At 66.6% G+C, this 42,757-nt stretch carries 40 protein-coding genes, 2 pseudogenes and 1 riboswitch; of the genes and pseudogenes, 21 read left to right on the forward strand and 21 right to left on the reverse strand.

Annotation, left to right across the window (positions count from 1 at the left end; translation table 11 throughout):
• From F6Q13_RS01165 to F6Q13_RS20230, 3 genes and pseudogenes are all read left to right on the forward strand, one after another.
• The coding region (locus tag F6Q13_RS01165; protein WP_293051023.1) for a hypothetical protein at positions 1 to 426 on the forward strand (426 nt) is incomplete at its 5' end.
• Positions 427 to 700: 274 nt separating this feature from the next.
• A riboswitch (cyclic di-AMP (ydaO/yuaA leader) is annotated at positions 701 to 929 on the forward strand.
• A gap of 9 nt (positions 930 to 938) precedes the next feature.
• A pseudogene (locus tag F6Q13_RS20225) lies at positions 939 to 1,220 on the forward strand (transglycosylase family protein); the annotation flags it as partial.
• A 446-nt stretch (positions 1,221 to 1,666) separates the two neighbouring features.
• Positions 1,667 to 1,876, forward strand: coding sequence for a hypothetical protein (locus tag F6Q13_RS20230; RefSeq protein ID WP_367140808.1), 210 nt, complete (start codon positions 1,667 to 1,669; stop codon positions 1,874 to 1,876).
• Positions 1,877 to 1,940: 64 nt separating this feature from the next.
• Here the strand turns inward: F6Q13_RS20230 and F6Q13_RS01175 are convergent, their stop codons facing one another.
• Positions 1,941 to 2,153, reverse strand: a complete 213-nt coding sequence (locus F6Q13_RS01175) for a hypothetical protein (RefSeq protein WP_293051025.1) — start codon at positions 2,151 to 2,153, stop codon at positions 1,941 to 1,943.
• Between the two features lie 65 nt (positions 2,154 to 2,218).
• On the opposite strand from F6Q13_RS01175, the gene F6Q13_RS01180 reads away from it, so the two are divergent.
• Both F6Q13_RS01180 and F6Q13_RS01185 read left to right on the forward strand, forming a co-directional pair.
• Positions 2,219 to 4,510 carry a helicase-associated domain-containing protein gene (locus F6Q13_RS01180; protein WP_293051027.1) on the forward strand — a complete coding sequence of 764 codons (2,292 nt, stop codon included), beginning with the start codon at positions 2,219 to 2,221 and terminating at the stop codon, positions 4,508 to 4,510.
• Between the two features lie 133 nt (positions 4,511 to 4,643).
• On the forward strand, positions 4,644 to 6,293 hold the full coding sequence (locus F6Q13_RS01185; protein ID WP_293051029.1) for a DNA repair helicase XPB: 1,650 nt from the start codon (positions 4,644 to 4,646) through the stop codon (positions 6,291 to 6,293).
• Here the strand turns inward: F6Q13_RS01185 and F6Q13_RS01190 are convergent.
• The 3 genes from F6Q13_RS01190 to F6Q13_RS01200 form a co-directional block, all read right to left on the reverse strand.
• Positions 6,290 to 7,435, reverse strand: coding sequence for a thiolase family protein (locus tag F6Q13_RS01190; protein WP_293051031.1), 1,146 nt, complete (start codon positions 7,433 to 7,435; stop codon positions 6,290 to 6,292). The two genes, F6Q13_RS01185 and F6Q13_RS01190, sit on opposite strands and share 4 nt — an antisense overlap.
• Before the next feature lie 19 nt (positions 7,436 to 7,454).
• Positions 7,455 to 7,871, reverse strand: a complete 417-nt coding sequence (locus tag F6Q13_RS01195; protein ID WP_293051036.1) for a Zn-ribbon domain-containing OB-fold protein — start codon at positions 7,869 to 7,871, stop codon at positions 7,455 to 7,457.
• A gap of 89 nt (positions 7,872 to 7,960) precedes the next feature.
• Positions 7,961 to 8,950 carry an LLM class F420-dependent oxidoreductase gene (locus F6Q13_RS01200; protein WP_293051218.1) on the reverse strand — a complete coding sequence of 330 codons (990 nt, stop codon included), beginning with the start codon at positions 8,948 to 8,950 and terminating at the stop codon, positions 7,961 to 7,963.
• 123 nt (positions 8,951 to 9,073) lie between these two features.
• On the opposite strand from F6Q13_RS01200, the gene F6Q13_RS01205 reads away from it, so the two are divergent.
• Together F6Q13_RS01205 and F6Q13_RS01210 are read left to right on the forward strand one after the other, a co-directional pair.
• Complete coding sequence (locus F6Q13_RS01205; RefSeq protein WP_293051221.1) at positions 9,074 to 9,943, forward strand: LLM class F420-dependent oxidoreductase; 870 nt, start codon at positions 9,074 to 9,076, stop codon at positions 9,941 to 9,943.
• A 101-nt stretch (positions 9,944 to 10,044) separates the two neighbouring features.
• On the forward strand, positions 10,045 to 10,656 hold the full coding sequence (locus F6Q13_RS01210) for a class I SAM-dependent methyltransferase (protein ID WP_293051041.1): 612 nt from the start codon (positions 10,045 to 10,047) through the stop codon (positions 10,654 to 10,656).
• Between the two features lie 11 nt (positions 10,657 to 10,667).
• Here F6Q13_RS01210 and F6Q13_RS01215 read toward each other — a convergent pair whose 3' ends face one another.
• Positions 10,668 to 12,800, reverse strand: coding sequence for a 3-hydroxyacyl-CoA dehydrogenase NAD-binding domain-containing protein (locus tag F6Q13_RS01215; protein ID WP_293051045.1), 2,133 nt, complete (start codon positions 12,798 to 12,800; stop codon positions 10,668 to 10,670).
• 3 nt (positions 12,801 to 12,803) lie between these two features.
• On the reverse strand, positions 12,804 to 14,015 hold the full coding sequence (locus F6Q13_RS01220) for an acetyl-CoA C-acetyltransferase (protein WP_293051048.1): 1,212 nt from the start codon (positions 14,013 to 14,015) through the stop codon (positions 12,804 to 12,806).
• Positions 14,016 to 14,246: 231 nt separating this feature from the next.
• On the opposite strand from F6Q13_RS01220, the gene F6Q13_RS01225 reads away from it, so the two are divergent.
• The gene (locus F6Q13_RS01225; protein WP_293051051.1) at positions 14,247 to 15,431 is read left to right on the forward strand and encodes a pyridoxal phosphate-dependent aminotransferase; all 1,185 of its coding nucleotides are present in this window, start codon (positions 14,247 to 14,249) and stop codon (positions 15,429 to 15,431) included.
• A gap of 36 nt (positions 15,432 to 15,467) precedes the next feature.
• On the opposite strand, the gene F6Q13_RS01230 is transcribed toward F6Q13_RS01225, so the two are convergent.
• Positions 15,468 to 16,727: a PPE family protein gene (locus tag F6Q13_RS01230; protein ID WP_293051054.1), complete on the reverse strand. Its 1,260-nt coding sequence runs from the start codon at positions 16,725 to 16,727 to the stop codon at positions 15,468 to 15,470.
• 143 nt (positions 16,728 to 16,870) lie between these two features.
• Here F6Q13_RS01230 and F6Q13_RS01235 point away from each other — a divergent pair, with 143 nt between their 5' ends.
• Complete coding sequence (locus F6Q13_RS01235; protein WP_293051057.1) at positions 16,871 to 17,548, forward strand: response regulator transcription factor; 678 nt, start codon at positions 16,871 to 16,873, stop codon at positions 17,546 to 17,548.
• Positions 17,545 to 18,978, forward strand: coding sequence for a HAMP domain-containing sensor histidine kinase (locus F6Q13_RS01240; protein ID WP_293051060.1), 1,434 nt, complete (start codon positions 17,545 to 17,547; stop codon positions 18,976 to 18,978). Before F6Q13_RS01235 ends, F6Q13_RS01240 begins: the two co-directional genes overlap by 4 nt.
• Here the strand turns inward: F6Q13_RS01240 and F6Q13_RS01245 are convergent.
• Positions 18,975 to 19,430 carry an SRPBCC family protein gene (locus F6Q13_RS01245; protein WP_293051063.1) on the reverse strand — a complete coding sequence of 152 codons (456 nt, stop codon included), beginning with the start codon at positions 19,428 to 19,430 and terminating at the stop codon, positions 18,975 to 18,977. The two genes, F6Q13_RS01240 and F6Q13_RS01245, sit on opposite strands and share 4 nt — an antisense overlap.
• Before the next feature lie 107 nt (positions 19,431 to 19,537).
• Between F6Q13_RS01245 and F6Q13_RS01250 the strand changes: the two genes are divergently transcribed.
• The 3 genes from F6Q13_RS01250 (at position 19,538) to F6Q13_RS01260 (ending at position 22,348) form a co-directional block, all read left to right on the forward strand.
• On the forward strand, positions 19,538 to 21,205 hold the full coding sequence (locus F6Q13_RS01250; RefSeq protein ID WP_293051066.1) for an alpha-keto acid decarboxylase family protein: 1,668 nt from the start codon (positions 19,538 to 19,540) through the stop codon (positions 21,203 to 21,205).
• Positions 21,206 to 21,304: 99 nt separating this feature from the next.
• Positions 21,305 to 21,727: a hypothetical protein gene (locus F6Q13_RS01255; protein ID WP_293051069.1), complete on the forward strand. Its 423-nt coding sequence runs from the start codon at positions 21,305 to 21,307 to the stop codon at positions 21,725 to 21,727.
• Between the two features lie 111 nt (positions 21,728 to 21,838).
• Positions 21,839 to 22,348, forward strand: coding sequence for a hypothetical protein (locus F6Q13_RS01260; protein ID WP_293051072.1), 510 nt, complete (start codon positions 21,839 to 21,841; stop codon positions 22,346 to 22,348).
• A 7-nt stretch (positions 22,349 to 22,355) separates the two neighbouring features.
• Here the strand turns inward: F6Q13_RS01260 and F6Q13_RS01265 are convergent, their stop codons facing one another.
• The 10 genes from F6Q13_RS01265 to F6Q13_RS01310 form a co-directional block, all read right to left on the reverse strand.
• The gene (locus F6Q13_RS01265; protein ID WP_293051074.1) at positions 22,356 to 24,071 is read right to left on the reverse strand and encodes an MlaD family protein; all 1,716 of its coding nucleotides are present in this window, start codon (positions 24,069 to 24,071) and stop codon (positions 22,356 to 22,358) included.
• Complete coding sequence (locus F6Q13_RS01270; RefSeq protein WP_293051078.1) at positions 24,072 to 25,292, reverse strand: MCE family protein; 1,221 nt, start codon at positions 25,290 to 25,292, stop codon at positions 24,072 to 24,074.
• Positions 25,289 to 26,704, reverse strand: a complete 1,416-nt coding sequence (locus F6Q13_RS01275) for an MCE family protein (RefSeq protein WP_293051082.1) — start codon at positions 26,702 to 26,704, stop codon at positions 25,289 to 25,291. Before F6Q13_RS01275 ends, F6Q13_RS01270 begins: the two co-directional genes overlap by 4 nt.
• On the reverse strand, positions 26,701 to 27,819 hold the full coding sequence (locus F6Q13_RS01280; RefSeq protein WP_293051085.1) for an MCE family protein: 1,119 nt from the start codon (positions 27,817 to 27,819) through the stop codon (positions 26,701 to 26,703). The genes F6Q13_RS01275 and F6Q13_RS01280 overlap by 4 nt, the downstream gene beginning before the upstream one ends.
• On the reverse strand, positions 27,812 to 28,843 hold the full coding sequence (locus tag F6Q13_RS01285; RefSeq protein ID WP_293051089.1) for an MCE family protein: 1,032 nt from the start codon (positions 28,841 to 28,843) through the stop codon (positions 27,812 to 27,814). Before F6Q13_RS01285 ends, F6Q13_RS01280 begins: the two co-directional genes overlap by 8 nt.
• Positions 28,840 to 30,081 carry an MCE family protein gene (locus F6Q13_RS01290; protein WP_293051224.1) on the reverse strand — a complete coding sequence of 414 codons (1,242 nt, stop codon included), beginning with the start codon at positions 30,079 to 30,081 and terminating at the stop codon, positions 28,840 to 28,842. Before F6Q13_RS01290 ends, F6Q13_RS01285 begins: the two co-directional genes overlap by 4 nt.
• 44 nt (positions 30,082 to 30,125) lie before the next feature.
• The gene (locus F6Q13_RS01295) at positions 30,126 to 30,971 is read right to left on the reverse strand and encodes an ABC transporter permease (RefSeq protein WP_293051092.1); all 846 of its coding nucleotides are present in this window, start codon (positions 30,969 to 30,971) and stop codon (positions 30,126 to 30,128) included.
• Between the two features lie 13 nt (positions 30,972 to 30,984).
• Positions 30,985 to 31,794 (reverse strand): ABC transporter permease, encoded by an 810-nt coding sequence (locus F6Q13_RS01300; RefSeq protein ID WP_293051095.1) that lies wholly within the window; start codon positions 31,792 to 31,794, stop codon positions 30,985 to 30,987.
• A 334-nt stretch (positions 31,795 to 32,128) separates the two neighbouring features.
• On the reverse strand, positions 32,129 to 32,530 hold the full coding sequence (locus tag F6Q13_RS01305; RefSeq protein ID WP_293051227.1) for a hypothetical protein: 402 nt from the start codon (positions 32,528 to 32,530) through the stop codon (positions 32,129 to 32,131).
• A gap of 192 nt (positions 32,531 to 32,722) precedes the next feature.
• Positions 32,723 to 33,928 (reverse strand): CoA transferase, encoded by a 1,206-nt coding sequence (locus F6Q13_RS01310; protein WP_293051099.1) that lies wholly within the window; start codon positions 33,926 to 33,928, stop codon positions 32,723 to 32,725.
• A gap of 307 nt (positions 33,929 to 34,235) precedes the next feature.
• On the opposite strand from F6Q13_RS01310, the gene F6Q13_RS01315 reads away from it, so the two are divergent.
• Genes F6Q13_RS01315 through F6Q13_RS01330 form a run of 4 tightly spaced genes read left to right on the forward strand, consistent with a single transcriptional unit; the run spans position 34,236 to position 37,764 of the window.
• Positions 34,236 to 35,330, forward strand: a complete 1,095-nt coding sequence (locus tag F6Q13_RS01315; RefSeq protein WP_293051103.1) for an amidohydrolase family protein — start codon at positions 34,236 to 34,238, stop codon at positions 35,328 to 35,330.
• 11 nt (positions 35,331 to 35,341) lie between these two features.
• Positions 35,342 to 36,487 (forward strand): amidohydrolase family protein, encoded by a 1,146-nt coding sequence (locus tag F6Q13_RS01320; protein ID WP_293051106.1) that lies wholly within the window; start codon positions 35,342 to 35,344, stop codon positions 36,485 to 36,487.
• Positions 36,488 to 36,880 (forward strand): Rieske 2Fe-2S domain-containing protein, encoded by a 393-nt coding sequence (locus F6Q13_RS01325; protein WP_293051109.1) that lies wholly within the window; start codon positions 36,488 to 36,490, stop codon positions 36,878 to 36,880. It abuts the gene before it with no gap.
• A 17-nt stretch (positions 36,881 to 36,897) separates the two neighbouring features.
• Entirely contained in the window at positions 36,898 to 37,764 is an 867-nt protein-coding gene (locus F6Q13_RS01330) for an alpha/beta hydrolase (RefSeq protein ID WP_293051114.1), read from the forward strand.
• 5 nt (positions 37,765 to 37,769) lie between these two features.
• On the opposite strand, the gene F6Q13_RS01335 is transcribed toward F6Q13_RS01330, so the two are convergent.
• Positions 37,770 to 38,231, reverse strand: a complete 462-nt coding sequence (locus F6Q13_RS01335) for a hypothetical protein (RefSeq protein ID WP_293051230.1) — start codon at positions 38,229 to 38,231, stop codon at positions 37,770 to 37,772.
• Between the two features lie 25 nt (positions 38,232 to 38,256).
• Here F6Q13_RS01335 and F6Q13_RS01340 point away from each other — a divergent pair, with 25 nt between their 5' ends.
• The 4 genes from F6Q13_RS01340 (at position 38,257) to F6Q13_RS01355 (ending at position 41,352) form a co-directional block, all read left to right on the forward strand.
• Positions 38,257 to 39,519 (forward strand): NADH-ubiquinone oxidoreductase-F iron-sulfur binding region domain-containing protein, encoded by a 1,263-nt coding sequence (locus F6Q13_RS01340; RefSeq protein ID WP_293051233.1) that lies wholly within the window; start codon positions 38,257 to 38,259, stop codon positions 39,517 to 39,519.
• Between the two features lie 8 nt (positions 39,520 to 39,527).
• A complete protein-coding gene (locus F6Q13_RS01345) occupies positions 39,528 to 39,824 on the forward strand; it encodes a ferredoxin (protein ID WP_293051236.1) in 297 nt (98 codons plus the stop codon).
• Between the two features lie 134 nt (positions 39,825 to 39,958).
• Complete coding sequence (locus tag F6Q13_RS01350) at positions 39,959 to 41,164, forward strand: cytochrome P450 (RefSeq protein ID WP_293051117.1); 1,206 nt, start codon at positions 39,959 to 39,961, stop codon at positions 41,162 to 41,164.
• On the forward strand, positions 41,161 to 41,352 hold the full coding sequence (locus F6Q13_RS01355) for a ferredoxin (RefSeq protein WP_293051120.1): 192 nt from the start codon (positions 41,161 to 41,163) through the stop codon (positions 41,350 to 41,352). Before F6Q13_RS01350 ends, F6Q13_RS01355 begins: the two co-directional genes overlap by 4 nt.
• Here the strand turns inward: F6Q13_RS01355 and F6Q13_RS20235 are convergent.
• Entirely contained in the window at positions 41,349 to 42,155 is an 807-nt protein-coding gene (locus tag F6Q13_RS20235) for a hypothetical protein (RefSeq protein ID WP_367140804.1), read from the reverse strand. The genes F6Q13_RS01355 and F6Q13_RS20235 overlap by 4 nt on opposite strands.
• Positions 42,150 to 42,725: pseudogene (locus tag F6Q13_RS20240) on the reverse strand (cellulose binding domain-containing protein); the annotation flags it as partial. The pseudogene F6Q13_RS20240 and the gene F6Q13_RS20235, both read right to left, overlap by 6 nt.
• Positions 42,726 to 42,757: the final 32 nt, after the last annotated feature.

A 42,757-nucleotide genomic window follows, 5' to 3' on the forward strand; every position in this document is an offset into this window, starting at 1 on the left:
CGCAAGACGGTATCGGGCATCCCCACCGCGGTGTTCCGCAACCGGCTGGCCGGCATGGCCGCAACCGCCGGCATCGACCTGTTCGCCGTCAACCCCGCCTACAGCAGCATTTGGGGCGACCAGCACTGGCGCCGCCCCTACCACAACGTCACCCGACACCAGGCGGCCGCCACGGTGATCGGGCGTCGCGCCCAAGGCTATTCGGCTCGGCGTCGGAAAGGTGTGACACGCACGCGACCAGAGGATCGCGTCGTGAGAGCTACCAACCAGACCGGACCGCAACAGCCCCGGGCGACCGGCAACCGCCACCGACCAGGGATACGAGGAACCACATCTCGCCCACCCAGTCGGCTCGAACGCGGTGACCCGGGCCGGGCAATCGTTACCCCGGCACAGTTGGCCAACAATGACCAACTCCAGTTGTAACGGTCAACGTGTCGTTAGGTGCCGGCCGGCCTGCGCGCCGTCGGCATAACCGGCCGCTAAGACAACGTGATTTCCGTCACATAACGGACAGGTCACGGACCGACAACGGGGCGGTTTCGGAAGTCTTTGACCTGCGCAAAAAGAATCGTCTCCTGGCGATTTGGGTCAGCTTGACGACCTGAATCGCCGATTTAAGACGTGCGTGACTCGTCTGCGACAACCCGCTATCCTCTCACGCGGGCATGCCGCGCCTTGCCGAGCGGCAAGCCTTGGCCTTCCTGTAGCGCCGAGCTCCATCCAGCAGGCCGGGCCATCGACGACCGATGGATGGAGGCGGGGGACCCAGCCGGTCCGCCGTGTCGGACCGGAGCCGCTCGCGGCTCCTTGGGGTGAAGCCGGTGCCGTGTCCCCGCGGACCACGGCACCGGCCGGGCGACCCTCTCTCGTGCTGTATCCAGCCCGAACCCGACAGCTAACCTCGTGGGCGCTGGCAGAGAGGATTTCACCGGCCTATGAGCGGACGGCATCGTAAGCCCAGCGCACCTACGATCAGCGTCGCCAAGGTTGCCTTCACCGGAGCGGTCATCGGTGGCGGCAGCGTGGTGCTGGCAAGTCAGGCGGCTGCGGCCAGCGACAGCGAATGGGACCAGGTAGCCCGCTGCGAATCCGGCGGAAACTGGACTATCAACACGGGCAACGGCTACCAGGGCGGTCTGCAGTTCTCCGCGGGAACCTGGGCAGCCCACGGGGGCGGCCAATTCGCTCCGGCGGCCCATCTGGCCACCCGGGAGCAGCAGATCGCCGTCGCCGAGCGCGTGCTGGCGACACAGGGTCGCGGCGCGTGGCCGGTATGCGGTCACGGGCTGTCAGCTGCGACCCCGCGCAATGTCCCCTCCGCCACCGAGCAGACCCCGACGGACGGGCCCGGGGACGGCGCCGACGTCGAGCCCGCAAGTGTCGAAGCCCCGCCTCCACCTGCCGAAGACGGCTCGCCGGCGACGGAGGCGCCGCCCGCCGTCGAGCTGGCTGCTGCAGAGGAGCCCGCACCTCCGGCCGAACACCCGCCGTCGAGCTGGCTGCTGCAGAGGAGCCCGCACCTCCGGCCGAACCCGCCGCCGACCAAACCCCCGCAGAGGAGCCCGCACCACCGGCCGAACCCGCCGCCGACCAAACCCCCGCAGAGGAGCCCGCACCACCGGCCGAACCCGCCGCCGAGCAGGCCCGCTCCGACGAGCCCGAGGTGCACCACGCTCGGACCGTCGCGATCCGGAGCTTCACCGGCGGCGACCCGGCTCGGACACTACCGAGCGATCCGGTGGCCGCGGCACCGCACAACGGGCCCGGCTTCCTCGCGGAGCTCTGGCAGGCCATCGCGGCGCAAGGCATCGCCGGCAACGGTGCACTGAGTGCCTTGGCGCAGCAGCCCTCCGCCGCGCCTGCCACCCTCTAGCAATGGCCTAACCGGCAGTCAGGCCGAGCTCACCTGGGGGGCGAATAATTGCGGCCGTCACTGCTTACCGGTTGACCACGGTCACCGGGTGCAGGTAGGGCAAGTTTTCGGCGGGCAGCGGGAAAACCAGATCGCCGAATGGGGACAGCGCGCCCGTGCGATCGGTGGCCAATTCGCTCACCGCATGGTCGTCGGGGTCCGTCGTCGGCCAGCCATTGTCGACGTAGCGGCCCCTGGGCGCCTTCTTGTCAGACTTCTTGTCAGCATTGTCAGCCACGGCACCATTCTGACAGGTCCCAGCGCGGCTGGACCTGCAGGGCGGCTGCTTTACGCTGGGCAGCAATGACCCAACACACCCCGGATATCCCGCTGGGGTCCTGGCTGGCCGCGTTACCCGACGAGCGGCTGATCCGGCTGCTGGAACTGCGGCCCGACCTCGCCCAACCGGCGCCCGGCAGCATAACGGCCCTGGCCATGCGCGCTCAAGCGCGTCAGTCGGTGCGGGCTGCCACCGACGAACTGGACTTTCTTCGGCTGGCGGTGATCGACGCGCTGCTGGTGCTGCATGCCGATGCCACCCCGGTGCCGGTCGCCAAGGTGCTCGCGCTGATCGGCGACCGGGTGCCCGAGGCCGATCTCGTCGACGCGCTGAACGATCTCAAAGAACGCGCCCTGGTCTGGGGCGACGCCGAGGTCCGGGTGGCCGCCGACGCCGGCGCGGCGATGCCGTGGTATCCGGGCCAGGCGGTCTTGGAGGACGAAGCCCGGTCCGCAGACCAGATCGCCGGGCTCCTCGACGAACTCGGCGACGACGAACGCGTCGTATTGGGCAAGCTGCTGCAGGGCTCGCCGATGGGCCGCACCCGCGACGCCGCGCCGGGCGCCCCGGGAGATCGCCCGGTGCCGCGGCTGTTGGCGAAGGGCCTGTTGCGCCGCATCGATGCCGAGACGGTGATCCTGCCCCGTCAGATCGGGCATGCGCTGCGCGGCGAATGCCCCGGCCCGGTTCAGCTGAGCGCACCCGATCCGGTCGTCTCCACCGCCACGCCCGCCGACGTCGACGCCGCTGCCGCCGGGGCCGTTATCGACCTGCTGCGCGACCTCGACGTCACGCTCGAAACCCTTGGCAGCACACCGGTTCCCGAGCTGCGCAGCGGTGGACTCGGAGTGCGGGAGGTCAAGCGGCTGGCCAAGGTGACCGGCATCGACGAGACCAGACTGGGTCTGATCTTGGAACTTGCCGCGGCGGCCGGCCTGATCGCCAGCGGCATACCCGAGCCGCAGCCGAACAACGGTGACGGGCCGTACTGGGCGCCGACGGTCGCCGCCGACCGGTTCACCGAGGCGTCCACCGCGGACCGTTGGTACCTGCTGGCCTGCACCTGGCTCGACTTGCCTCGCCGCCCGGCACTGATCGGCTCCCGCGGACCCGACGCTAAGCCCTATGGTGCCCTGTCGAATTCCTTGTATTCGACGGCCGCCCCGCTGGATCGCCGATTGGCGTTGGGCATGCTGGCCGAGCTGCCGGCGGGCAGCGGTGTCGACGCGAGCAGCGCGTCGGCCGCCCTGGTCTGGCGCCGACCCCGGTGGGCCAAACGGCTCCAGCCGGGGCTGGTCGCCGACCTGCTGAACGAGGCGCACCTGCTGGGCCTGGTAGGCCGCGGAGCAATCAGCACACCCGGCCGCGCGCTGCTGGGACAAGGCCTGGAGCACGGGTCCACCGCCGTCGTCGAGGCGATGCGCCGGGCGCTCCCGGCGCCGGTCGACCACTTCCTGGTGCAGGCGGATCTGACCATCGTGGTACCCGGCCCGCTGGAACGGCAGCTGGCTGAGGAACTGGCCGCAGCCGCCACCGTCGAGTCTGCCGGCGCGGCGATGGTGTACCGGGTCAGCGAAAGGTCGATCCGGCACGCTCTCGACATCGGCAAGACCGCCGACGCTTTGCACTCTTTGTTCGAGAAGCACTCGAAAACACCGGTGCCCCAAACACTGAGCTACCTGATAGATGATGTGGCCCGTCGGCATGGCCAGCTGCGGGTCGGCATGGCGGCCTCGTTCGTACGCTGCCAGGATCCCACGCTGCTCGCCCAGGCGGTGGCCGCGGCTGAGCCGTTGGGGCTGCGGGTGCTGGCGCCGACCGTAGCGATCTGCCAGGCGCCGATCGCCGAGGTGCTCGCGGTGCTGCGCGATGCGGGTTTCGCTCCGGCCGCCGAGGACGCCACCGGGACCGTCGTCGACATCCGGGCTCGTGGGGCACGACTGCCCGCGCCACCGCAACGCCGGGCGCACCGGCCCTTGCCGCGTCCCACCAGCGAGCAGCTCGGTGCGGTGGTCGCAGTGCTGCGCCAGGCGGACGCCACGCCGTTTGCCGACATCCGGGTCGTCCCGGCGGTCGCGATGTCGCTGTTGCAGCGCGCCGCGCGGGATGGTGCCACGGTAGTGATCGGGTATCTCGACGCCGCAGGAGTCCCCACCCGGCGGGTCGTAACGCCGATCGCAGTGGTCGGCGGCCGGCTGACAGCCTTCGATGCGGCCTCCGGGCGGGCACGCGACTTCGCCGTCCATCGCATCACCTCGGTGATGCGCGCCGACGACGAGGCAGAGCGAAGCGATGCCGAGGAGCGGCGCCCATAACACCCGCCGACGACGAGGCAGAGCGCAGCGATGCCGAGGAGCGGCGCCCATAACACCCGCCGACGACGAGGCAGAGCGCAGCGATGCCGAGGAGCGGCGCCGCAATGTCGGCGCAGTCCGGATAATCGACCCCATGGGTGACGGGCCGTTGATCGTGCAGTCCGACAAGACGGTGCTGCTGGAGGTCGACCACGAGCTGGCCGCTGCCGCGCGCGCGGCGATCGCGCCGTTCGCCGAGCTGGAACGCGCCCCCGAACATGTGCACACGTACCGCATCACCCCGCTGGCGTTATGGAACGCCCGCGCCGCGGGCCACGACGCCGAACAGGTGGTCGACGCGCTGGTCAGCTACTCGCGCTACGCGGTTCCCCAGCCGCTGCTGGTCGACATCGTCGACACGATGGCGCGCTACGGGCGGCTGCAGCTCGTCAAACACCCAGCACACGGCCTGACGCTGGTCAGCCTGGACCGCGCGGTGCTCGAGGAGGTGCTCCGGCACAAGAAGGTCACCCCGATGCTGGGCGCCCGCATCGACGACGACACCGTGCTGGTGCACCCCAGCGAGCGCGGCCGGGTCAAGCAGCTGCTGCTCAAGATCGGTTGGCCGGCCGAGGATCTCGCCGGCTACGTCGACGGCGAGTCACACCCCATCAGCCTGCGGCAGAACGGCTGGCAGTTACGCGACTACCAAGAGATGGCAGCCGAAGCGTTCTGGGCGGGCGGTTCCGGCGTGGTGGTACTACCGTGCGGGGCGGGCAAGACGCTGGTCGGCGCGGCTGCGATGGCCAAAGCCAGCGCAACGACGCTGATTCTGGTCACCAGCACCGTCGCGGGCCGGCAGTGGAAACGCGAACTGGTTGCGCGTACGTCGTTGACCGAGAACGAGATCGGCGAATATTCCGGCGAGCATAAGGAGATCCGGCCGGTGACGATCGCCACGTATCAGGTGATCACCCGGCGCACCAAGGGCGAGTACCGCCACTTGGAGCTGTTCGACAGTCGCGACTGGGGACTGATCATCTACGACGAAGTGCATCTGCTGCCGGCGCCGGTGTTTCGGATGACCGCCGATCTGCAGTCGCGCCGGCGGTTGGGCCTGACCGCGACGTTGATCCGCGAGGACGGTCGCGAGGGCGACGTGTTCAGCCTGATCGGCCCGAAACGTTATGACGCGCCGTGGCGGGACATCGAGGCCCAGGGCTGGATCGCACCGGCGGAGTGCGTCGAAGTGCGGGTCACGCTGACCGACAGCGAGCGGATGCACTACGCCACCGCCGATGCCGACGAACGCTACCGGGTGTGCTCGACGGCGCACTCGAAAATCGCGGTCGTCCGCGCGATCCTGAGCCGCCATCCCGGCGTGCAGACACTGGTGATCGGTGCCTACCTCGATCAGCTCGACGAGCTCGGCGCCGTCCTCGGCGCCCCGGTGATCCAGGGCTCGACCAAGACCGCCGAGCGCGAGGCGCTGTTCGACGCGTTCCGCCGCGGTGAGGTGACCACGCTGGTGGTGTCGAAGGTGGGCAACTTCTCCATTGACTTACCGCAAGCCGCTGTCGCGGTGCAGGTTTCGGGAACCTTCGGCTCGCGTCAGGAGGAAGCGCAGCGGCTGGGCCGGTTGCTGCGGCCCAAGGCCGACGGCAGCGGCGCGATCTTCTATTCGGTGGTGTCGCGTGACACTCAGGATGCCGAATACGCCGCGCACCGGCAACGCTTCCTCGCCGAGCAAGGCTACGGCTACGTCATCCGCGACGCGGACGATTTGCTGGGACCGTCCATCTAGGTGGTCAGGATCGTCGCAGCGGCGGTACCCGGTGCGCCGTAGACATGCGCGAAGCCGACCCGCGGGGTCCCGGCAACCTGGCGCTCACCGGCTTCGCCGCGCAACTGACGCACCAGCTCGTGCACTTGGCGCAGCCCGGAGGCGCCGATCGGCTCGCCGTTGGCGATCAGCCCGCCGTCGGTGTTGACCGGCATCGGGCCGCTGATCTCGGTGGCACCCTCGGCAATCAGCTTCTCCTGGTCGCCGTCGGCGCAGAACCCGTTCTCGGCCATGTGGATCACCTCCGAGCCGGCATCGGTGTCCTGCAGTTGAATGACGTCGACGTCTCCGGGTGTCACCCCCGCCGCCTCGAACGCCGCTTTCGAGGCGTACACCGTCGGCGAGACGTCCTCGTCGATGGGCGCGAAGGTGGCATGCACCTCGTAGCTGCCGTAACGACGTGTGCGAATCTCGGCCGCGCGCACATAGACGGGTCTTGACGTGTAACGGCGCGCGATGTCGGCGCGGCACATGATCACCGCTGCTGCACCTTCATCGGGCGCGCAGAACATGTATTGCGTCAGAGGGTAATTCAGTACCGGCGATGCCAAGATGTCTGCTTCGGAGATCGGCTTGCGCCGAAAAGCGTACGGGTTCAGTGCGCCATTGCGGAAGTTCTTGGCCGCCACCTTGGCCAGCGTCTCGGTCGAGATGCCGTGATCGTGAAGGTAGCGGTTGGCCTTCATCCCGAAGAACTTGGTGGTGAGGAACTGGCCGTTCTGCGCGTACCAGGCCGGCAGCGCCAGCGTAGCGGGATCGTCGGTGAACGCGCCGCGCGGATGCTTGTCCATCCCGACGGCAATCCCGATGTCGTATTTGCCCAATCGGATCGTGTCCGCGCACAGCTGGACGGCGCTGGCTGCCGTCGCACACGCGTTGAAGACGTCGGTGAACGGAATGCCGGTCAGCCCCACCAGTCTGGTGACCGCGTCGGGATTGGACACCTCATGGCTGCCTCCGACGCCGAACTGGACGTCCTTCCAGTCGATGCCCGCATCGCTCAGCGCGGCCTGGATCGCTTCGGCACCCATTTCCATGGCGGATTTGGCGCCGAAACGGCCGAACGGGTGCAGGCCGACCCCGATGATGGCCACGTCGAACATGGCGGAACTCCCTTGTGTGTCAGATCGGCCGGAAGGCGAACGTCACGATCTCGGTGCCGTCGTCGTCGGTGGTTAACGGCACCATGGTCAGCTCGACGTCCATGCCGAATGCCAGCTTGCTGGGATCGCTTTCGGTCAGCCGTCCCTCGACGCGGACCACGTCGCCGAGTTGGACCAGACCGACGCCGAACGGAGTGAAGGTCTCGGCGGTCTCGCGGCCGGCGTAGGGTGGACCCGGCAGAAAACCCTGCGTGGTCCAGGCGACCAGAGTGCCGCGGCGTGGCAGCAACACCTCCGTCATGTCGGGTTTGCTGCACCGGGGGCACCACTGCTGCACCGGAAAGGTGGTGGCCCCGCAGGCGCCGCACCGGCTGCCGATAAGCTGGGGGTTCTCGTCGGGCCAGGTCGAGATCTCCGGCGCCAGCGCCTTTTGCATCGAGGGATCCTCCGTCGACTACGACACGGCAATAGTGCTGTTCGACCAAACCGTACAACAGCATTCCGCGAGGCGGAACTCCCATTCTCTCAGGTTAGCGCCGGGATCACTGACCGCTCGAACAGTTCGATGCCCGACCGGTCGTAAGCCGCCTCGGGGAAATAGCAGATCACGTAGGCGCATCCGAGGTCGCGCAGGCGCTCGAGCCGCTCGATGACCTGCTCGGTCGTGCCGGTCGCCGACTCGGGCCCGCTGATTCCGGCGATCATCGCATCCGCCGCCTGCTCGGGCACGCAGCCGGCCATCCGGTCGCGGATCCGCCGCAGCCGGTCGCTGACGTCAGCTTGCGAAGTGCCGACGATGGCGTTGACGTTGACCGAGCGCACGATCGCCCCGAAATCGGTACCCACCTCGCGACAATGCTGAGCCAGCACCGCGGACTTGCGGGCGAATCCGTCAGGTTCGGGCGTGAAATTCGTGTACTGCGCATATTTGGCTGCGATGCGCAGCGTTACCTTTTCTCCGCCACCGGCGATCCATAACGGAATCCCACCGTGCTGCAATGGTTTCGGGGTAACAATCGCCCCATCCGCCTGATAATGCTCCCCGGTGAAGCTGACCTTGCCGTCGCGCCAGGCGCCAAGCATGATCTGCACTCCCTCGTCAAGACGGCCGAGCCTTACTTTCGCGGATGGGAAGCCGTAACCGTAAGCACGCCATTCGTGTTCATACCAGCCGGCGCCGATGCCCATCTGAACGCGGCCGCCGGAGATCACGTCAACCGTGGCCGCCACCTTGGCCAGATAAACCGGGTTGCGGTAGCTCATCGCGGTGCACATCTGGCCGAGCTTGATCTGCGAAGTCGTGGCTGCGTAGGCCGACATCAGCGTCCACGCCTCGTGAGTAGCCTCCGGCGTGGGCATCGGCACGGTGTGGAAGTGGTCGTAGACCCACAGCGAATCCCACCCGCTGTCGTCGACGGAGGCGGCCAGTTCACTCATCACGGACCAATGCTTCGCAGGTTCAATGCCGACCAGATCCAGCCGCCAGCCCTGCGGGATGAAAAGTCCGAAACGCATAGCTAGGGACTCTAGGGCCCGCCGGGTTGCCTGCCCACCGTGGCCCGCGGTCACCGCGCGGTCCGGGCCGGCGGCGGCAGCCCCAGAGTCCCTGAATACAGGACGTTTGGCACTATGGCCACCATGGATCTGGGCGGCATCGGAGTGTGGAGTAGCCAGCTGCGCTACGGCGACCCAGCGGAGGCCGCCGACGCGGCGGCGGAATTGGAGGAGCTCGGCTTCACCGCGCTCTGGATTCCCGATGTCGGTGGGCCGGTGTTCGACGCGGTCGGTCGCCTGCTGTCAGCCACCACCGCGACGGTGATCGCCACCGGCATCCTGAATCTGTGGCTGCACCCCGCGAGCGAGGTCGCAGAATCGTACGCGGCGCTGGCCGCCGCGCACGATGACCGCTTCCTCTTGGGTATCGGCGTCAGCCATGCTCCGCTGATCGACGCTCGGGAGCCGGGGCGTTACCGCAAACCACTGGCGGCAACCGCGTCGTTCCTGGACGCGCTGGATGCCGCGGTACAGCCGGTGCCGGTCGAGCAACGGGTGCTGGCCGCACTGGGGCCGAAAATGCTCGAGATGGCCGCGCAGCGGACGCGTGGCGCCCACCCGTATCTGGTCACACCGGAGCACACCGCCATGGCCCGCGCGGTTTTGGGCGATGGCCCGCTGCTGCTGCCGGAGCAAACCGTGATCCTCACCGACCGTGCCGACGAAGCCCGCGCCATCGGCGCCGCCTGGCTGCGGGGGTACTTGAGATTGCCTAACTACGCCAACAATCTATTGCGCAGCGGGTTCTCCGCAGACGATTTGCAGCAAGTCAGCGAGCGGCTCCTGGATGCGATCGTTGCCTGGGGCGACGAGGAGGCCGTCCTGCGCAGGGTCGCCGAGCATCAGGCAGCCGGCGCCGACCACGTCTGTGTGCAGGTGCTGACCGCGGACCCGACGGCGTTCCCTCGCGAACAGTGGCGCCGAGTCGCCGCCGCCTGCGCGGGCAAGCCATGATGCATCGGCGCCATCGCCACTGCCCTGTCGGGCAGATCCTCGCCAAGCACGGCGGTGCCGGCAGCCGCCGGGGAATACAGTGAGGCGAATACAGTGAGGCAATGACGTCCCGGCACACGCTGTTTCGGGTGTTTTACCGGCTTGGCTTCACCCCGTGGGACGGCCACCCGCAGTCGGCGACGTTGCGGGACCTCGTCGAAGGAACCGACGGCACACCGGCGCTGCCGCCCGCGTCGGCGTTGGATGTCGGCTGCGGCACCGGGGACGCCTCGATCTATCTGGCTCAGCACGGATGGCGCGTCACCGGAGTCGACTTCGTCGGCAAGGCGCTCGACAGGGCCCGCGCGAAAGCCCGCGCCGCCGGCGTGTCGGTCGACTTCGTCTGCGGCGACGTCACGCACCTGAGCCGGGCCGGAATCGGCTCAGGCTTTCACCTGGTGGTCGACAACGGCTGCTTCCACGGCATGAGCGAGCGCGATCGTGACCGCTACGTCCGGGAGATCACCGCGGCCTGCGCAACGGGCGCACGGCTGTTCATGGTCGCCTTCAAACCCAGCGGCCGGTTCGGGCCGGCCGGCGTCGACCAGTCCGAGATCGAACGCCGATTCACGCCGGCCTGGACGATCCTGTCGGCAGCCGATGAACCACGTGCCGAAAACAGGTTTGCGGCACGATTTGCCGGGCGCAGCTACGTGCTGCAGCGCCACCCGTGACTCGCCGCACCTTACGTCAGCGATTCCGGCGGGGTGAACCGGTCACCGTATTTGGCGGCCAACTCGCGGGCCCGCGCGACGAAGCCCGCCTTGCCGCCCGGGTAACCGACGACGAACTGCGCGGTTCCACCGGTCCACGGCGGGAAGCCGATGCCCATGATCGAACCGATGTTGGCGTCAGCGGTCGATGTCAGCACGCCCTCGTCGAGGCACTTCTGCGTTTCCAGCGCCTCGGCAAACAACATCCGGTCGATCATGTCCTGCAACGGGGGCCGCGACGAACCGGAGTTGAACGTCTCGCGCAGTCCCGGCCACAAGCGGGTGCGCTTGCCGTCGACGTACTCGTAGAATCCCGCACCCTTGAGCTTGCCCGGCCGGCCCAGCTCGAGCATGGTGCTCACCACCGCCTCCGCCGGATGCGGTGTGTAGGTCTGGCCCGCGGCCTCGACCCCTTCGCGGGTGGCTTTGGCGATCTTGGCCATCAACTCCAGGTTGAGCTCGTCGGAGAGTTGCAGCGGCGGTGCCGGGTAGCCGGCCTGGCCGCCGGCGTGCTCAATGCTGGCCGGCTCCACACCTTCGCCGAGCATCGCGATCGCCTCGTTGATGAACGTGCCGATCACCCGGCTCGTGTAGAAGCCGCGGCTGTCGTTGACCACGATCGGCGTCTTGCCGATCTGCATTGCCAGGTCGATGGCCTTGGCCAGAGTTGCGTCAGAGGTCTTGTGGCCCTTGATGATTTCCAGCAGCGGCATCTTGTCGACCGGGGAGAAGAAGTGCAGTCCGATGAAGTCCTCGGACCGCTTGACGCCGGTGGCCAGCTCGGTGATCGGCAGCGTCGAGGTGTTGGAGCCCAGCACCGCGTCGGGCGCCACCACCGGCTCGATCTCGGCGAACACCTTGTGCTTGAGCTCGACCGATTCGAACACCGCCTCGATCACCAGGTCGGCGCCGGCGGCGTCGGACACGTCGGCGGTCGGGTGGATCCGGTCCAGCAGCGCCCTGGACTTCTCCTCGGTTGTCTTACCCCGCTCCAGCGCTTTGGCTTCCAGCTTTTCCGAATACCCCTTGCCTTTCTGCGCGGCCTCGGCGGTGACGTCTTTGAGGATCACCTCGATGCCGGCCTTGGCGCAGACGTAGGCGATCGCCGCACCCATCATCCCTGCGCCCAGCACGGCAACCTTCTTGAACGTCGTCTTCTCGTAGCCCTCCGGCCGCGAGCCGCCGGCGTTGATGTGCTGCAGGTCGAAGAAGAACGCCTGAATCATGTTCTTGGCGACCTGCGAAGTGACCAACGAAGCAAAATAACGGCTTTCGATGCGGGTGGCGGTGTCGAAGTCGACCTGCGCGCCCTCCACCGCAGCGGCCAGGATGGCCCGCGGCGCGGGCATCGGTGCGCCCTTGAGCTGGCGGCGCAGGTTCGACGGGAAGGACGGCAGGATCGCCGCGAGCGCCGGCGACGACGGGGTGCCGCCGGGCATCCTATAGCCGTCGGCGTCCCACGGCTGCACGTGCGCGTCCGGGTTGGCCTTGATCCACGCTTTGGCCGCGGGCACCAACTCCTCGACTGTCGGCACCACTTCGTCGATCAAGCCCATTTCCCTTGCCTTGGTCGGGCTGAAACGGGTGCCCTGGGCCAAGATGTTGACGAACGCGTTCTGGATGCCGAACATGCGCACGGTGCGGGTCACCCCTCCACCGCCCGGCAGCAGACCCAGTGTGACCTCGGGAAGTCCGATTTGGCTGCCCTTGACGTCGGCGGCGATACGGTGATGACACGCCAGGGCGATCTCCAACCCGCCGCCGAGCGCGGCGCCGTTGATCGCGGCGACCACCGGCTTGCCGAAGGTCTCCAGGGTGCGCAGCTGCTTTTTCACCCGCTCGACGGTGTCGAAAAACACCCCGGCGTCCTCCGGGGTGGCCTGGACCATGGCGGTCAGGTCGCCGCCGGCGAAGAATGTTTTCTTTCCGCTGGTGACCACCACCCCGGTGATCGAATCCTTTTCTGCGACAAGCCGATCCACCGCCTTGCCCATCGACTCGATGTACGCCTCGTTCATCACGTTGGCCGAGCCGGACGGATCGTCCATGGTCAGCGTGACGATGCCGTCGGCGTCTTTATCCCAAGTGATGGTGTTGACTGCCATGCGTTAAACCCTTTCGATGATGGTGGCGACGCCCATGCCGCCGCCGATGCACAGGGTGACCAGGGCGCGCCGGGCATTGCGGCGCTCGAGTTCGTCGACCATGGTGCCGAGGATCATCGCGCCGGTGGCGCCCAGCGGGTGACCCATCGCGATCGCGCCGCCGTTGACATTGAGCTTCTCGTCGGGGATGTTCAGGTCTTTCTGGAACTTCAGCACCACCGACGCGAAGGCCTCGTTGAGCTCGAACAGGTCGATGTCGTCGACGGTCAGGCCGGCCCGGTCGAGCACCTTGCGGGTGGCCGGGGTCGGGCCGGTGAGCATGATCGTCGGCTCTGAGCCGCTGGTGGCGGTCGCGACGATGCGCGCCCGGGGAGTCAGGCCCTGCGACGTGCCGGCAGCTTCACTGCCGACCAACACCAGAGCGGCGCCGTCGACGATGCCGGAGCTGTTGCCGCCGGTGTGGACGTGGTTGATCTTTTCCACCCAGTGGTACTTCTGCAGGGCCACGTCGTCGAAACCGCCCAAGGCCGCGACGCCTTCGAAAGCGGGCTTGAGCTTGGCCAGTCCCTCCATCGTGGTGTCGGGCCGCATGTGCTCGTCGTGGTCGAGGATGAGCAGGCCGTTCTGGTCGCGCACCGGCACCACAGACTTGGCGAAGTAGCCGCCCGACCACGCCGCAGCGGCTCTTTGCTGGCTGCGCAGCGCGTAGGCGTCGACGTCTTCGCGGGAGAAACCTTCGATGGTGGCGATCAGGTCGGCGCCGATGCCCTGCGGCACAAACCCGAGGTCGTAGTTGGTGGCCGGGTCCAGCGCCCACGCGCCGCCGTCGGAGCCCATCGGCACCCGGCTCATCGACTCGACTCCGCCGGCCAGCACCAGGTCGTCCCAGCCGGAACGAACCTTCTGCGCGGCGGTGTTGACCGCCTCCAGCCCGGAGGCGCAGAACCGGTTGAGCTGCACCCCGCCGGTGGTGTCGGGCAGGCCGGCTGCCAGCACCGCGGTGCGGGCGATGTCCCCACCCTGGTCGCCGATCGGGGAGACCACGCCGAGGATGACGTCGCTGATCAGGTTCTCGTCCAGATCGGGGAAACGCCTGCGCAGCTCGTTGATCAGGCCGACGACCAGATCGAGCGGTTTGACCTCGTGCAGTGATCCGTTGCGCTGCTTGCCGCGTGGCGTGCGGATAGCTTCGTAGACAAATGCTTCTTCGGCCATGACTGGTTCCTCTTCGGGGGTGTGAGATTCCGTCCTCGGGGACGCCCGTCCCGTCATGGATACCCTAGCAGCAGGCTCGATCAACCTGTTGGTTGGGAGTCCAGCGGAGCGATGCGGGCGTCCAGCGTGACGCTGGAGTCACGGCGGGCACCCAGCGTGACGCTGAAGTCACGCTGGAATGATGCTGGCGTCGTGCTTAGCGGCTCAACGGGTGCCCTACGCTCGACACCCATGACGGTGCGGCGACTGCGATCCTATGCGACCTCGGTGTTCGCCGAGATGTCGGCACTGGCAGATCGGATCGGGGCGATCAATCTGGGACAGGGGTTTCCCGACGAGGACGGGCCGGCCTCGATGCTGCAGGCCGCGCAGAACGCCATCGCGGGCGGCGTCAACCAATACCCGCCCGGAATGGGCATCGCCGCGCTGCGGGAGGCGGTCGCCGCCCAGCGCAGCCGAGATTTCGGCATCGACTACGACCCGGACACCGAAGTGCTGGTCACCGTGGGGGCCACCGAAGCCATCGCGGCGGCGGTGATAGGCCTGGTCGAACCCGATACCGAGGTGATCCTGATCCAGCCGTTCTACGACTCCTACTCGCCGCTGGTGGCGATCGCCGGTGCGCGTCGGGTCGTCGTGCCGCTGGTGCCCGACAATCGCGGCTTCGCTCTGGACACCGACGCCCTGCGTCGTGCGGTGACGCCGCGCACCGGGGCAGTGGTCGTCAACTCCCCGCACAACCCGACCGGGATGGTGCTCACCGAGGCCGAGTTGGCCGCCGTCGCCGAGATCGCGATCCAGGCCGATCTGCTGGTCATCGCCGATGAGGTCTATGAGCAGCTGGTTTTCGACGGGTGCCGGCACCGGCCGCTGGCCGGTTTCGACGGCATGGCCGAGCGGACGGTCACCATCTCCAGCGCGGCAAAGATGTTCAGTTGCACCGGCTGGAAGATCGGATGGGCCTGTGGCCCGGCCGAGCTCATCGCCGGAGTGCGCGCGGCCAAACAATACTTGAGCTTCGTCGCCGGTGCGCCGTTTCAGCCGGCGGTGGCCCACGCGCTCAACACCGAACAAGCGTGGGTGGCCACGCTGCGACACACGCTGCAGCGCCGACGTGACCGGCTGGCAGCCGGGCTGAGCGAGATCGGCTTCCAGATCCACCACAGCGCGGGCACCTACTTTCTGTGCGCGGATCCCCGCCCGCTGGGCTACGACGACAGCACCGCGTTCTGCGCCGTGCTGCCGCAGAAGGTCGGTGTGGCCGCAATCCCGTTGGCGGCGTTCTGTGACCCGGACGCCGCCGACGCCGAGATATGGAATCACCTGGTGCGCTTCAGCTTCGCCAAGCGCGACGAGACCCTCGACGAGGCGATCAGGCGTCTGGCCAAGCTTCGCGACGGGCCGGCCCGGGCCTGATCCGCGTGGCCGGCATGCCGGAAAACCGGACTGCTGCTATCCGGCGGCCGGCGGGCGCGCCATCACGGTGGGCCGGAAGCCGTATCGGGGAGCGCCGTTGACCGGACTCGGTGCGGCCAGGTTGGTGATCGGCGTCATCGGTGGTGCACTGGCCGATCCGCCCGCGGCGGCCGCCGCAACCGGCCGGGTGTCGGGCAGCGGAGTCGCCGACCACCTGGCGACCAGCGAGTGCGCGGCCGGGACGGCGCTCCCCCACGTCCGCGGCACCGACAAGGCACCGACCGGCGTCGCCCGACCCAGGCCGGCGGACACCGCGGCGGCGCCGAGGCCCCAGGAACCGCCCGGGCCCAGCCCCGCCATGCCCGCCGCGCCCAGTGCGCCCGATCCGCCCAGCACGGCAGCGCCCAACGCCGGAGCCGCGGCCTTGGCTGCGGCGGGGACCGCGGCCAGGGACTTTCCCATGTTGATCATCGACATGGCCCGCATCGGCATCATCGAGCCGAATATCAACGGGTAGAGCATCTCTGACAACGACAACGCGGTGGCCGAGTCGCCGGTCGACGAGCCCGCCGTCGCGGCTGTCGCCGCGGCCGCGTCGGCGACCTCTGCCGTCGAGGAGGTTGACGCAGCCGACGACAGGGGTGAGGCCAGTGCTTGCAGGGTCTGCGGCGTCGTTGCCATGAGTTGGGACAACGTCGACTGGGCGTCGGCCCCGGTGGCGGTGCCGGTGGCTTGGGCGACGGCGGCAGACTGCGCGGCCAGCCCGCCCTGGTTCGTGGTCTGCGGCGGAGAGCTGAACTGCGGCACCGTCGATGCCGCTGCCGAGTCGCCGGCATAGCCGTACATCGCCGCGGCGTCCTGGACCCACATTTCGGCATAGTGGGCCTCGGTGGCCATGATCGCCGGCGTATTCTGACCCAGGAAATTCGTCGCGACCAGCGATACCAGCAGGGCGCGGTTGGCCGCGATCACCGGCGGCGGCACCGTCATCGCGAACGCCGCCTCGTAGGCCGCTGCCGCTGCCCGGGCCTGATCGGCTGTCTGCGCGGCTCGCGCGGCAGTGGTGCTCAGCCACGTCGCATAAGTGGCGGCCGCGGCGGCCATCGACACCGACGCCGGACCCGACCACGCAGTGCCGGTCAGCCCCGAGGTCACCGAACTGTAGGAAGCCGCCGTGGAGTGCAGGACGGCGGCCAGGTCGTCCCAGGCGGCCGCTGCGGTCAGCAGCGGACCCGCACCCGGACCGGCATACAGTCGCGCGGAGTTGATCTCCGGCGGTAACATCCCGTAATCCATTGGGCAAGACCCTCTCAGCTGTCGTCGGTCTTCACGGTGACGGTGCGAGATGAAGCTGAAGCAGAGCTGAAAACGGCCCGGCCGCGACGGTTCGTTCAGCGTCCCTTCAGGAACGTGCCGTCACGATGGCTCACAATGACCGTGTGGATGGCGCGCCCAGGGTGCTGGTGGTCGAGGACTACGACGCCATCCGGGAGATGGTCGTGGAGGCGCTGGCCGATGCGGGATATGTCAGCGGCGGGCAAGCGGACGGTCACCGGCTGGAGGACGTGCTGGCCGCGTTCCGGCCGGATTTGGTGATCCTCGACGTGATGATGCCCGGCCGCGACGGTTTCGCGCTCATCGACGTGGTGCGCGGCTACGGCGACGCCGGCATCGTCTTGCTCACCGCCAGGGACGCGCTCCCCGACCGGCTGCGCGGACTCGACGCCGGTGCCGACGATTACGTGGTCAAGCCGTTCGACGTGGCGGAACTGGTCTCCCGGGTCGGGGCGGTGCTGCGCCGACGGGGACGGGTCCCGTCGGCGCAGCAGGTCGGCGACCTGGTGGTCGATGTGGACGCGGGGATGGTGAGCCGGGCTGGCACGGTGCTCGATCTCACCGGCACCGAGTTCAAGCTGCTCTGCTACCTCGTCGAACAGCGCGGACGCACAGTGAGCAAGGATCAGATCCTGGCGGCGGTGTGGGGATATGACGCCTACGACGTCAACCTGGTGGAGGTCTACATCAGCGCGCTGCGCCGCAAGCTGGAGGCACACGGATCCCGGATGCTGCACACGGTCCGCGGGATCGGCTACCAGCTGTCGGCAGGTCGTCGATGACCGCACCGACCACCCCGACCCCGTCGCTGCGCCGCCGGGTGACGATTGCCACGGTCGGCGTGATCGCCGGGTTGCTGGCCGTACTCAGCGGCGTCATCGACCGGCTGGTCGACATCCAGCTCAACCACGACCTGGAGGCCCGACTGGCCGACGGGATCGCCCGTGCCGGCAACCTGGTCGAGGCCGGGGTGGGACCGGCCGAAATCGTCAACCAGCTGCAGGGCCAGACCACCCGCGTTCAGCTGATCAGCCCGGACGGCATGCGCTACGGAGATCTCACACTGCTGCCGATGTCACCGTCACCGCCGCCGCAGGGCGGGCGACCGCCGCCGCCGTCTCCCAGCGAGCGGACCAGCAAGAAGGTGACCCGCATCCTGCAGAACGGCTCGGAAATCACCATCGTGGCCAAAACCGCCGGGATCCATGCTCGCCTGGCCCAACTGCGGCGGGACATGCTCGTCGGTGGGGCCATCACCCTGGTGTTGGTCGCGCTGCTGGTCAGGATCGCCGTCGGACGCGCGCTGGCGCCGCTGCAGCGGATGACCTCGACGGCGGAGCGGATCACCTACGGCGATCGGGGGCGTCGGCTGCGTCCGGACCGGCCGACCACCGAACTCGGTCGCGCCGCCGCCGCCTTGGACAACATGCTCGATGCACTCGAGGACGCCGAGATCAACGCCCGCCGGGCCGCCGAGACCGCCCAGCGCGCCGAAACGAAGACTCGCCAGTTCCTCTCCGACGCGGCGCACGAGCTGCGAAGCCCGGTGGCTGCCATCCAGGCTGTGGCGCAACAACTGGCTGCCAGCACCGAAGCGACCGCCGACACCGATCCGGCAGCCGCCCGGCGCCGCCGATATGCCGCGCTGCTTTCCGGCGAAAGCCGTCGAGCCAGCAGACTGGTCGCCGACTTTCTCGACATCGCCGGCATCGATGCCGGCGTGGCGCTGCACAGCGAGGACTTCGACCTCGTCGACATCGTCGCCGCCGAAGTGGACCGGGCCGCTGTGCTCGCCCCCGGCCTGACCGTGCGCCTGGTTGCAGACGGCCACAAGCTGCCGATTCATGCCGACCCGAGCCGCATAGCGCAGATCCTGTCCAACTTGTTGGACAACGCCCGCAGGTACACCCCCCAAGGCGACGAGATCACCGTGCGGACCGCAACGCGCGACCACCACGCCGTGGTAACGGTCATCGACTCCGGCCCGGGCATCCCGCCCGCCGACCGCGAGCGGGTGTTCGACCGGTTGGTCCGCCTCGACGCTGCCCGCGATCGCGACTCCGGCGGCGCCGGCCTGGGCCTGCCGATCGCCCGTGCCCTGGCCGAAGCCCACCACGGCACGTTGGAATGTCTGCCGGTCACCTCGGGCTGCGGAGCGGCCTTCCGATTAACCCTGCCGTTGACGCCGTTCGAATCGGCCACCGACAGCTAAGTCCGGTGGTGGAGCCCGTCGACGCCCAGCACCCGCCTGCGCAGCCCCTCGGTCGCGGCGTTGAGCACCGTCTTACGGGCCCGTTTGATCAAGAACTCCGGCAACGGCGCCGACGGCTCCCAGGTGATGTCAAAACGTACCCGGGTTTTGTCGAGGCCTTCGCGCCGCAGCGTGTACTCGACGTGCTGCCCGTGCTGATAGAAGGTCCTCTCGGCATCCCACACCAGCCAGTCGGCACCCCAATGATATTCCAGCACTTGCTCATCCACGATCCCGACCACCTTGACGACGACCTTCACGTGGTGCGGTCGACCGTCGGGATAGGTGTCGATGACCTCGGCAAGCTTGTGCACCGACGACCAGGACGGCACGGCGCGAACGTCCGCCAGCACCGCCATGATCGCGTCCGGCGGCGCGTCGATGACAATCTCCCGCGATGCTCGTACGGCCATTACCGTCAAGCTAGCAACGCCACCGGGCTCCCGGACGGTCTTCGCGGTTCTTCTTCCCGTTGAGCGGCCCCCGGTCGCGGTGCGGCGCGCCCGGTACCGTCGATTTCGTGACTGCTTACACCGTCGGTGACTACTTGCTGGACCGACTCGCGTCGCTCGGCGTGTCCGAGGTCTTCGGGGTGCCCGGTGACTACAACCTGGAATTTCTCGACCACATCGTCGCTCACCCGGATCTGCGGTGGGTGGGCAACGCCAATGAGCTCAACGCCGGCTATGCCGCCGACGGCTACGGGCGACTGCGCGGAATGGCCGCGTTGGTAACCACCTTCGGTGTTGGCGAGCTTTCCGCGGCAAACGCGATCGCCGGCAGTTATGCCGAGCATGTGCCGGTGGTGCACATCGTCGGCGGACCGTCCAAAGACGCCCAGGGCGCCCGCCGGGTCTTGCATCACTCCCTCGGCGACGGGGATTTCGAGCATTTTCTTCGCATCAGTCGCGAAATCACCTGTGCCCAGGCGAATCTCAGGCCAGCCACGGCGACCCGCGAAATCGACCGGGTGCTCAGCGAAGTGCGCGAGCAGAAACGCCCCGGCTATCTGCTGCTGCCCACCGATGTAGCGCGTTTCGAGACCGAACCGCCCACCGCGCCGTTGCCCCGCTACACCGGCGGCACCAGCCCGCGGGCCCTCGCTCTGTTCACCGAGGCCGCGACGAAACTGATCGCCGATCACCGGCTGACCGTGCTCGCCGACTTTCTGGTGCATCGGCTCGATGCGGTGTCTCACCTCGAGGCGCTGCTGGCTGCCGACGCGGTACCGCACGCCACATTGATGTGGGGCAAAAGCCTGGTCGACGAAAACTCGCCCAACTTCCTGGGCATCTACGCCGGCTCCGCCAGTGACGAGCCGGTACGCCGAGCGATCGAAGACGCGCCGGTGCTGGTCACGGCCGGGGTGGTGTTCACCGATATGGTCAGCGGGTTCTTCAGCCAGCGCATCGACCCGGGCAGGACCATCGACATCGGCGCCCAGCAGAGCACCGTCGCCGGTCAGGTATTCGCGCCGCTGGAGCTGCCGGACGCACTCGACGCGCTGACCGCAATCCTGACCGATCGCGGGATCAGCTCGCCGCCCGTCGCGCCGAGGCCGGACAACACCCGCCGGACACCGCCCGCGCGAGAGGCACCGATCACCCAGGAGATTTTGTGGGACAGACTGTGCGAGGCACTCACGCCCGGCAACGTGGTACTCGCGGACCAGGGCACGTCGTTTTACGGAATGGCCGCCCATCGGCTGCCGCGCGGCGTGACGTTCATCGGACAACCGCTGTGGGGATCGATCGGCTATACCCTGCCCGCGACCCTCGGGGCCGGCCTGGCTCAGCGCGATCGCAGACCGGTACTGCTGATCGGCGACGGCGCGGCCCAGTTGACCGCGCAGGAGCTGGGCGTGATCTCCCGGGAGGGATTGACTCCGGTCGTCGTGGTGGTTAACAACAACGGCTACACCATCGAACGGGCGATTCACGGGAAAACCGCTCCCTACAACGATATTGTCCGATGGGATTGGTCCGGGATCCTCGGCGCGCTCGGTGTGACGAACCATCTGACGTTCCGCGCGCAGACCTACGGCGAGCTCCACGACGCTTTCACCGCCGCTGCCCGCCATCAGGAAGCCATGGTGCTCGTGGAAGCAGTCGTGCCGCCGCTCGACATTCCCAGGCTGCTCACCGACCTGGTCCGGCCGACGTCCCCGGACGGCAGCGCACGTCGCTAGGGTGACGATCACCCGCCCAATCGTCGAAGTTCACCGGGCTCGCGCGGTAGCATTCTTCGCGCGGGGTTTCGCGTCGTGGCGACGGGTCGGAGGAACGACATGACTGGCAGGACAGCGCTCGGCTCGGGGTTGGCAACCCTGTTGGCGGCAGCAAGCCTGGTAGCCGCGACACCGTCAGGTGCCGACGACACCGTCGTCAAGCACCACGTCAAATACACCGTCTCGGCGGCCAGCCCGAGCTACACCGACATCTATTACCTGGACCAGGAACCGCCGATCTTCTCCGACTACAGCCACAATCCCTACCAGTTCGTACCCAACATCAAAGTCGATATCTCCCCCGGCCATCCCTGGACCTACGAACTCGACCTCGCCAAGCCCGAGCAGTGGGCGCTGGTCACGGCCAGCACCGGCCTAGAACCGAGGACGCCGGGGTTGCACTGCGACCTGACGGTCGACGGAAAGGTGGTCGTGTCCAAGGACGGTCCCAAAGGGGTGCTCTGCTCGATACGTCACTGGTGAGTAATCCGGGGCCCGCCCCGGTCGACGTCGCGGGCCGCCCGGTTCAATCCGCATCCCCGTCGCCGGCAACGATGTTATTCTTGGCTCCCCGGCCGTATCAAGGAGCAGGTGATGCGTATCATCGGAACGCTTTCCGCCGCAACGCTGTTGATTTCCGGCGGAGTGGCCGCGGCACCGACTGCGCAGGCCGCCGACGATGAACTCGCCATCAACGGGACCTACCGCGCCACCTCGATCGGCGGGTGGGCCAAGACGAACGACCAGTATCACGACGAAGCGACGGTGGTCAGCACCTGGACCATCACCTCCACCTGCACCAACGCCCAGGTATGCGACGGCACCGTCACCAGCGACCAGGGCTGGAGTGCACCGCTGACCGTGCGCGACGGGGTGCTGTGGAAAGTCGCACACGATGTGCCGAACTGGGAAAAATGCGCCGACGGCAGTTCTTATCCGGGGCATCAGCTCTACTTCTTCTATCCTGTGGACGCCTACGGCCAGCAGCAAATCGGTTCAGCGACGCTCGCGGGCTTCGACAAGACGGTGGGACCCAGCGGTGCCTGCGGACGAAACCAGTCGCTCGTCATCGAGATGCCGTTTCGGCTGGACCGGATAACCTGATCGCCCGTCAGGTCGGCAGCATGTCCTGCCACGTTTTGGGCGCCGCCGGCGTGACGAGGTCCGACTGCTGATACAGCTGACCGTCCGGCCCGACATAGCGACCGGTGTGCGGGTCGTAGGGCACCGCGACAAGTGCTGGTTTTAGTGCTGGTTTAAGCCGGGAATCAAACTGGGAGAACGCACTCGGGGCTGCCTGGGGTCCGCCCGACCCGGTAGGCGCCGCCGGCGGCGGTGCTGCGGGCGCCGGCGGCGGTGCGGAGTCTGGAACGTCGAGGGGCGCAATCGGCGGGTAGTCAGCAGATTGCGTCGACATGGCAGCCGACGACGGCAGCGGTGGGGCGAAGTACCCCGACCCCGGCGGTGCGTAAGTTCCCCGCGGCCCCGGCGGCGTTCCACTCGGCGCCGCACCCGGCGGCAGCGGTGTTCCTGCCACCGGGCCGAAGATCCTCTCCCGAAAGTCGATCCGGTCATCGGGCCGGATGCCCTGGGAAAGCAGGTTCGGGTCCAGCGGATAGGGGCCCGACACGTGCTGGCGCATCGCCAGCGGCTCATACGGTTTGTCGCTGTTGCAGATTTCGACGGTCGGCGCGCGTTTGCCCGGATGCCCCATGCACGGATAGTTCCGGGCGCCGCGCACCGAGATCGGGGAGTCCTGCGGCAGTTTGCAGTACAGCCCGTCCGGGGTATCGACCGTCGTTTCGTCCTCCGGGCTGCGCCATTGGCTGGGCGGCAGGAATCCCACCAGGCAGGACGGCGGGTCGGAGATCTTCTGCGCGAAATCACCCCGAGCCATGCCGTCGGGTTGGTTTCTCGGTACTCCGACCGCATGCAGGGCGGCAACAATCGGCGGCAGCAGCACCAAAAGCTGCTCCAGCGAGGGGTGGTAGGTGATGCCGATCTGGCCGATCGTGGTCAGATTGGCCAGCAACAACGGCAGGGTCGGTTTGACCTGCTCGAGCAGCCGCGATGCCTCGTTGGCGGCCTCCGGCCCCTGCTGCAGCAGCGTCCGGACCCGCGTGTCGTCGTTGACCAGCACATCGGAGGTCCCCGCCAGGCTGCGTGCCCACAGCCGGATCGAATCGGTGGTCTGCTCTTGGGAATCCAGCAGGGGGACGCTGTCCTCGGTCAGGGTTTTGGTCCGGTCCGCGACGCCGTTGGCGTCGCCGGCCACGCGCGCCGACGAGTCGAACAGCGATCCGAGGTCGTAGCCGGATCCGTTGAAGCCCGTGAATGTCTCGTCGAGCAATTGGCTGAGTTTGCCTTGGGGGACGCTGTCGATCAGGGCGCTGACCTGATCGAGCAGTGGCCCGACCGGTTGCGGGATTGTGGTGTCGGCCATGGCGATGACCGATCCGTTGCGCAGGTAGGGCGGGGAGTCGGTCCGCGGCCGCAAGTCCACGTACTGCTCGCCCACCGCGGAGATGCTCCCTACCTCGGCGTGCAGATCCGCGGGAATTTTCGGCGAGGTGTCCAGCGAGAGCGTTGCTTTGGCGCCGTGCGCGGTGAGGCCGACGGCGGTCACCTTGCCGACCTGCACGCCCCGGTAGGTCACGTTGGCGAACCGGTAGAGGCCGCCCGAGGCGGGCAGCTCCAGCGTCACTGTGATGCGGCCGATGCCCAACAGGGTCGGGACCTGCATGTAGACCAAGCCCATGACGAGCACGCCGACGATCGCCGCGACGGTGAAGATCACCAACTGGATTCGGACCAACCGTGACAGCATCTATCCACCCGCCTCGGGCTGGGGGACCGCAGCCTGATCGGCCGGCGGTGGTGTTTCAGCCGGCGCCGGGCCGGGCGGCGGGGCTTGGGGTCCCGCCGGTGGCGCCCCGGGTGGTGGTGGTGCCACGCCGGCATGCAGGGGATCGAGGGTGTATTGCAGGTAGTACGGATCTCCCGGGGCCGGGACCAGCTCGGCGCCCACTTGTTCCCAGTGAGTGCCCAACAGCAGTCCGGTCTTGAGCCGGGGAACGGTGAAGTCCAGGACTTCGAACAGGTTGATGTAGTCGCCGCGCACACCCCGCTCGACCAGGTCCTGCGGGAACGGGAAAAGCGGCAGATACGCCAGGACCGTGTCCAGATCCGGTCCTACGTCGGCGAGCGCGCGGACCGTCGGCTCGAGGTTTTGCAGGTTCTTGACCAGATCGGTGCGGGTGTCGCGAACCAGCCCGGTGGCGGTGTCACTGAACACCCGCAGTTTGTCCAGCGCGGTGGTGAAACGTGGCCGTTCCTTGAGCAGCACGTCCAGCGCCGGCGGGATCTTGCGCAGCGCCCGGGAGAGGACGTCACGCTGGTCGGCGAGGGTGCCCGCCAGCCTGTCCAACCCCTGGATCGACGCAACGATGTTGTCGCGCTGAGCATCGAGCACACCGATGAATTTGTCCAGCCTGGTCAGCAGATCACGAACGTCTCCGGCCCGTCCGGACAACGCCGAGCTGAAATTGCTGACAACGTCGCCGAGCTGTCCCAGCCCTCCCCCGTTGACGACCGCGGCCAGCGACGACAATGTCTGCTCGGTCGACGGGTAGGTCGACGAGCGGTTCAGCGGAATGACGGCTCCCGGCCGCAGTCGTCCGCTCGGCGGCTGGCCCAGTGGGGGATTCAGATCCAGATGCATCGAGCCCAGCAGGCTGGTCTGCCCTACCGTCGCGACCGCGTTGGCAGGTACGACGACGCCGGGCGCCACCGAGATCTCGACATCGGCATGCCAGTCGCGCACTGTCATCTTGTCGATGCTGCCCACCACCACGTCGTCGATCAGCACCGGCGAATTCGGCTCCAAGGTGCCCACAGTGGCGATCTCGACGTGGTAGACCTCGGCACCCGGACCGCGGCCCACCGTGCCCGGCAACGGCAGCGAGTTCAACCCGTGGAACGCGCACCCCGTCGCGGTCAACATCACGGCGCAGCCGGTGGCCAGCACCCGCTGTCCCCGGGCAGTCATGATTGCGGCCCTTCCGCGGGCAGCAGCATTCCCGGCACGCTCGGCGCCGGCGGAGGTTCCACCGGTGTCGTCGGCGCCGGCGGGAAGGGCATCGCCGCCCCCGGTATCCGCGCCGGCGGCTCCGCGCCCGGCGGTCCGACCGGGTCACCGGGCAGACCGGTGTATGCCGACACCGCGGGTGGCTGCTCGGGCGGCCCGGGCTTGGGGCCTTCCCCGCCGGGCGCCAGTCGCGGCTCGGAATAGATGATGTGCTCCGGGGTGGCCGACCTCATCAGCGAAGGCCACACTATCGGCGGAATGATCAGGGGATAAATCGGAATCGGGGAGTCGTTGAAATTGATCCGCGCCAAACCGGCGTCGAGATACTGGTTACACAACTTCCCGGTTTCTGGCGCGGTCACATTGGCGATGGCTTCGATCTGCCCGCAGATGAACATCACCGGGTTGGCGAAGAAATTGAACGCGAACTGCCCGATGAAGCTTCGGGTGTCGGGGTTATACGAGTTGTAGAAGTTCGCGAAAGCATTGGGCGCCACGTGGAGCACGTTTTCCAGGGCCAAGTGGTGCTCGGCAAGGTTTTCGGTGACGTCGGCCAACCGGGCCACCTGTTCGCTGGTTTGATTACGAGTTTTCGCGATGAACCGCTGTACTTCGCCGACTGCGGTCGACAGGTTGGCCAGCGCCGCGTCGAGTTCAGATCTGCTGTCGTTGACCACACTGGTGAGGGTGGCCAGCCGGTTTTGGAACTGCACGATTTGGGTGTTGCTGTCACGCAGGGCGGTGACGAAGGTCTGCAGGTTCTTGATGATGTCGACGATGTTGCCGCTGCCGTCGGCGAGGATCCGCCCCACCCCGGCGAGCTGAGCCAGCGTTTGGTGCAGTTTGTCGCCGTTGCCGCCGTCGAGTGCGGCGGCGGCGCTGTCGATGAACCGCCCCACCGAGGTGCCTGATACTCCGCTTTTGGGACCCAGTTCCGTTGCCAGTCGCATCAATTGGTTTTTCACTTCATTCCACTCGACGGGCACCGCGGTGCGTTCGACCGGGATCACCGCCCCATTGGCCATGACCGGGCCGCTGTCGCGGTAGGCCGGAGTCAGCTGCACGTAGCGGGCAGCGACCAGGTTCTGCGCGACGATCACCGCTTTCGCATCGGCCGGGATCGGCACACCATGGTCGACGTTCAACGTCAACTTGACCTGGGTGCCCTGCGGCCGGATGGACTCGATGCTGCCGACCTTGACCCCGGAGACCCGGACATCGTCGCCCGGGTAGATCGCGGTCGCCGAGGTGAAATAGGCAATGACGGTCTTGGGTCCGAAGAACACCGAGCGGACGATGAGTGCCGAGCCGACCACCAGCAACCCGGCGAGCACCACCGCCGCCCCGGCCGCAAACTTTTTCTGCGCGATCATTGGCTGCCGCCAATGCGTCCGCCCAACACACAGGTGGGGCACGGCGGAATCCCGTTGTACGGGAACGGGAACAACGCTCTGGGCATGGGCGAGGGGAAGCCCGGACCACGATTGGTGTCGAAGGTCCGGAAACCCCAGAGGTAGTCGAGGAGCGGCTGCAATACTTGCATGGGCACGAGGTTCGCTTCGAACGCGTTGTAGTTGAAGCCGCTGGACACGGCTTCGCCCTGGGTGAGCGCGTATTTCGCCAGACCCGGCAGCGCTTTGGCGATATTGTCACGGTTCTTTTCCAGCATCGCGGTCACCGAATTCAGCTTCTCCAGCGTGGGCGCCAATTCCTGCTCGTTGTCGTGCACCAGGCCGGATAGCTGTCGCGACACCGCCGACGTGTTGGCCAGCAGGTCGACGATTTCCTGCCGCCGCGCCGTCAAGACCCCCAGCAGGTCATTGGCGCTCAGGAGCAGCGTGTTGACCTGCGCGCTGCGTTGCGACAGGATTCCGCTGACGTCGCCGGCGCTTTTCAGCAAGGCGCCCAATGTCTGGTTGCGGCCGTTGAGAGTCTTCGACAATCGGGTCAGTGCGTCGAAGGTCGGCCCCAGCTGTGGCGCGATCCGGTCCAGTGTCGACGACAGCGTGTCCAGGGACTGGTTCAGCGCCTGGGTGTTGGTGTCCGCGGTGTTCTGCGTGAACTCGTTGACGGCATCGGTCAACGTGTAGGGCGACGAGGTGCGTGAGAGGGGAATGACGGTCATCGGGTGCATCGCGCTGCTACCGGCCGACTGCAAGACCAGGGCCCGCTCGCCCAGCAGGGTGCCGGTTTTGATGTGCGCGGTGGTTTCCGATCCGAGCGGGACCTTGCCGGCCAGGGTAAATGTCACCAGGGCATTGCCGTGATGCAGGGCAATGTCGGACACCGTGCCAACCTTGATGCCCGAGATGGTCACGTCATTGCCGACGGCAAGGCCGCCGGCTTCGGAGAACAACGCCTGGTAGCGCACGGCGGTGGCCCACGACACCAGCCGTTGGGGCGAGAGCCCGACCAGGATGACCATCACTATCAAGACGAGACCTATGAATCCGTTGCGCACCAAGCCCGTTCCGCGATATTTAAGCATCGGGTTCCGCGCACCTCCCGTTTTCTTGCTTGATAAAGGGCACAACCACGGTGCGGCCCTGAAGATCCGAAACGCGGATCGATATTTCGCACAGGTAGGTGTTCAAAAAGCTGCCGTAGGAGCCCACTCGCAGGAGTTTGCGGTAGTTGGCCGGCGCCTTGGCGATGGCGGTCTCGACCTTGCCCTTGTCCTTGTCGAGCAGCGGAGCCAGCCGGTTGAGCTGGTCGACGGTGCGGGCCAGAGGCGGCCTGGCCTGGGTCAGCAGGTCGGTCAGTGAGGCGGTGCCGGCGTCCAGGGCGTCGATCGCGGCACCGATCGGGTCTCGCTTCTCGGACAGTTCGCCAACGAGGCGCTCGATCCGGTCGATGGCGCCGGAGAACTTCGTGCCCTCCTTGTCGAGCGTGCCCACCACGATGTTGAAGTTGTCGATCAGTTGTTGCACCGTCTCGTTGTTGCTGGCGATCGCGTCGGCAAACGATGACGACTTGGACATCAGGGATTCCAGCGTCGGGCCCTCGCCCTGGAAGACCTCGATGAGCGCCGAGGTGAGCGCATTGACGTCACGTGGATTCAGGCCCTGGACGACCGGTTTCAATCCACCCAGCAGCAGATCGAGGTCCAGGGCCGGAGCGGTGTGGTCCATCGGAATCCGTCCGCCGGCCGGCAATCGTCTGGTCGACCCGGGACCGTCGGTCAGCTCCAGATAGCGGTCGCCGACCAGGTTGAGGTAGCGGACCGCGGCTCGGGTCCCGTCGGTGAGCACGATATTGCGGTCCGCATCGAACTTCACCAGCACCGTCTTGTCCCGCTGCAGCGACACGCTGTTCACGGTGCCCACCCGGATCCCGGCGACCCGCACGGTCTGTCCGGGCTTGAGCCGTGACACGTCGGTGAAGACCGCCGAGTACCCGGTCGTCGCACCGGTGCGGTATTGGCCGAAGATGAAGAACAACGCGGTGGTCAGCAACGCCATCACGACCGCGAAGATCCCGAACTTGACCAAAGTCGACGACGAGCCTCTCATCCCGGTTCCCCGATCTGAGCGGAGTTACGCGGCGGCCCGGCGATGGGACCGTACAACAGCTGCTTGAGGGCGTCGGAGTTGAGCAGCAGTTGCTGGTTCCCGTACTCCCAGGGGTTGGCGCCGTAATCCATGACGACGAACGGCTGGGTGGTGTCGTACGGCACGTTCGGCAGGTCCAGGCATCGCGGACCGCCAGTCGCCGCGACCCTGGGCAGATGCGTCGGGTACCGGTAGCGTTCGGTGCCGAACAGGAACGTGGTCGAGGTGACTTCGCCGGGTTTCGGCAGTGGCGGAGACTTGGCAATGACCGCGATCCCAGCGAACGCGCAGTTGATTCCCGGGCTGTATTGGTTGGTCAGATCGGTGGTCGGCACCAGCAGGTGCAGCACATCGGTCAGCGGCTTGCGGTTGGCACCCAGTACCTGGTTGCCGATGTCGGCCAACCCGATGGCGCTGACCAGCAGCGCGTCGAGATTGTTCTGCTCGTCGACGACCGTCTGGCTGATCCGGGTGGCGTTGGCGGCAGTCTTGACCAGGTCCGGCGCCGCGTCGCCGTAGGCATTCACCACCGCAGGAGTCACCTCGAGATCGTGGCTCAGCGCCGGCAGGCTGGGATCCAACTTGGCCAACAGTGAATCCAGATCACTCAGGGTTTGCCCCAGTTTTGCGCCCCGGCCGTTGAATCCGGCGGCCACCGCGCCCAAAGTCTCGTTGAGCTTGGCGGGATCGATCCTGTTCAGCACCGACGTCAATTGCTGAAACACCGTGTTGATCTCCACGGTGACGTGCTGGCCGTCCAGCGTCGCCCCGGCCCGCAACGGCCGCGGTGACGGGTCGGCGGGTGGTACCAGTTCGACGAACTTGGCCCCGAACAACGTCGAGGCGGCGATGTCGACGATCACATTGGCCGGAATGAAATGCAGCTGCGACGGGTCCATCGCCAGGTGCAGCGCGGCCTGCCCGTCGGGCAGCGATTCGATCGAGGCGACCTTACCGACCTGCACGCCGCGCAGCTTGACCTTGGCATCCGGATTCATCACCAGCCCGGCTCGGGGTGAAATCACCGTCACCGGGACGGTGTCGGTGAAGCTGCCCTGGAACAGCCCCACCGCGAGGGCGACGATCCCGGCGACCACTGCCACGGTGGCCAGACCCGCCAGGGGACGAGCATAGGAACGCACACCGAAATCGGTCCCCAGCTCAGCCGCGGCAGGCCCGGCGCCCCTGGTTTCCGACAGGTGAATCGGGCCCGGTCCAAGACTTCGTGTCACGTCGTCTCCCCCTACCCGGACAGGTTGAAGTTGCCGTTGGCGCCGTAGATGGACAACGACACCAGCAGGGTCACCGACACCACCACCACCAGCGACGTGCGCACCGCGTTACCGACCGCCACCCCCACCCCCGACGGTCCCCCGGAGGCGAAATACCCGAAATAGGTGTGAATCAGCAACACCGTCAACGCCATCAACACCGCCTGCAAAAACGACCACAATAAGTCGATCGGGTTCAAAAACGTGTCGAAGTAGTGGTCATACAACCCACCCGATTGCCCGAACATGAACACGGTCACTCCGCGACTGGCGATAAACGACAAAATCACGGCGATCGAATAGAGGGGGGTGATCGCGATCATCCCCGCCAACAACCGAGTGCTCACCAGGTAGGACACCGGCCGGATGGCCATGGCCTCCAACGCGTCGATCTCCTCGTTGATCCGCATGGCACCCAGCTGCGCGGTCACCCCGGCCCCGAACGTCGCCGCCAACCCGATCCCGGCGACCACCGGCGCCGAAATCCGCACGTTGATGAACGCCGCCAAAAATCCCGTCAACGCCTCGATGCCGATGTTGCCCAGCGAGGAATACCCCTGCACCGCCAACGTCCCACCCGCGGCCAGCGTCAAAAATCCGACGATCACCAGCGTCCCGCCGATCATCGCCAATGTCCCTGCACCCATGGAAATCTCGGCGATCAGCCGCATCACCTCGCGCCGATAGTGCACCGCCGCAAATGGCACAGCGGCGATTGCCCTGCCATAAAACAGGGTGTGATCCCCGATCCGTCCCAACGTCGACACCGGCCGCTCCAACTGGCCGAACAACCGCGGATAGGTCGCGCGCAGCGCCATCAGCCCCCCACCGTCATTTGGCCGTCATCTTGATGCCGATCGCGGTCACCACAACGTTGACCACGAACAACGACATAAATGCGTACACCACGGTCTCGTTGACCGCATTACCCACCGCCTTGGCCCCACCGCCGGTGATGATCAAACCCCGATAGCACGCGACCATCCCGGCTATCAACCCGAAAAGTGCTGCCTTGACACACGAGATCACCACCTCCGGGACCCCGGTCAACAGCGTGATGCCCGCGGCGAACGCCCCCGGGTTCACATCCTGAATGAACACCGAAAACGCATAACCGCCCACAATCCCGATGATCACCACCAAGCTGTTGAGCAACAGGGCCACCAGGCCCGAGGCCAGCATCCTCGGAGTCACCAACCGCTGCACCGGATTGATGCCCAGCACCTCCATCGCGTCGATCTCCTCGCGGATCGTGCGCGACCCCAGGTCCGCACAAATCGCGGTCGATCCCGCACCAGCCACGATCAGCACCGTCACTATGGGTCCGATCTGGGTTACCGCACCAAACGCTGCCCCCGCACCCGAGAGATCGGCCGCACCCAGTTCACGCAACAAAATATTTAGCGTGAAGCTGACGAGCACCGTAAACGGGACCGCCACCAACAAGGTCGGCGCCAGTGACACCCGCGCAATGAACCACGCCTGCTCCAAGAACTCCCGCCAGTAGAACGGCCGACGCACCGCGAACCGCAACGCATCCGCCGACATCGCAAACAGGCCACCCACCGCCTGCATGGGCCCCGAAAAATCCCGCCCTAAACTGACTCCCGCCGACCAGCGATCCGCAAACCGGTTAGCCATCAGGCCCCGCGCCTTCCCGCACCATCAACAGCGTTGGGGCCCAGACCACAGTGCACCCCGGTCACTGGAGCAGCGGCCGCAGCGACGCCCCGACCGGAGCCGACGACGTCGGCACCGGCGCATGTGAAACCGGTTCTGACCACACCCACCTCTGCCTCGAACTTCTCGCCTCGGTCAGGACTGCCATCGACGCACGCGCTCGCAGATTATGACCCATGCCGCGGTCTCGCGGGCGTAAATGCGTAATGATGGTAATAATAAAGAAACAGGACGGTACGGCCACCCCCTTTCGGTGCCCACTGGTCCGCCCGCCGTCACGGGCCCGGTCACGGTCTCAGGTGTCACCCCGGACCCAGAGGCTTCGACCGTTCTGAGCCACGCAGGTCAGAAACAGCCCGTCCGGGGCCTGGGCGACGTAGTTGATGAAATCGTTGCAATCGGAGTTTTCTTCCTTGACTCCTGCCATGGGGGGGGATCGGAACCAGCGGGGCTGATATCTCCTCGGCGAACCACAGAACATCAGCCGTCCCGGCTCGGTGGCAAAAGACACGTAGTAGTCCGCGGTGCCGAAGACGTAGTAGGTGGTGTTGTCACACGGGGCGCCGAGGACGACGCCGGGAGTGATACCCGGCGTGCAGCTCGGGTAGTCGCACGAAGCCGGTCCGGCGGCGGCAGGCGTGGCCGACAGCGCGCCGACACCCAGCAGCGCGGCCACCGCGGCCAAGGCGGAACGCACGGTAGAACGCACGCGATTACCTTGCCACGCCCGACGCCAAAATTCTGCTCTTTGGCGAACACGATGGGTCGGCAGTCAGGGCGGCCACCATCGTCGGGTGCAGACCGCATGAGACAACGCAATGCGGTATTTCCAACGGGCTCTTGCGCATTAACTCAGACACGCCTGCCCTAATCCGATCCGCGTCGTCGCCTAGGTGACAGCGCCGACCGTCTTGAGCTCGATGATGCGATCCCAGTCGTACCCGAGTTCCAGCAGTATTTCCTCTGTCTGCGCGGCAAACGCTGGTGCACCCCGCGGCTCGGGCGCCGTGACGTCGAATTGCACGGGGTTGGCCACCAAGTCGAGCGCGCCCGCCCGCACGACGTAGTCGTTGGCCCGGATCTGTGCGTCGTCGGCCGCCTGCAGGGTGTCCTGCACCGGCGCCCATGGTCCGGACAGCGTCGCGAATCGTTCACTCCATTCGGCGAGGGTGCGGGTGGCCAGCACCGCGGTGAGGATCTCGACCGCCTCGGAGGTGTTGGCGGCGATCAGGTCGTCGGTGGCAAAACGGGGGTCGTCGGCGAGCTCGGGCCGGTCGATATGGCGGCACACGTCCGCCCAGAACTTGCTGGGCTGCATCATCACGAAAGAGATATAGCGGCCGTCCGACGTCGTATACAACCCCACCAGCGGGTTGTTGGGCGCGCCATGCACACCGACCGGCGGCGCTTGGAGTCGCTGGCCCAGATGTAGGGTCAGGGCCACCGTATGCCCCAGCGACCACAGCCCGCTGCCCAGCAGCGAGACGTCGACAATCGACGGTTCTCCGGTGCGTTCCCGCTTGAGCAGTGCCGCCGCTATACCGCCGGCCAGATTGGTGCCCGAGATGGTGTCGCCGTAGGCCGGGCCGGGCGGTCCGATCATGCCCGGCATCCCGGTCGGCGTGATGGTGGCAGCGGTTCCGGCCCGGCACCAGAACGCGGTCATGTCATAGCCTCCCCTGTCCGCCTCGGCGCCACGCGGGCCCAGCGCGCTGCCCCGCGCGTAGATGATCGTCGGGTTGACCGCGCGAATATCGTCGACGTCGATGCCGAACTTTTTCCGGTGTCCCGGCAGAAAGCTGGTCAAGAAGACGTCGGAGCGCCGGGTCAGCTCGTCGAGCACTTCCTTGCCCTGCGGCACCGACATGTCCAGCCCGAGGCTGCGCTTGCTGCGGTTGGCGTGCTCGATGTTGGGGTTGGGATCGCCCTCGACGCGCAGCATGCCGGTCTGACGCAGGCCGCGCTGCGGGTCACCGGTCACCGCGTGTTCCACTTTGACCACGTCGGCGCCCCACTCGGCGAGCACCGCACCCGCCGACGGGACAAACCCGTACATGGCGACCTCGAGAACGCGGATGCCGTCGAGAGGTTTCACCCGACCGGCCCCTGTGCGACAATCGCCGCCGTGTCCTGCGATGGCATAGCGGCCTCCTCCTCAACGGCTGGATGATCGCCGATCCGCTCGACCGGGCGCAAGTCTTGCGCCGCCGTTCTCACGATGCCGCAGCCGGCGCCGAGTGCCCGTCAACGTGCCAGAATGATATTCTCTGATTGCAAGAATTTGGCTGACATCGGCGCCCCATCGAAACGCTTACCGGCAAACCGTTGATAGGCGGTGCACGAGAATGTTAGGTTATCTAGCATCTGACCGGCCGTGCGGCACCGGCCGGAAGGTGGTTTAGGTGATAACGCACCCGGACGGAACCCGTACCCCAGTCATCGACGCGAGCGTGCACATCTTTTTCGCGTCGACTCCTGACCTGCGCGGGTTTCTCCGCGAGCCGTTCAAGAGTCGCGGCTTCCCCGACTACGAGATGGACTGGTACGGAGCGCCGGGCGGCGAGTATGCCCGCGACACCCGCGGACCGGACCGCGGCTACCCGGGCTCGGATCCAGATGTCGTCGGCAACTATCTGTTCAACGAGCGCGGTGTCGACGTCGCGGTCCTGCATCCGATGGGTCGCGGGATCATGCCCGACCGGCATCTGGGCAGTGCGCTGTGCGCAGCGCACAACGAGATGATGGTGTCGCGATGGCTGGCGTCAACCGCCTTCGGTGACCGCTTCCGCGGCACGATCCGGGTCAATCCCGACGACATCGCCGGCGCCGTGCGCGAGCTCGCCAAATACCAAGACCATCCGCAGGTCGTCCAGATCGGCATCCCGCTGCAATCCCGCGAACTCTACGGCAAGCCCCAGTTCTGGCCGTTGTGGGAAGCTGCCGCCGCGGCGAATCTTCCGGTGGCGGTGCACATCGAAACCGGCGAGGGCATCGCGTTTCCGCCGACCCCGTCGGGGCACACCCGCACCTACGAGCAGTACGCCGGTTTCATGCCGCTGAACTACCTGTACCACTTGATGAACATGATCGCCGAGGGTGTGTTCGAGCGGTTCCCCGCGCTGAAGTTCGTCTGGGCCGACGGTTGCGCGGACTTCGTGACGCCGTTCATCTGGCGGATGGACACCTTCGGGCGGCCGCATCTGGAACAGACTCCGTGGGCGCCGCGCATACCCAGCGACTACTTGCCCGGGCACGTCTACTTCGTCCAGGGCGGCTTCGACGGACCCGGTGACGTCGAGTTCGCCGGGCAGTGGTTCAGCTTCACCGGAAAAGACGACATGGTCATGTTCGGCTCGAGCTATCCGCACTGGCATATGAGCGAGCTGGCGGTGCCAAGCGCCTACAGCGCCGAGCAGCGCGACAAGCTGTGCTGGCGCAACGCCGCGACACTGTATGGCATAGACATCCCGGCCCAGACGGCCGCACAGGAGGTATGAGGAAGGCCACCATGACGCTGACACAAGTCCAGCAGCGGGTTCCCGCCGCCGAGCATATCGCCGTCCGCTGTGTCGACTCCGACGTTCACCCGGTGCCCAAACGCGGCGAACTGACCCAGTACATCCCCGAGCCCTGGCGCAGCAAGTTTTTCCGCGAGCACAAGGTGGGCGAGCTGATCTATTACGACGCTCCCGACTACGCACACAGCTTCGCGATGCGCGTGGACACCTTCCCGCCGGACGGCGAGTTCCCCGGCAGCGATCCGGATATGGCGTTTCGCCAGCTGATCATGGAGGCCGGCTCCGACATCGCGATCCTGGAGCCGGGCGCCCGGACACCCCGCCTGCCGGAAGCTCACCAGGCATTCTCGTGCGCCCTGAACGACTGGCAGGCCAATCACTGGCTGGACAGCCACAACAACTGGCACGAACGTTGGCGCGGCTCGATCTGCGTGGCGGTCGAGGACCCGCAGGGTGCGGCCCGCGAGATCGAGCGGTGGGCCGGCCACCCGTACATGGCGCAGATCCTGCTCAAGGCCGAACCGCGGCCGTCGTGGGGCCACCCGATGTATGACCCGGTCTGGGCGGCCGCCACCAAGCACGACATCACGGTGAGCTGTCACCTGTCGCGCAGCAATTACGAGATGCTGCCGATGCCTCCGGTGGGATTTCCCAGCTACAACCACGATTTCATGGTGACCTACTCCCTGCTGGCCGCCAACCAGGTGATGAGTCTGATCTTCGACGGCGTCTTCGACCGCTTCCCCACTCTGCGGATCGTGTTCGTCGAGCACGCCTTCACCTGGGTGCTGCCGCTGATGTGGCGGATGGACGCCATCTATGAGGCCCGCAAGTCGCGGATGGAGATCAAACGCAAGCCGTCGGAAATCCTCAAGGAGCACATCAAGTTCACGACTCAACCGCTGGACTACCCGCCGGACAAGACCGAACTGACCCGCGCGCTGGAATGGATGGAGTGCGACAAGATCCTGCTCTACTCCTCGGATTACCCGCACTGGACCTTCGACGATCCGCGCTGGCTGATCAAGCACTTGCCCAAAGCGGCGCGCGAAGCGGTCATGTTCAAAAACGGCATCGCGACCTATCACCTACCCGAGACGGTGCCGGCCCTCGAGGGTCAAGTACGGGTGTTCTAAGTGCCCGACGAAGTCACACGGCCCCGGCTGGCCCAGGGCCGCGAGCATGTCGTCGCGACCGTGGACGAGATCCCGCCGGGCAGCCACAAACTGGTGCCGATCGGTCGACACGGTGTCGGGGTGTACAACGTCAACGGCACTTTCTACGCGATCGCCAACTACTGCCCGCATCAGGGCGGGCCATTGTGTTCCGGGCGCGCCCGCGGCCGCACGGTTGTCGACGAGAGTGTCGCCGGTGGCGCGGTCATGATCCGCGATCAAGAATATATCTACTGTCCCTGGCATCAGTGGGGCTTCGAGCTTGCCACCGGCACGACCGCGGTCAAACCGGAATGGAGCATCCGCACCTATCCGGTTCGTGTCGTCGGCAACGACGTGCTGGTAATGGCCTGAGGTGCAAGGAGCGGCTGGTGTCGGTGATCGAGGTCAATGGGGGCAACGTGGTCTACGAAATCCTGGGCGCCTCCGGTGATCTCATCGTGCTGACGCCCGGTGGCCGGTTCAGCAAGGAGATCCCCGGCCTGCGACCGCTGGCCGAGGCGCTCGTCGCCGGCGGCTATCGGGTGCTGTTGTGGGACAGGCCGAATTGCGGGGCTTCCGATGTCCAATTCTATGGACCGAGCGAATCGCACATGCGCGCCGAGACCCTGCACGGTCTCCTGACCAAACTCGACCTGGGGCCCTGCATCATCGCTGGCGGCTCGGGTGGAGCACGGGATTCGATGCTGACCACGATGCTGTATCCGGAATTGGTCACCAAATTGGTGGTGTGGAACATCGTCGGCGGAATCTACGGCACGTTCGTCCTGGGTTCCCACTACGTCATACCGAGCATCCTCGCGGCCCGTGGAGCCGGAATGGCGGGAGTGATGAAACTCGCCGAGTGGCGCGAGCGCATCGAAGAGAACCCCGCCAACAAGCAGCGATTCCTCGGCTTCGACCGCGACGAGTTCCTCAAGGTGATGCTGCGCTGGCTGAACGCGTTCGTCTCCAAACCGGGGCAGACCATCCCCGGCGTCGAGGACGAAATGTTCGACCGCATCACGGTTCCCACGCTGATCATTCGCGGCGGCGAGAACGATTGGGACCACCCCAAACGGACATCGCTGGAGGTCAGCTGCCTGATCAAGGGTTCGAAGCTGATCGACCCGCCGTGGCCCGAGGATGCCTGGGAACGCGCGGCCGAGGAGCGCGCAACCGGAAAAGTGACTCACTTCAACATGTTCGACACCTGGGTGCAGGCCGCGCCCGCGATTCTGGAATTCCTGGGGTCCTGATGTCGTTACCTGGTTCGGATGTGGACCTCACAGTTCAGCGATGCCTCCAGGGCCGTGTGAACCCGGCTTTCCGGGATGCGCTCGATGTCCTCCCGGCGCAGGGTCACGTATACGATGTCGTACCCCTGGTCGCCGGGAACCCGCTCGATTTCGCCGGTGAGCCCGAAACCGGCCAGCACGCCATGGGCGTCCTCGTCGGTACCCCTGCTGACATAGGTGATCGCGCCGGTCACCGGAACGGTGCCGAAAGCCCGGGTGCACAACCGCACCGCCGTGCCCTTGACGGTATCGGGGTCGTCGCCGGCGATCAGCAGCTGCACTTCGCGACGGTCCGCCGGCATCGCCGCGAGATCGCTGGGCACCAGATCGGCGCCGGCCGCCCGGGCAAGTTGCAGAAGGGTGGTCATGCCCTTGTCTAATTCCGCCGGTGTCAGCGCACCCGACGGGTCGACGCCGACCCGCACCACCGCTGTTCGCACAGGTCCAAGCCTAATCGTGGCTGCCTGGCCGGGCTGCCCGCCGCGGCTGCTGCGCGCGGGCCCGGATCGCGAAGACTATTCGGCGTATCGGCAGCTGGGCGGCTACCGTCCGCTGGAATCCACCGACGAGCTGCTGGAGGAGGTCGAGCGCAGCGGGCTGCTCGGGCGCGGCGGCGCGGCGTTCCCGCTTGCGGTGAAACTGCGGGCGGTCCGCGACCACGGACGCGCCGCCGGCGGCGCGGTCGTCGTAGCGAACGGGGAAGAGGGCGAACCGGCGTCGATCAAGGACCGCTGGTTGCTGCGTCACCGGCCGCACCTGGTCCTCGACGGGCTGCGACTGGCCGCCGCGATCGTGGCCGCCGACCGTGCCCATGTGTACGTGTCCGACCCCCGGGCAGCCCGCAGCGTCGAGGCCGCCCTGGCCGAGCTGGACAGCGAGATACTGGGTGTGCCGGTCGCGGTCACAGCCGTCGACCCCGGTTATGTGGCCGGCGAGGAGACCGCCGCGGTGCGCGCACTCAACGGCGGCCCGGCCAAGCCGACCGACAAGCCCCCCCGCCCGTTCCAGCAGGGGGTCGGCGGGCGGCCCACGCTGGTGAACAATGTCGAAACGCTGGCCAATCTGCCCTATCTGCTGCAGCATGGCGCGGCGGAGTTCCGGACTCAAGGTACCGCGCTGTCGCCCGGCACGTTGCTGATGACGGTCACCGGTGCCGGCCGGCCGCCCGGCCTTTACGAGATCCCGCACGGCCTGCCGTTCACTGAACTGCTTGCCCTGCATGGAGTCTCATCCGATCAGGTCACGGGCGCACTGGTGGGCGGCTATTTCGCCGGACTGCTCAACCGGGACGTGCTCGACGCCACCCTGGATCACGAGACACTGCGACGGCTGGGCAGCGGGCTGGGCGCCGGGGCCGTCACCGTGCTCACCGCAGACTGTCCGGTGGCGGTCGCCGCATCGGTGCTGGCGTACTTCGACCGCGAAAACGCCGGCCAGTGCGGCTCGTGCTTCAATGGCACCGCCGCGATGGCGGCGGTCGCCGCGGCACTGCGCGACGGCGCGGCTACCGGCGAGGATCTCGACCGCCTGCGACGCTGGTCGACAGTGCTGCGCGGACGCGGCGCCTGCGCAACCCTGGATGCCGCCGCCAATATCGCGGCCAGCCTGCTCAACCAATTCCCGCACGCGGTGCAAGAACATCTCGACAACAGCTGCCAGGCGTGCCGTCCCGGCGCGTTTCGCGCCGACCGGCCCTACGAGGTGGAACCGGCATGACCGACGCCATGAGAATCCGCCTGGACCGCACCGTCTGCGACGGCTTCGGCTTCTGCGCCAAGCATGCGCCGCAGTATTTCTCCCTTGACGATTGGGGATATGCGTCGCTGGTCGGTGACGGCACCGTGGCCGCAGAGGACCACGACGCCGTCATGCGCGCACTGATGGATTGCCCGGTCCACGCGATCATGGAGATCGGCGAGCGCCGACCCGACGACTCCCACTTCGTGGCGAGCAGCCGCGAAGACCCGGCGGCGGACGTCAAAACAGAAGCCAACGAAGCGGAGTGGGGATTCACCCGGTAACCGGACGCCCACCGCCCTTGCTGCCCGCCATGGCGGCTGCTGGTTTTTTTCCGCACGCCGTCGAGCCGGCACCGTTACAATCAGGCACTAAGCCGTAAAGGTGCGGGCCCGCAGCTGACACGAGGGAGTGTGCAGTGACCAAGCCGAAGGTTGTCTTCGACCCGTTTTCGGAGGAGTTCTTCGCCAACCCGTTCGAGATATACCGGCGGATGCGCGAGGACGCGCCCCTGTACTACGACGAGAAAGAAGACTTCTACGCGCTGACCCGCCACCAGGACGTGGCGGCCGCATTCAGGGATTTCGAGACCTATTCCTCCGCTCGTGGTTGCGATCTGGCGATGGTGCGCAGGGGGGTGCCTCCCGAACAGAAGTCGATCATTTTCATGGATCCACCCGAGCACCGGCACATGCGCAGTCTGCTCAACAAGGCGTTCACCCCGAGGGCCATTCAATCGCAGCTCGAAACGGTCATCGAAACTGTCGAGAAGTATCTGAGCGCGGCCGACCCCGACAACTTCGACGTCGTGCAGGACTTTTCCGGCCCATTCCCGGTAGAAGTCATCACCCGGATGGCGGGAGTGCCGGAGGAATACCGTCAGCAGGTGCGGCACTGGATCGACACCAGCCTGCACCGCGAACCGGGACAGATCGACGTCGGCGAAGCCGGCATGCAGGCCATCATCGACACCGCGATGTACTACTTCGGCCTGGTGCAGCAGCGGCGCGAAAATCCGCAGGATGACATGATCAGCAGGCTGATAGCCGCGGAGATCCCCGGCGAAGACGGCCGACCGCGCAAACTCGACGATGTTGAAATCACCGGGTTCGCCACGCTTTTGGGTGGTGCGGGCGCCGAGACAGTCACCAAGCTGATCGGCAACGCAGTGGTGATCTTCGCCCGCCACCCCGACCAGTGGCAGAAGCTGCTCGACGACCGCAGCAAAGTTCCGGCGGCGGTGGAAGAGCTGTTGCGCTACGAAGGGCCGGTTCAATACAACGTCCGCTACACCCTCAAAGAGGCACACGTCAGCGGCGGGGTGATTCCCGCGGGCAAGCCCGTGTTTTTGATCGGTGCCTCGGCCAACCGCGATCCGGAGGCGTTCACCAATGCCGACGTCTTCGACATCGACCGCGACCAGACCGAGGCGCAGCACCTCGGTCTCGGCTACGGGATTCACAGTTGCCTCGGCGCGGCTTTGGCACGCCTGGAAAGCAGGATCGCGCTGGAGAGGCTGCTCGACTTCATGCCCCGTTACGAGGTGGACTGGGACGGCTGTAGACGTGTCACCATGCAAAATGTCGCCGGGTGGCAGAACGTGCCGGTGACGGTGTTGCGATGAGAGTGGACGTCGACTTCGGGCTGTGCGAAAGCAACGGGGTGTGCATGGGCATCATCCCAGAGGTTTTTCACCTCGGTGACGACGACATGCTGACCGTCCTGCAGCCGGAGGTCACGCCCGAGAACGAGGCCCGCATCCGCGACGCCGTGCGGCAATGCCCAAGGCAGGCGATCTCGATCACCGATTAGCTAACACCGTTGACGCTCGCGGAGAATGAATCGACCGCTGCGCCAACGCTACCGTTCCAAGGCTCGAACCCGGCTTGGATGCTGGTCAGGTACCACGAGTTGTTCACCGCTTCATGGGTTTCCATGTTGTCGATGAAACCCAACAGGTTGAAGTCGTTCCAGGAGCTTATCGGCGAAGTCGCGACATAGGAGATCACGTTGTTGGAGCCGTTGTTGCCTTCCCAGACCACGAAGTCTTTGCCGTCGATCGTGGCGTCGCCCACCGGAGAACCAACCGGCTGGATGGAGCCTGCGTGGTCGAACCAGATCATGAGCTCCTGCTCGTTGACACCGTTTGTTATCGGCGTGGGGTTCAACCAGATGTCGTATGACGCGTCATAGGTGCCGGAGCTGGGGAACGTGTAATCGATACTGCTGGTTGCGGACTGAATCTGGCTCAGTTCCTCGGGCAAGGGGCTTCCCGGCGAGCAGTCGGCGTAGGCACACCCCAGATAGATCGAGGGGTACGCCAGCGGAGCGCCGTCGGTGGAGGCGGAGCCGTTCTCACTGGTGATGGAGAATCCGCTCGACGTGACATCGATGGTTTGTCCGGCGGAATTGTTATAGGCGTTGTTCTGGACAACGTAAGCATGCTCGATCGTCGTCGTTCCGTACTGAGCTGAGATCAGATCACCGCCAGTACCGCCGCCGGTGTCGCTGCCGGCGCCGGTGGTGCCGCCGGTGCCGCTGTCGACGGGTTGTCCGTCCACTGTCACCTGCGTGGGCGGCGCGTAGGTTCCGGTGTCGCTGACTTGGAAGCCCACGTCAGTTGAGCCATCCGGTGCGATCGTGCTGTTGTAGCTTTCCGGGGTCAAGACATAGTGGTTGCCGGACTGCGTCACCACCGCATTCCACGCATTGGTGATGGATTCGCCGGCGGGCAGAGTGAATTGCAGCTGCCAGTCGTGCACCGGGGTGGTGCCCGAGTTGTCGATCGTGTACTCGGTGACATAGCCGCCGTCCCACTGCGACGTCACCGTCGATGTCTCCGTTATCCCCGTGGCAGGACTGGTGCCCGTCGTGCCGGTGGTACTGGTGCCCGTCGTGCCGGTGGTACCGGTGCCGGTGGTACTGGTGCCGGTGTCACCGCCAGTGGTGGCGCCTGATCCGCTGTCGACGGGTTGGCCGTCCACCGTCACCTGCGTGGGCGGGGCATAGGCACCGGTGTCGCTGGCCTGAAAGCCCACGTTCACCGAACCATCCGGTGCGATCGTGCTGTCGTAGCTTTCCGGGGTCAATACATACTGGCTACCGGTGTGGGTCAGTGTCGCGTTCCACACATTGGTGATGGATTCGCCGGCGGGCAGAGTGAATTGCAGCTGCCAGTCGTGCACCGGGGTGGTGCCCGAGTTGTCGATCGTGTACC

The organism is Mycobacterium sp. (assembly GCF_008709575.1).
Classification (GTDB): domain Bacteria; phylum Actinomycetota; class Actinomycetes; order Mycobacteriales; family Mycobacteriaceae; genus Mycobacterium.

Excerpts from the sequence above, each read along its gene's own strand:
- F6Q13_RS01180 (WP_293051027.1), top strand. The coding sequence starts at position 2,219 with ATGACCCAACACACCCCGGATATCCCGCTGGGGTCCTGGCTGGCCGCG.
- F6Q13_RS01185 (WP_293051029.1), top strand. The coding sequence starts at position 4,644 with ATGGGTGACGGGCCGTTGATCGTGCAGTCCGACAAGACGGTGCTGCTG.
- F6Q13_RS01190 (WP_293051031.1), bottom strand. The coding sequence starts at position 7,435 with ATGTTCGACGTGGCCATCATCGGGGTCGGCCTGCACCCGTTCGGCCGT.
- F6Q13_RS01195 (WP_293051036.1), bottom strand. The coding sequence starts at position 7,871 with ATGCAAAAGGCGCTGGCGCCGGAGATCTCGACCTGGCCCGACGAGAAC.
- F6Q13_RS01200 (WP_293051218.1), bottom strand. The coding sequence starts at position 8,950 with ATGCGTTTCGGACTTTTCATCCCGCAGGGCTGGCGGCTGGATCTGGTC.
- F6Q13_RS01205 (WP_293051221.1), top strand. The coding sequence starts at position 9,074 with ATGGATCTGGGCGGCATCGGAGTGTGGAGTAGCCAGCTGCGCTACGGC.
- F6Q13_RS01210 (WP_293051041.1), top strand. The coding sequence starts at position 10,045 with ATGACGTCCCGGCACACGCTGTTTCGGGTGTTTTACCGGCTTGGCTTC.
- F6Q13_RS01215 (WP_293051045.1), bottom strand. The coding sequence starts at position 12,800 with ATGGCAGTCAACACCATCACTTGGGATAAAGACGCCGACGGCATCGTC.
- F6Q13_RS01220 (WP_293051048.1), bottom strand. The coding sequence starts at position 14,015 with ATGGCCGAAGAAGCATTTGTCTACGAAGCTATCCGCACGCCACGCGGC.
- F6Q13_RS01225 (WP_293051051.1), top strand. The coding sequence starts at position 14,247 with ATGACGGTGCGGCGACTGCGATCCTATGCGACCTCGGTGTTCGCCGAG.
- F6Q13_RS01230 (WP_293051054.1), bottom strand. The coding sequence starts at position 16,727 with ATGGATTACGGGATGTTACCGCCGGAGATCAACTCCGCGCGACTGTAT.
- F6Q13_RS01240 (WP_293051060.1), top strand. The coding sequence starts at position 17,545 with ATGACCGCACCGACCACCCCGACCCCGTCGCTGCGCCGCCGGGTGACG.
- F6Q13_RS01245 (WP_293051063.1), bottom strand. The coding sequence starts at position 19,430 with ATGGCCGTACGAGCATCGCGGGAGATTGTCATCGACGCGCCGCCGGAC.
- F6Q13_RS01255 (WP_293051069.1), top strand. The coding sequence starts at position 21,305 with ATGACTGGCAGGACAGCGCTCGGCTCGGGGTTGGCAACCCTGTTGGCG.
- F6Q13_RS01260 (WP_293051072.1), top strand. The coding sequence starts at position 21,839 with ATGCGTATCATCGGAACGCTTTCCGCCGCAACGCTGTTGATTTCCGGC.
- F6Q13_RS01265 (WP_293051074.1), bottom strand. The coding sequence starts at position 24,071 with ATGCTGTCACGGTTGGTCCGAATCCAGTTGGTGATCTTCACCGTCGCG.
- F6Q13_RS01270 (WP_293051078.1), bottom strand. The coding sequence starts at position 25,292 with ATGACTGCCCGGGGACAGCGGGTGCTGGCCACCGGCTGCGCCGTGATG.
- F6Q13_RS01275 (WP_293051082.1), bottom strand. The coding sequence starts at position 26,704 with ATGATCGCGCAGAAAAAGTTTGCGGCCGGGGCGGCGGTGGTGCTCGCC.
- F6Q13_RS01280 (WP_293051085.1), bottom strand. The coding sequence starts at position 27,819 with ATGCTTAAATATCGCGGAACGGGCTTGGTGCGCAACGGATTCATAGGT.
- F6Q13_RS01285 (WP_293051089.1), bottom strand. The coding sequence starts at position 28,843 with ATGAGAGGCTCGTCGTCGACTTTGGTCAAGTTCGGGATCTTCGCGGTC.
- F6Q13_RS01295 (WP_293051092.1), bottom strand. The coding sequence starts at position 30,971 with ATGGCGCTGCGCGCGACCTATCCGCGGTTGTTCGGCCAGTTGGAGCGG.
- F6Q13_RS01300 (WP_293051095.1), bottom strand. The coding sequence starts at position 31,794 with ATGGCTAACCGGTTTGCGGATCGCTGGTCGGCGGGAGTCAGTTTAGGG.
- F6Q13_RS01320 (WP_293051106.1), top strand. The coding sequence starts at position 35,342 with ATGACGCTGACACAAGTCCAGCAGCGGGTTCCCGCCGCCGAGCATATC.
- F6Q13_RS01345 (WP_293051236.1), top strand. The coding sequence starts at position 39,528 with ATGAGAATCCGCCTGGACCGCACCGTCTGCGACGGCTTCGGCTTCTGC.
- F6Q13_RS01355 (WP_293051120.1), top strand. The coding sequence starts at position 41,161 with ATGAGAGTGGACGTCGACTTCGGGCTGTGCGAAAGCAACGGGGTGTGC.